The following is a 57,048-nucleotide window of genomic DNA, read 5'->3' on the forward strand; positions in this document are numbered from 1 at the left end:
CAGGTGTCGGGCGCGCAGGGCGCGGTCGGCGTCGATGCCGGCTTTGATCAGGTCGTGATGGGGTGCGACCGCGACGTCGTGGTAGCGGCGCAGTGTGGTGGTGACGTGGGTCAGGGCGCGTGTGGTGTCGGTGGCGAAGAGGTTCAGCCACGCCGGTAGCTTCGATCGCCCGTGCGAAGCGAGCAGGTTCAGCTCTCTCATGACGCGCCGGTGGGGCGTCCGCATGATCGCCTCCAGCCCGGCATCGAGTCCGGCCTCGGCCTCGGCGGGAGTGACGAAATCCGGGAAGTAGGGGCCCTGGGGTGCGAGATCGCCCAGGAGTTGGATTCCGGGCCGGATGGCGGAATTCCACTCCGGGTGATCCCGCAACCGTTGCGCCCACGGTCGCATGAACGCAGGTCTGGGCCGTTCGTGGAGCTTGAAGCTGCCGAGCAGCATCTCCCACAGCGGGTCGGGCGCGAACGCGACGTGCGTCCGCGCGAGATCCTCGGCCGTGAAGTGAACTCGAAGCATGCGCATCCTCCGGCTCACGGAAATCACTCTTCCCCATCAGGTGCACGTCACCGGTAGTCGGATACGTCCGTCCGGGGGAACCCCGAAAGGCCGGCGCTCCGAGCACGTGACCAGCGCTATTGCGGTTGGGTGCAAACGTGTCGCGGTGCGCCTTTCCGGCTCGGGACGATGTCTCCGGCTCCGGCACTGCCCGGACATCGTCACGAGGGGGATGAATGAGAGGTTTCACGAGCTTGGTCGCCGCGCTCGTCGCGTTGGCGGTGACCTGTTCGGCACCGCACGGCGCCGCGTCGGCCGCGCCGGGAGAGGTGGCGACCGCGGGGGCGTTGGGATGCGCCTACCCCTACGCCTGCCTCTACAACGCGAACGAGCAGAAGGTCGAGCAGTTCCAGGTCATCACGTCGGGTTGGCAGGGGTTCAACCGGACGGACGTCTACTACGGGGTGAACACCCGCAACGACGACGTCGTCTACATCCGCTACACCAACGGCAAGGTCGGGTGCCTCCGGCCGGGCAACGCCGGGCTCGTCTGGGACCTGCGTGCTCTCGGTGTGCCGAACGGAATCCGTATCGACTCCTCGCCGGTCTGCTTCCCGTAGCGGAAGTGGACGACGGCCGGCCGTGACCCTCGACCGGGTGCGCACGACCGCATGGCGCACTCGAAGGCAACCGGTCGGCCGTCAACACACGTGATCGGAGGACCTGTGCCGCGGACATGTCCGCGGCACATCGCGTCACTTGTTGCGCGGATAGGTTTTCTGCACTTCGCCTTTCAGGTTGGCTTCCAGGTAGGCGCCGCCGTAATCGTCGGCCAGGTAGGCCCTCATCGTCGCGGTTCCGTCGATGATGTCGGTGCTCACGATCAGGTAACGCATGGTCGGTTGGGGGACGCCCAGTTCGCGGTTCGCCTGCTCGAACAGCGCGGGCACGGCGTCCCAGTTCGCGTCGTTCAGGTCGAGCACGGCCCGGTCGGCGTCGACGCCGTCGGCGCCCTTCCTGGTGGCCTTGCCGGACCGGTACTCGAAGTCGTCGAAGCCGTGCGCGACGGCGGAGGTCGGGGCGACGGCGGTGGCGAATTCCGACCACAGCGTCAGGTCGGACACCTTGGTGCCGCCCATCACCTCGCTCAGGGCGGCGACGGCCTTGCGGGCGCCGGCCGGCGTGAGGAGGTCTTCCCCGGGGGCCACCTCGGTGGTGGTGGTCGGGTCGGGGAGGGCGATGTTCGGCATGGTGGTCGGCACCGTGGACGTGCCCTTGCCGTTGTTCGCCGGGTCGTCGCCGTCGGTCAGGTGGACGACCAGCAGCGTGGCGGCGACGACCAGTGCGACGCCGAGCACCGAGACCACCACGGCTCCCGCCCGCTTGCGCGGCCCGGGGAGCGGGGTCGGGTAGGGCGAGGCGTAACCCGGCGGGCTGCCCATCGGCGTGCCGCCGGCGGGGGTTGGCGTCGGGGTCGGGCCGGACTGCCGGTGGGGGTGCTCCGGGACCGGGAACCCGCCGGGGGTGGCCGGGCCCGGCGAGCCGCCGGCCGGGCCGGGGAAGCCGGTCGGGGTGGCGGGTCCGGGGAACGGGGCGGCGGCGCGTTCGGCGGCGGCCAGCAGTTGGTCCAGGACCTCGCCGGTCGGGCGTTCGGCCGGGTCGTTGCGGAGGGCGGCGTTCAGCGCCGGGGCGAGGGCTCCCGCGCGGCGCGGTGGCGGGACCGGCTCGGTCATCACGGCGGCGAGGGTGGCCATCGTGGTGGCCCGGCGCATCGGGTGGTGGCCCTCGACGGCCACGTACAGCAGCATGGCCAGGGACCAGAGGTCGGACGCGGTGTGCGTCTCGTCGCCGCGCAGCCGTTCCGGGGCGATGTACTCCGGCGACCCGATCACGTCGCCGGTCGCGGTGAGCTGGGTCGAGCCCTGGAGGGCGGCGATGCCGAAGTCCGTGAGCACGGCGCTGCCGTCGGTCCGCAGCAGCACGTTGCCCGGTTTGACGTCGCGGTGCATCACGCCCGCCGAGTGGGCCGAGCGCAGCGCCGCGAGCACGTCCCGGCCGACCCTGGCCGCCTCGGCGGGGCTCAGCACGCCCTTGGCCAGCCGCGCGTCCAGGGACGTGCCGCGGACCAGCTCCATGACGATCCACGGGTACGGCGAGTCCGGCGAGTCGATGATCTGGTAGATCGACACGACGTTCGGGTGCTGCAGCCGGGCCAGCGCGCGGGACTCGCGCAGGACGCGTTCCCGCAGCTGGGCGGCCATCGCGGGGTTGCCGTCGAGCTGGTCGGCGTCGGCGGGGCGGACCTCCTTGATCGCCACCTCGCGCTGCAGCCCCAGGTCGAGGGCGCGCCAGACCGTACCCATCCCACCGCTGCCCAGCCGCTCCAGCAGCTCGAACCGACCGTCGACGATCCGGCCGGGGTGCTCTCGCTCAGACACCGCGCAACGCTAGCAACCCGCAGCACCCGATCGGGTGACCGGCCGCACCTCGGGGCGGGCGACGCCGCGCGCGAATCCTCCTGTGCCGGGCGCGTGCGGTAAATCCGCCGAATGAGTTGTTCGCGCCGATAGGCCGATCGTGAATTGGCGAGTTGTCGCCAATCGGTTGCCTTGACCCCCCGGAAAACGCGTCATTAGCTTGATCCCCGACGAATGGATCCCGTCGTCGTCGGCGCAGCGCGCGCTCAATCGGGTGGAGGTCTCCATGGTGGGTTCGTCCAGGCGCGGTCCGAGACGGTGGTCCACCGCCGCGGTCGTGGTGGCCTTGCTCGGGTCGCTCGTGGCGTTGGCCGCGCCGGCCCAGGCGCACCCCGGTCACGGCGAGGAGACGTTCAAGGCCCTCGTCTTCGGCAAGACCGCCGGCTTCCACCACCCGTCGATCGAGACGGGCGTCGCCGCGATCCGCCGACTCGCGGACGAGCACGGCTTCACCGTGGACGCCACCGACGACGCCGCCGCGTTCACCGACGCCAACCTCGCCCAGTACGAGGTCGTGGTGTTCCTCTCCACCACCGGCGACGTCCTCGACGCCGCCCAGCAGGCCGCCTTCGAGCGCTACATCCGCGCCGGCGGGGGGTACGCGGGCGTGCACGCCGCCAGCGACACCGAGTACGACTGGCCCTGGTACGGCGACCTGGTGGGCGCCTACTTCTCCGGCCACCCCCAGCCGCAGGACGCGACGGTGAAGGTGACCGACCCGGCGCACCCGTCCACCGCCGGCCTGCCGCAGACGTGGCGGCGGTTCGACGAGTGGTACAACTACCGCACCGACCCGTCCGCCGACGTGCACGTGCTGGCCGAGCTGGACGAGACCAGCTACACCGGCGGCACGATGGGGTCGAGCCACCCGATCGCCTGGTGCCAGGACTACGACGGCGGCCGGTCCTGGTACACCGGCCTGGGCCACACCGACGAGTCCTACGCCGAGCCGGCGTTCCTGGACCACCTGCTCAAGGGCATCCAGACGGCGGCCGGCGTGCTGGACGCCGACTGCTCGGCCACCCGCACCGACGCCTACGAGAAGGTCACGCTCGACGACACCACCGCCAACCCGATGGAGCTGGCGATCGCCGAGGACGGCCGCGTGTTCTACATCGACCGCAACGGCGCGGTGCGCGTCGTCCGGCGCGACGGCTCGGTCGTCACCGCCGGCACGCTGAACGTCTACACCGGACAGGAGTTCGGCCTCCTCGGCATCGCGCTCGACCCGGCCTTCGCCGCCAACAACCACCTCTACCTCTACTACTCGCCCGCCGGCGCCGAGGCCGTCGACCGGGTCTCCCGCTTCACGCTCCAGGGCGACACGATCGTGGCCGGCAGCGAGAAGGTCCTGCTGACCGTCGCGACCCAGCGCGAGCAGTGCTGCCACGCCGGCGGCGCGCTGGAGTTCGACAACGACGGCAACCTCTACATCACCACCGGCGACAACACCAACCCGTTCAACTCCGACGGCTACTCGCCGCTGGACGAGCGGGCCGGCCGGTCGGCGTGGGACGCGCAGCGCTCCGCCGCCAACAGCGCCAACCTCAACGGCAAGATCCTGCGCATCACCCCGCAGGCGGACGGCACCTACACCGTCCCGGCGGGCAACATGTTCCCGCCCGGCACGCCCAAGACCCGGCCCGAGATCTACGCCATGGGCTTCCGCAACCCGTTCCGCATCGGGCTGGACCCGCTGACCAACAAGCTCCAGGTCGCCGACTACGGCCCCGACGCGGGCCAGAGCGACCCGCGGCGCGGGCCGGACGGCCGCGTGGAGTGGAACGTCGTGGACCGGCCCGGGTTCTACGGCTGGCCCTACTGCGTCGGCGACAACACCCCGTACGTCGACTACGACTTCGCCACCGGCGCGTCCGGCGCGCAGTTCGACTGCGCCCACCCGGTGAACGACTCCCCGAACAACACCGGCATCACCGAGCTGCCCGCCGCGATCGGCACGAAGATCTGGCAGGGCAAGACCAGCACGGGCAACCCCGAGATCGGCGGCAGCGGCGCGCCGATGGCGGGCGGCACCTACCGGTTCGACCCGGACCTGGCGTCCGAGCACAAGTGGCCCGCCTACTGGGACGGCAAGGCGATCTGGGGCGACTGGAACGACAACCGGCTGTTCTCGTTGCAGCTCGACGAGTCCGGCTCGACCGTCGTGGACATCAGCCGGATGCTGCCGGGCATGGCGTTCAACCGGCCGCACGCCATGCAGTTCGGCCCCGACGGCTCGCTGTACCTGATCGAGTGGGGTTCCGGCTTCGGCGGCAACAACGCCGACAGCGGCGTCTACCGCATCGACTACGTGCGCGGCGACCGGGCCCCGGTCGCCGCGGCGAAGGCGGACAAGACCTCCGGGCACGCGCCGCTCACCGTGCGGTTCGACTCGGCCGGGTCACGCGACCCCGACGGCGACCCGCTGACGTTCGCCTGGGACTTCGACGGCGACGGCGCCACGGACAGCACCGAGCCCGCGCCGAGCCACACCTACACCGCGAACGGCGACTACACCGCCCGGCTCACCGTCACCGACCAGGGCGGCAGGTCCGCGGTCGCCAACGTGACCATCGTCGTGGGCAACACCCCGCCCGTGGTCACGCTGACCGCGCCGGTCGACGGCGGCTTCTTCGACTTCGGCGACCAGGTCGCCTACCGCGTCACGGTCACCGACGCCGAGGACGGCACGATCGACTGCCAGGACGTCGTCGTGCAGCCCGCCCTGGGCCACGACGAGCACTCCCACGGCTACGAGCAGTACCGCGGCTGCGAGGGCCTGGCGCTGATGTCGGGCGACGAGGGCCACGTCGGGGCGAACATCTTCGGCGTCCTCACCGCCAAGTACACCGACAAGGGCGGCGACGGCGCGTCCCGGCTGACCGGCGAGGCGATCGTCGTGCTCCAGCCCAAGCACAAGGAGGCCGAGTTCCACACCGCGACCGGTCGCACCGCGGACGGCATCGGCGACGACGCGGACGGCGTGCAGCAGGAGGACACCACCGACGTCGGCGGCGGCCGGAACATCGGCTTCATCACCGACGGCGACTGGTTCTCGCTGCGCCCCGCCACGCTCCAGGGCATCGACCAGGTCCGGTTCCGGGTGGCGGCGGCGTCCGAGGGCGGGCGGCTGGAGGTGCGCGTCGGCGCGCCGGACGGCCCCCTCGCGGGCACGGCGACGTTCGCCGGCACCGGCGGCTGGCAGACCTGGACGACCGTCACCGCCGACCTCGCCGACGACGTGCCGGCCGGGTCCGAGCTGTACTTCGTCACCCGCAGGCCGCAGGGCAGCGCGACGACCGGCTACCTGGTCAACGTGAACTGGCTGGAGTTCGTCGGCCGGGGCGTGACGCACAACCAGCGGCCCGCGGTCGAGGTCTCGGCCACCACGACGTCGGGCACCGCGCCCCTGGAGGTGGACTTCACCGCGTCGGCCACCGACCCCGACGGCGACACCCCGATCACCTACACCTGGGTGTTCGGCGACGGCGGCACGGCCACCGGCGCGTCGGTCGGCCACACCTACACCGCCGCGGGCGCCTTCACCGCCAAGGTCACCGCGACCGACGCGCGCGGCGCGAGCGCGACGAAGACCGTCCCGATCACCGTCCGCGCGCCCGACGTGACGTGCTTCTCCGGCCGGTCGGACGACTTCCCGGGCACCGCGCTCGACCGGAACCGGTGGACCACCGTGGTGCGGGAGAACCAGCAGCTCGCGGTGCGCGACGGCCACCTGGTGCTCCCGACCGCGCCGTCCGACATCTACGGCACCACCAACACCACGCCGAACATCGTCCTCCAGGACCTGCCGTCCGGGCCGTTCCAGGCCACGGCCAAGCTGCGCGTCCCCGTGCGGCGCGCCTACCAGCAGGCCGGCCTGGTGATCTACGGCGACGACGACAACTACGCCAAGATGGTGCTCGAAGGCCGTTCGGACACCGACGACGCGGCGAGCCGGATCTTCCAGTTCATCCGCGAGGAGGCCGGGCAGCCCAACGAGGTGGGCGAGTCCAACACCGCGCCGCTGGGCGCGGACTACCCCGACACCGTGTGGGTGCGGTTCACCAGCGACGGGCAGAACCTGACCGCCTCCTACAGCGCGGACGGGCAGGCGTTCACCACGATGCCGCAGACCAAGGCGCTGGCGGGCATGGCGAACCCGAAGGTCGGCCTGATCTCGCTCGTGGGCGGTGGCGGCGACCGCCCGGTGGTGGACGCCGAGTTCGACTGGTTCACCCTCACGCCGGACGACACCGCGCCGGTCGAGCCGGACGACGACTTCTCCGGCACGGCGCTGGACGGCTGCCGCTGGAACGCCGTCGTGCGGCCCGACCCGAGCGGCTACGGCGTGGGCGACGGCAGCCTGCGCATCGACACCAGCGACGGCGACATCTACGGCACCGCGGACGACAACCCGGCCAACTTCATCCTCCAGCACGCGCCCGAGGGCGACTGGGTGATCGAGACGGAGGTGGACGCGTCGGCGTTGGACGAGCGCTTCCAGCAGGCCGGGCTGATCGCCTACGCGGACGACGCCAACTACATCAAGCTCGACCACATCGTCACCAACGAGCCGGGCGCGCCCGTGCAGCGCGGGGTGGAGCTGCGGTCGGAGAGCGGCGACGTGGTGGGGCAGCCGCAGCCGGGCGTCGGCGGGCTCTCCGGGGGCGTGTGGCACCTGCGGCTGGCCAAGTCCGGCACCACCTACACCGGCTCCTACAGCGCCGACGGCCGGGTCTGGACGTCGCTCGAACCGGTGGTCAACGCGAACCTGACCGGGGCGCGGATCGGCCTGTTCGCCCTCGGCGGCGGGCAGACCGCGACCAAGCCCGCCCGGTTCAGCCACTTCCGGGTGTCCACCGACCGGACTGCTCCGGTGCTGTCGGTCGTCACGGACCCGGCGTCGCCGGGCGCGGGCGGGTGGTGGACGGGTCCGGTCACGGTGACCGCCTCGGCGACCGACGACGGCTCCGGGCCGGTGCGCGTCGAGTACCGGGTGGGCGCGGGCGAGTGGGCCGAGTACACGGCTCCGCTGTCGTTCGCGGACGACGGTGAGCGGGTGGTCGCGTTCCGCGCGACCGATGCCGCCGGCAACGCCTCCGCGGAGAAGACGGCGACCGTGCGGGTCGACCGCACCGCGCCGCGGCTCACCGTGAAGGCGGACAACGCCCCCGGTCCGACGGGGTGGTGGACGACGCGGGCGCTGGTGTCGGCGACGGCCGCCGACGACACGTCCGGCGGCGTGGTGCTGGAGCAGCGGCTCGACGGCGGCCCGTGGACGCCCTACACCGGCGTCGTGTCCGTGGGCGAGGGCGTCCACCGGGTGGCCGTGCGGGCGACCGACGCGGCGGGCAACACCTCCGCCGAGCAGTCGGTGGCGGTGCAGGTGGACACCGCGCCGCCGGTCACGAAGGCCAAGCGCGGCTCGTCCGCGTCCCGCGTCCGGCTCACCGCCACGGACGCCACGTCGGGCGTGGCCCGCACCGAGTACCGCGTGTCCGGCGGCGCCTGGCAGACCTACCGGGGCGGCGACGTCCACGTCCGCCCCAACGGCAAGGAGTACCTGGAGTACCGCTCGATCGACGTGGCGGGCAACGTCGAGGCGGTCGGCCGGTACACGCCCCGGCCGGGCCGCGACGACGACTCCTGGCAGCCCTTCTAGGTCGGTGGACGCGACAGGAGCCGTGCGGGGGAGTTCCCCCGCACGGCTCCTGTCGTGGTGACGTGCTCAGCCGACGGTGATCGTGCCGTCCGCGCCCCTCGTGCAGGCGACCGCCCGGGCCGTCGTCGTGGCGGCGCCGGCGAGGCAGCGGCCGAGGACGGTGTGGCCCGCGGCGTTCGGGTGCCAGGACTCCTGGCACGTCTGGAAGTAGCTCACGCAGGTGTTGGCGATGCGCTGGACGTCGATCTTGTCCTTGCCGGACAGGCTGGTGACGAACGTGCCGGTCGGCCCGTCCTGGAGCCGGATCGGGGTGGCCAGGGCGTTGGCCGGGCTGCCGTCCTGCTCGCACAGCCGGGCGCCGTCGAACGCGCGTTGCACGTTGAGCAGGACCAGGTCGGCGTGGGGGAACTCGGCGGACAGCGCGGCGTGCGCGCCCTGCACCACGGTGCCCAGCCGGGAGGAGAAGACGTGGCCCGGGGCGAGGCTCGCGCGGTGCACGGGGCAGCCCGCGGCGTAGCGCTCGGCGCCGAGGTCGCGGAACTTGTCGCGGGTGTCGGTGCGCCCGTCCTCCTCGTGGTAGCGGGGGGCGAGGTCGAGCGGCAGGGGGTTGGTGTAGTCCTGGAAGACGATCCGGTGCCGGCCGTCGGCGTCGACCTGGGCCAGGGTGGTGAGCAGGGAGCGCAGGGCCGCGGTGGTCTCGGCGGTCGCGGCCGCGATCTCGGCCTCCGTGGCGAGGTCGGACACCGCGCACGGCTCCTGCGGCACCGGGCCGCCGAGGTAGGCCCAGAACTCCCACCAGCCGGTCCAGGCGTCGGCGATGAAGCGGTTCGCGCACAGCGTGGCCACGTCGCCGAAGGTGAACGAGCTGTTGTTCGAGCCCAGGCCGACCAGGACGAGGTCGATGTCGTGGGTGGCGGCCACCGCGCGGAGCTGGTCCAGCTGGGAGGCGACGGCACGGCCCTTGGCCCGGCTGCCCGAGGGGCTCACCACGTCGTGCGGCTGCCCGCCCGAGCAGGCGAGGTTGAACCGGGCCTGGATGCCGGGCAGGGCCGCCTGGTGCAGGGACGCGTTGGCGGAGCGGTGGCAGAAGAAGGCGTTGGTGTTCGGCGCGGACCAGCCCGGGAAGCCCTGGGCCACGCCGTTGACGTCGGTCACCGGCTGGTAGGAGCCCGCGCCCTCGCCGCTGACGAAGCTGTCGCCGATCGCGACGGCGGCGGTGGGCAGCGCGGCGGCCGCGGGCAGCGCGGCGGCGGGCGCGGGTTGCGCGGCGGCGGTGCCGGACCAGGCGAGGGTGACGGCGAGCGCCGTCGCCAGCGCCGGGCGTCGTAGCAGGGACATGACGACCTCCTCGTTGACGGCCGATCTGACGTGAAATTGGTTCACGTCGGTCTGTCGGCGGTCAAGGCCGAAGGAACGCGCCGGGACGCCGTTGACGAGCGGTCCCGCGTCGGCACGGAGTGCGTCACACGATCGGGGCGTCACACGTTCGTGGTAACACCATTCGGGGATGCCCAAGGTCCGCCCGGCGTCGGAGGATGGAACGCCTTCACCCTGCTTTCCTGGTTCACGACTCGAACGGACCTGCCCAGGGGGTAATGATGACGGCGGAACGCGTGGTCGTTTCCATCGAGGACGAGGGCGCGGCGCGCACCGGGGAGGGGCACGTCGCCGCGGGTTGGCTGGTCGAACCGGACCGGGTCGTGGTGCCCGACCCGCCGCCCGGCCTGCTGGACGGCAGCCTGGAGGTCGCGGTCGTGCTCGCCGGGGGCGGGAGCCCGGTCGAGCGCATCGCGCCCGCCGGGGTGAACGCCGTGCGGGTCGCGGGCGCGGAGTTCGCCGTGCTCGACCTCGCCTCGGCCTCGCGGCACGCGCCGAACGCGGTGATGCCCGAGCCGGTCGTGCTGGAGGCGGCGATCGCCGCCCACGGCGGTGACGTGCGCGCGGCGTTCGAGGCCGCGGGTACCGGCGGACCGGTGCGGCCGGGCGACCGGGCGTGCGCGAAGCACAACATCGTGAACTGCGCTCGATGCCCGTGACCCGGAGCGCGGTGAAGTCGGTCGCCGCGGACGTCGTGCTCGCGTTGGTGGCGGGGGCGATGGACGTGGTGCTCTACTCGCACGTCCCGCTGCGGCCGGAGGAACCGCGGTTCTGGTTCACCCTGGGCTACCTGGGGTTGATGTTCGTCGTGCTCCTGGCGCGCCGGTGGCGCCCGATGGCGGTGTTCGTCGTGGTGCTGGCGCTGGCCGCGCTCGCCGCGCCCGTCAGCGGCTTCGACTTCCGCCCCGAGATCGTCGTCTACCTCGCGCTGTTCACGGTCGCCGAGCGGTGCCGGGTGCGGGTGGCGGGCGTGGCGCTGGCCGCCGCCCTGCTCTACGCGCTGCACACCTCCACCCCGGACTTCGACCTGTCCCGGCCGGAGGAGTTCGTGGTCGACGTCGCGGCCGCCGCGTACCTGACGCTGCTGCCCCTGTCGGTGTGGGCGACCGGGCGGTGGGTCCGGACCAGCCGCGAGCACGCCCGGCTGCTGGCGGCCGGCCGGCGGATGGAGGCGCGGCAGGCGGTCGCCGAGGAGCGCGGCCGGATCGCGCGCGAGCTGCACGACGTGGTGTCGCACGCGGTCACCGTGATCGTGCTCCAGGCGGCGGGCGGGCGGCGCGTCCTCGACCACGACACCGCCCGCGCCGCGCGGGCGTTCGACACGATCCAGCGCCTGGGCGAGAACGCGATGGGGGAGCTGCGCCGGATGCTGGAGGTGCTGCGCGCCGACGGGGACGCGGCCGAGCCGCAGCCCGGGGCCGACGACGTCCCGGCCCTGCTGGAGTCGTTCCGGGCCGCCGGACCGCGCGTCGGGCTGCGCGTGGTGGGCGACCGGCGGCCGGTCGCGGCCGCCGTGGACCTCGCCGTGTACCGGGTGGTGCAGGAGGCCCTGACCAACGTCACCAAGCACGCGGGCGCCGGCGCGACCGCGGAGGTGCTGCTGACCTGGACCGCCGACCACGTCCGGATCGAGGTGTCCGACGACGGCGGCCGCGGCCCCGCCCACCACCGTGCGCTGTCCACCGGGCACGGGCTGTCCGGCCTGCGGGAACGGCTCGCCGCGCTGGGCGGCAGCCTGACCACCGACCGGACGCCCGGCGGCGGGTTCCGGCTCGTCGCCGTCCTGCCGCTCGCGGACTCCGTCGAGCCGGTGGAGCTGTCGGGGTCGGCACGGAGACCCGCCGGTCACGCCTGAACCACCGGTCACGCCGGCACCGCCGACCGCGCCCGCACCGCCGGCCGTGCCCGCACCGCCCGAACCGCCCGCCGCGCGAACCGCGGATCGCACTGAACCGCCCGCCGCCCCCGAACCGCCTGCGGATCGCACTGAACCGCAGGCCGCGCGTGAACCGCAGGCCGCGCGTGAACCGACCGCCGCGCCTGAACTCCGCGCCGCCCTTGAACCCCGGGCTGCCCGTGAACCGCGCGCCGCGCCCGAACCCGGGCCGGGCCGGAACCGCGGGTCAGCGCGGCTGGTGGGCGGACGCGGCCCGGAGGAGGCGCAGCTGCCCGATCTCGGTCACGTTCTTCATCAGTTCGGCGTTCACCCACGCCACCATGTGCCCGACCGTGCGGTCCGGCCACGGGAAGGTGGACGGCGCGGACAGGTCCAGGGCCGGCAGCAGCCCGACCCACTCGTCCCGCAGCCCGCGCAGCCAGTCCACCACCCGGTCCGGACCGGGCCAGGTGACCTCCGCGCGGTCGCGCGGCGGGCGTGCCAGCGCGTGGTCGATCGCGACCGACCACCACCAGCCCAGGTGCCAGGACACCCAGGCGACGGTGGGCACGGGCACCGGGTCCGGTTCGGTCTCGGCCCAGTCCGGCACCCCGTCCCGGATCGTCCACACGAGACCAGCCGGTTCCCACAGGTGGTCCTCGGGCGTCAGCCGTTCCAGGTGGAAGTCGAACAGCGACCAGGTCAGGTCGAACTGCCAGCGGAGCAAATCGTGAGCGGGCATGCGGTGATTGTGCACGGCGGGATCCATGACGGATGTCATGGCGTGGTCGTGACGGGTGGAACCCGGACCGGCCCGCGTCGGAGCGCACGCTCGTCCCATGACACACGCAACAGCCGTTCGCGCCGGAGCCGCACTGGCGATGCGCGACCTGCACAAGGCGTTCGGCGAGGTCCGGGCGGTGGACGGGATCGACCTCACGGTGTCGCCCGGCGAGGTCGTCGCGCTGCTCGGGCCCAACGGCGCGGGCAAGTCCACGACGGTCGACCTGCTGCTCGGTCTGTCCACGCCGGACCGCGGCGAGATCGGCGTGTTCGGCCGCACGCCGCGCCGGGCCGTGGCGGACGGCGTGGTCGGCGCGATGCTCCAGAGCGGCGCGCTGCCGGACGACGCCACGGTCGCCGAGACCGTGAGCCTGATCGCCGCGCTGCACCGCGACCCGCTGCCCGTGGCCGAGGTGCTCGACCGGGCCGGTGTCGCCGACCTGGCCGACCGCCGCTGCACCAGGCTGTCGGGCGGGGAGAAGCAGCGGGTCCGGTTCGCGCTCGCGCTGGTGAGCGACCCGGACCTGCTGGTGCTCGACGAGCCGACCGTGGCGATGGACGTGGAGACCCGCCGCCGGTTCTGGCGGTCGATGCGCGACTACACCTCCTCCGGGCGGACCGTGCTGTTCGCCACGCACTACCTGGAGGAGGCGCAGGACTTCGCCGACCGGGTGGTGCTGATGCGGTCCGGCCGGGTCGTCGCCGACGGTTCCGTCGCGCGGGTGCGCGCCGCCGTGTCCGGCCGCACGATCCGCGCCGTGACGCCGGGCGCGCGGCAGGCGGAGCTGGCCCGGCTCCCGGGCGTGCGCTCCGCCGAGCTGCGTGCCGACCGCGCCGTGCTGACCTGCGCGGACTCCGACGCGGCGCTGCGCGCGCTGCTGGCCGCCCACCCGGCGGCCCACGACATCGAGATCACGGCCCTCGGCCTGGAGGACGCGTTCCTCGCCCTGACGGGAGACCACCGGTGAACACCCGATTCCTGCTGCTGGAGCTGGTCCGCGCGGTCCGCAACGCCCGGTACCTCATCTTCACCGTGGCGCTGCCCGCGGTCATGCTGCTGCTGTTCGTCAACCTCTACGGCGGCAAGGGGGAGACGTTCCCCAACGGGCTGCCGGTGGTGACGTCGCTGATGATGAACATGGCCCTGTTCGGCGTGATGTCGGGGCCGCTGGCCACCGGCGCGCGGATCGCGGTGGAGCGCGGGTCCGGCTGGCAGCGGCAGTTGCGGCTGACGCCGCTGTCCGCAGCCGGGTACGTGCTGACCAAGGGGGTGCTCGGGATGCTGGTCGCGCTGCCCGCCGTGCTGCTGGTCAGCCTGGTCGGCGCGGTGGTCGAGGGCGTCCGGCTGGAGCCGGGGCAGTGGGCCGCGGTGCTGCTCGCGCTGTGGTTGGCGGCCGTCCCGTTCGTGCTGATCGGGATCGTGATCGGGCTGGTGGCCGAGCCGGACGGGATGCAGGCCGTCACCACGGCGGCGACGATGCTGTTCGGCCTGCTCGGCGGGATCTGGATCCCGGCCGACGTGGCGCCGGGGTGGCTGCGCGCGGTGATGGAGGCGCTGCCGACCTACTGGGTGAAGCAACTCGCCCAGGCCCCGCTCGTGCCGGGCGCCGAGGTGGGGCACGCGCTGCTGGTGGTCGGCGCGTGGGTGCTGGTGCCGGCGTTCGTGGCCGCCCGGCGCTTCCGGGCCGGGCGGGTGTAGTGCCGCGTCCCACGATCTCGACCGGACCGCGGGCCCGGAGGGGCGGGTCGGTGGTGGAGCCGCCCCACCACGCCGGTCGTCGGGCCGCCGATCCGGGATCCGGCGTTAGTTTGGCGACATGCGCGACGCGGTGAAGTGGCTGCTGTTCGGCTCGGTGTTCGTGCTGATCTTCGTGCCGCGGGCGGTGTACGAGACCGCGGTGGGCGACGGCTCCACGCCGCGGAAGGTGCTGGGGATCTCCCTGTTGACCGCCTACTCCGTCGGGTGGCTGCTCCTGCCGCTGCTGTGGCGGCTGGAGCACCGGGACGACCGCCGGACCGCCGCCTGCCTGGCGCTGACGGCGCTCGGCCTGGTCACGGTCGCGGTGCTGGGGCTCGACGCGGCCACCCTGATGATCTACGTGATGGCGACGACGGCGATGGCCCTGCCCACCCGGCGGGCCGTCGTCGTCAACGGCGCGGTGCTGGTGGGCCTGGCCGTCGCGATGGCGGTGACCGGGGACCTGCCCGACGACGTCGACCAGCTCGGGACGGTGTTCTCGGTGACGCTCGGCATGGGCGCGATGGGCCGGGCGCTGCGGGCCAACCGGGAGCTGCGGCGGGCGCAGGAGGAGATCGCCGCGCTGGCCGTGGTCGAGGAGCGCAACCGGCTGGCGCGCGACCTGCACGACGTCCTCGGGCACAGCCTCACCACCATCACGCTCAAGGCGGGGCTCGCCCGGCGGCTGCTGGAGCGCGACGACCCGGGCCGTGCGCGCGAGGAGGTCCGCGACATCGAGACCCTGACCCGGCAGGCGCTCGGCGACGTGCGGGCGACCGTGTCCGGGTACCGGGAGGTGTCCTTGTCGGCGGAGCTGGTGGGCGCGCGTGCCGCGTTGCGCGCGGCGGGCATCGAGGCGGACCTGCCGCACGCGGTGGACAACGTGCACCCGGACCTGCAACGGGTGTTCGGGCACGTGCTGCGGGAAGGGGTGACGAACGTGCTGCGGCACTCGGCGGCCACCCGGTGCGAGGTGCGGTTGGGCGACACCTGGCTGGAGGTGCGCGACAACGGCCGCGGCCGCGGCACGGGCGTGCCCGGCACGGGGTTGGCGGGCCTGGCCGACCGGCTCGCGGAGGTCGGTGGCACGGTGGAGGCCGGACCGGCTGCGGGTGGCGGGTACCGGCTGCGGGCGGAGGTCGCGTGATCAGGGTGCTGTTGGCCGACGACCAGGCGTTGGTGCGCGGCGCGTTCGCCGCCATGCTGGGGCTGGAGCCGGACATCGAGGTGGTGGCGCAGGTCAGCGCGGGCGACGAGGTGGTGCCCGCGGCACGCCGGACCGCGCCGGACGTGGCGCTGCTGGACGTGCAGATGCCCGGCCTGGACGGGCTGTCGGCGGCCGCGGAGCTGCACGCCGCCCTGCCGTCGTGCCGGGTGATCGTGTGCACCACGTTCGGCAGGCCCGGCTACCTGGCGCGGGCGATGGCGGCCGGCGCGGTCGGGTTCGTGGTCAAGGACGCGCCGCCGGAGCACCTGGTCGACGCGGTGCGGCGGGCCCACGCCGGGCTGCGGGTGGTCGACCCGGTGCTGGCGGCGGAGTCGTTGGCCCACGGGCGCAGCCCGTTGACCGAGCGCGAGCGCGACGTGCTGGCGTGCGCGCGGGACGGCGGCACGGTGGCCGACCTGGCCAAGGCGCTGCACCTGTCGGAGGGGACGGTCCGCAACCACCTGTCCGCCGCCATCGGCAAGACCGGCGCGCGCACGCGGGCCGAGGCGGTCCGGGTGGCCGAGGAGAACGGCTGGCTGTGACGACCGGTCAGGCGCAGGGCTCGGCCGGGCTGCCCAGCGCCGCCGCGGGCGTGCCGGTGGCGAGGCCGGTCAGCGTGATCGGCACGCGCACGCAGTTGTCGCCCTCGTCCAGCTCCCGCAGCCGATTGCCGGGATCGATCCGGGTGACGAGCGCGTACGTGCCGTCCGCCAGCCCGCCGACCTCGATCATCTGGTCGGGTAGCGCCCACCAGTACTCGTCCGCCCAGCCCCGGGAGATGCCGTTGCGGAACGCGTCGACGCCCGGCGGCGAGTCGGGTTCCGGGTCCAGGCAGCGGGGCGCGGGGTAGGTCTGCGGCGCGTTGCCCTTCCGGTCCCACCAGGCCAGTTCGGTGTCGGCCATGCAGAAGCCGTTCTTCTTGCCGACGGCGGCGGGGCCGGTCCCGGTCGGCCGCCCGGCGGCGTCCACGGCCCACAGCTCGGACACGGAGAAGTCCTCGAAGTGGTAGTGGGCGTGGATCGGGTGGTAGCGCATCGAGCCGACGGACGGGACGTCGGTGAACGTCCCGTCCGAGCGGTGGACGCGCTGGGCCCCGGGCACCTCGTCCGGCCGCTCGCCGGCGGGCGTGCGGTAGCGGACGTCCACCGGGCCGTCGCCGGTGTTGGCCATCGCCTGGCCGAACCGCAGGCACAGCCGCGCGTCCCGCTCCTCGACCTCGCTGCGGAAGCACGACGAGCCGGGCTCGGCCGAGTCGCCGAAGAACGGCGGCGGCGTGTCGAACGTCGCGAACCGCTGCGGCAGCGCCTCCAGGTCGGGCAGCAGGTCGCGCGGCACGGGTTCGACCCGCGAGTCCTCGTTCTCCACCAGGCCCTCGTACCGGACGGTGGCGGACGCCAACCCGGGCACGAACGGGTTCTGGAAGACGTAGACGGTGTAGTGCGCGGTGGTCTTCGGCAGCCACACCGAGCGGGACGTGCCGATCTGCGCGTCGGCGAGCGCGACCCGGCGGCCGGCCCGGTAGACGGCGAAGCCCAGGCTGTCGTCGGGGGTCGCGCCGACCGTGCGGATCGCCAGCTCGACCCCGCCGGGCCGGTCCCGCAGCCGCGCGGGCAGCCGCACCGCCACCTCGGCCCGGTCGCACCCCGCGGCCCGGCACTCGGGCACGTCCCGCACCCGCGGGTCGTCCCGGTCCACCCGGCCGTGCCAGGTCGCCGACCGGTCCGAGTCGACCACCACGCCGGGCCCGCGCGCGACCGCGGGAGCCGCGGCGGTCAGGAGCAGGACCACCACCGGCACGACCACACCCCTCATACCGGCCAGCGTCCGCCGGGTCGGCGCGGCTGTCAGCCCCGGTTCCCCGATCGGGTGTGCCCCGACCGGGGCGGACCGGTTCCCCCACCCCGGTGCCGGGGCGGCAGGCGGCCCGGTCGACGCCCGCCGTCACCGCGCGTCGAGGTACGGGCGGAGCAGGCGGTCGAGCAGGTCCGGCACCGCCTCCACCCCGTCGGCCTCGATGTTCTGGGCCGCGCGGAGGACGGCCGCGTTGATCGGCTCGGCCATGCGCCCGGGATCGGGCTCGCCGAGCAGGCGCAGGGACCGTGCCCGAAAGGGCCGTGCCGGTTCCGGGAATGTGTGGCCGCGTCGACCGGAATTCGCCGAAGGGTTCCGGGAATGTCTGCATTCGGGAGCGGAAATCCGCCGGGGCCCATGGTCCGATCGGCGCACGCGTCCGGTCGGCCGAACGGATGCGGAAAACGGTCGACGTGACCGGCGGTAGTGTGCGCACACCGTCGACATGAGGGGGGAGCATGGCCGAGGAATCCTCTGGTTCCCGGGGCGGTTTGGGCGACAAGGTGCTCAAGTGGATAGCCATCGTCGCCGACGTCGCGGCGGTGGCGGCCGTCCTCACCGGGTCGACAGCGGCCGTCATCGGTATTTCCGGGGCGGTCGCCGTGCTCGCCGGGTTGCTGTACCTGGGCACGCTGGCGGGCTCGCTGCCCCGGTTCCGGGTGGCGGTGGCGATCGTGGGCATCATCGCGGGGACCGCCGCGCTGGCCGTGGTGGTGGACCGCGGTCTTGCGAGGGACGGCCGGGGCGTCGCCACCGGAACCCCGGCGCCGACCGCGCCGACCTCGGCGGACGGCGATCGGTCGGGGACGTCGGCGTCCGCCGGGGCGACGTCGACCGGAGGGGGAGGCCCGACGTCCACCACCGGGGTCCCGGTCGGCACGGCGTCGAAGCCCTTGAGCGAGGTCGCGCTGGTCGGCCGCGAGTCCTCGTACTACGACCTGGGCTCGTTGAAGGTCAACGGCGCGGAGCACGACAAGGTGATGATCGGCGAGTCGTACCTCTGCGACCCGTATGTCGAAACGTACCAGGTGGACCGCAAGTACCGGACGTTCAGCGCGAAGGTCGGTCTCGGCGACAAGAGCCCTTCGGAGGCCACGGTGACATTCGCGGTGATGGTCGACGACGAGACCAGGGCGTCGGCGACGCTGGGTGTCGGCCGGGTGGAGGAAATACGGGCCGACATCACCGGTGCTTTCCGGATCCGGATATCCATCGAGTCGAGCGCCTGCTACACCACGGTCTACTCGGGCTGGATCGACCCGGTGCTGACGCCGTAGTCGTTCCGGCGGCGTCGAAGACGTGAATTCGCCGTGGACGGTCCCCTCGGGACGTTCCGGGACGGGTTGCCGCCGCCGGCGGCGGGAGCGGCGGTCAGTCCGGGTCGCGTGCCCAGGCCGTGAGGTTGGCGACGATCGCGCCGAGGGCGAGGACGCCCAGCAGGCCACCCGCCACCCAGTGCGCCTGGTCGTTGTCGGCCAGGGCGGCAGCGACCACGCGGCCGCCCTCCAGGTCGTAGCGGACCGTCACGCGGTCGCCGGGGTTCCGGGCCGGCCCGTTCTCCGACAGGGTCGTGACCTGCTCCGTGCCGTCCGGGAGCCGGTACGCGACCTCGACCGAGTAGCTCTTCCCGGACCGCAGGCGCTCCCGCACCACGCCCTCGGCATCGGCCCACGACCGCTGCTCGACCGCCGACCGGATCACGAGCACCAGCCCCGCGAGCGCACCCACCAGCACGAGCCCGGCCACGACCCGACCCGTCCGCGACCTCATCGACTTCGCCACGACGCCTCCTCCACCCACGACATCGCCGCACCGCCTGCGAATGCGACAGTCCCGCCGCGGGACCTCAGGGGGCGGGCGTCGGCTGCGGCCGGCGGGGGAAGGCGCGCCGGTAGTCGCTGGGGGAGACGCCGACCTGCTTGAGGAAGTGGTGGCGCAGGTTGTTCGCCGTGCCGAGACCGCTCAGCTCCGCGATCCGGTCCACGGCGAGGTCGGTCGACTCCAGCAGGGTCTGCGCCCTGGCCACGCGCTGGTTCAGCAGCCACCGCAACGGCGTGGTCCCGGTGGCCGCCTGGAGCCGCCGGTAGAACGTGCGCGGGCTCACGGCGGCACGTCGGGCCAGGTCGTCGATCGTCAGCGGCTGGTCCAGGTGGGCGCGGGCCCAGTCCAGCACCGGCGCCAGGCCGTCGTCGTCCGTGGCGGGCACCGACAGGTCGATCACCTGCGACTGCGCGCCCGGGCGGTGGGTCGGCACCACCAACCGGCGGGCGAGCTGGTTGGCGACGTGCGCGCCGAGGTCGTGGCGGACCAGGTGCAGGCAGAGGTCGAGCGCGGCCGTCATCCCGGCGCTGGTGAGCACGTCGCCGTTGTCCACGTAGAGCACCGAGTCGTCCACGTCGACCTCGGGGTAGCGCTCGGCGAGCCGGCCGGCGTGCATCCAGTGCGCGGTGGCCCGCCGCCCGTCGAGCAGCCCCGCCTCGGCGAGCGCGAACGCGCCGGCGCAGAGCGACACCATCCTGGCCCCGGCGTCGTGCGCCCGGCGCAGGGCGGCGACCAGGTCGGGCGGCACGGGCGCGTCGTCGTAGACGACCTCGTCCGGCACCGAGGCCACGATGACGGTGTCCGCGTCCGCGAGGTCGTCCAGCCCGCGCCCGCCGCGCAGCGCGAACCCGGGGAGGGACGCCTCGGCCTGCTCCCCGGCCCCGCACAGCCACAGGTCGTACCAGGGGTCGGCGAGGTCCGGCTGTGGCAGGCCGAACACGGTGGCGGGGATGCTCAGCTCGTACAGGTCGAGGACGCCGATCGCGTCGGGCACGACCAGTGCGACAGAACCGGCGCTCATGGTCCACATCGTATGGCAGGAATTTGGTGGCACGGGTCATCACCGTCACTGGTCGCGCCGGCCGACGACGGCGAACCTGGTCCCATGAACACCATGAGGACAGACCGCGAGCCGGTCACCGTCATCGGTCTGGGCAACCTCGGGCGCGTGGTGGCCGAGGCGTTCCTGCGCGACGGGCACCCGACGACGGTCTGGAACCGGTCCGCGGCCAGGGCGGAGGCGCTCGCGGCGCGCGGTGCGGCGGTGGCCGGCACGGCGGCCGAGGCGATCGCCGCCGGCGAACTCGTGCTCGTCACCGTGCTCGATCCCCCTGCCGCGCGGGAAGTGCTGAGCGGTGCGGCCGACGCGGTTCGCGGCCGTGCGCTGGTGAACCTGACGTCCGGCACGCCGGACGACGCGCGGGAGGTGGCCGCCTGGGCGCGGGAGCAGGGCGCGGCGTACCTCCACGGGGCCGTCTACGCGGTGCCGGAGACGATCGGCACGGAACAGTCGTCCCTCAACTACAGCGGTTCGGAGGAAGTCCACCAGCGGTGGCGGCACCGGCTGGACCTCCTCGGCAGGGGCACGTTCCTCGGCCCGGAGCCGGGTCTGGCGTCGGGCTACGACGTCGCCGTCCTCGCCGGGATGTACGGCGCGATCGGCGGTTTCCTGCACGCCGCCGCGATGGCCCGCGCCGCCGGGATCGGCGCGACCGAACTCACCCCGAAGCTGGTGTCCTGGCTGACGGACCTGTTCCCGGCGCTGTCCACGTTCGCCCGGGAGATCGACGACAGGGACTACTCCGGCGAGGAGTCCAGCCTGGCGATGAACCAGTCGGGACTGGCCACGATCATCCGGGCGAGCCGGGCGCAGGGCGTGCCCGTCACCACCCTGCTCCCGCTCAAGGAGCTGGTCGACCGGCAGGTCGCCGCCGGCCACGGCGCGGCCAGCCTCGCCCGCGCCGTCGAGTCGCTGGAGGACGGTGGGTGACCACCGTGGACGGTGTCGTGCGGGTGACCGCCGTTGGCGGGGCTGTGGGGGTGACCGCGGTGGCCGGGCCGTGCGGGTGACCATCGCGGCGGGGCCGCGCCGGTGATCACCGCGGCGGGGCTGTGCGGGTGACCACCGTGGACGGTGCCGTGCGGGTGGCCACTGCGGCGGGGGCGTGCGGGTGACCGTCCACATCGGAGTCACCGGGCGCGGCGGCCCGGCGGGTGCGGATCGCGCCGGTCCGCGCCCGCCGGTCACCCGCCGGCGACCGTCGCCGGGGTGATCATGTTCGAGCACGACACGGTGGCGAACTCGCCCTTGGCCGTGTTGTTGGCGACGACGTGGCCGTCCACGGTGATGGTGCACGAGATCGACTCGCCCTGGCCGTTGGCCGCCATGACCTGCGCCACGCCCAGGCCCGGGCCGGCCGGGATGGTCAGCTCCCGCCGCCACGGCAGGTCGACGGCCTCGACCTTCTCGCTGCTGTTCACCCCCTCCGCGGTGAACCTGATCTCCGGCGACTTGCCGCCCGGCCCGGTGACCTCGTAGACGACCACGTGGGTGAGCGGTGCGGAGGGCGGGGCCTCCTCGTCGGTGACGACGCGGACGACCATGCCCCCGGTGACCACCACCGCGGCCAGCGCGACGAGCGGGCCCTTCCGGCGGCGCGGCCCGTTGCCCGGGGAAATCGGTCGACCGCGTTCGCGCGTGCTCGTGGAGGAAGTCATATCCCCTCGCTGTTCTCGTTCGGTCGGCCCGCGCATTGTCGCGGCGACCGTCCCGGTATGGGTGCGCGAAGCCATGCTGGCAGAGGGATATGTGTTTTTACAACACCCCTCCGCGCAGACGTGACGAATCGTCGCCTACGCTCGGGTGGTCGGACTGTCGGGTATTAACTTGGCACAGTAAATAGTTGTCACCCGTCGGGCCTCGGCTCCGCTTCTTCAGGTGCCTTGACCTGGTGTTTTGCTGATTCGGGCGGAAGTGGTCCGGTGTCGTGAATCGCTTCGGCCACGGTGTTTAGTTAGGTGTTGGTCACATCGCCGAACGCCGTTTGGTGCGAGCCAGTTGACGGACCGTTAACGTTTGCGCAATCCCGCCGACATTGCCCGTGGATGTATTGAGGTGCCTTCACGGTGACGACTTCAGCTACTGCCGACGGTGTGCAGGCGGTCGTGCGTGGAGGTTTTCCGATGTGCCGTAACAGGTGCCAGAAGGGAAATCGATGCGCTCTCCACACGTACCACGCTTGTTCTCCCCGGGAAGGAGACGCCGTCGCGGGACACGGGCGATCGCGCTCGGATCCGCGCTGCTGCTCACCGTGGTCGGGGTCCTGCTGAACGCCCCGGCGGCCACCGCGGCCACGTTCACGGTGTCGATGCGGAACCTCCAGTACAACCCGCCGACGCTGAACGTGAGCGTCGGTGACACGGTCCGGTGGTCCAACGACGAGACCAACGGCGTCGTGCACAGCGTCACCGGCGGTCCGCTGTCCGCGGACGTGAACGCCGGGGAGTCCTACTCGTTCACCTTCACCAGCCCGGGCACCGTCAACTACCGCTGCCGCTTCCACCCGGACATGCTCGGCACGGTGGTGGTCGGCGGCACGACACCCACGACCACCACGGGCCCGACCACGACCACCACCACCACCACGACCGCGCCCACGACGACCACCACCACGCAGGCGCCCGCGCCGACGACGACCACCGGCTCGGGCGGGCTGCCGATCGGCGTCGGGCCGATCCCCGTGTCGTTCCACCTCACCGACGCCCAGGGTTCCTGGTACGACACGAACCTCAACCTGTTCGGCACCCGGTCCCTGGCCGTGGCCGAGCTGCCCAGGATCAAGACCGGCGGGCTGCTCCCGGGCCTGCCGCTGGACGGCCTGCCCCTGCTCGGCAACGGGGCGCTGCTCGGCTCGGCCGCGAGCGACCTGCTCAACGGCGACCTGGCGCGGCTGACGCAGCTGGCGTTCAACACCGGCTCGCCGCTGATCTCCAGCCTGGGCGTCGACCCGGCGCAACTGCTCGGGCTCGACAACCTGCGCACCGCGATCGGCAAGGTGCTGCCACCGCTCGACCTGCGGCTGATCAGGGCGAACGCGCTGATCAGCCAGCTGTCCCAGCAGATGGCCGCCCGCCCGGCCAACGCCAAGACCGCGCTGCTGGACCTGCCGGTCGGCGTGGAGCTGATGAAGGTGCTCGCCGACATCCAGAAGTACGTGCAGACGACCACGATCAGCCTGCCGGTGACGGTGAACTTCGACATCTCGGCCCCGGCCGCGGAGTCGGCGCACACCATCACCAACCTGATCTGGCCGGAGAACGCGGCGGGCTTCCCGTTCGACCAGCCCGGCGCGTTCGTGGGCAGCACGACCGCGCAGCTCACCGAACCGGGCCTCTACGCGTTCGTCTGCAAGATCCACCCGTACATGCTCGGCGCGGTGGTCGTGGACGACCCGCTGACCCCCGGCCTGGACTTCGGCAAGAAGCTGAAGGTCAACAGCCGGGCGTTGAACGTCCCGTCCGACGCCGACATCATCGCGCAGCTGGTGCAGAAGTTCTTCAACATCACCTCGCCGAACAACTGGCAGAAGTTCAGCAACACCGAGGCGCGGACCTGGAACCCGACGTTCCCGCCCGCGCCCATCCTGATGCACGACTCCAACGGCAACCCGCAGCTCGTGCCGATCCTCGACGCCTACTTCAAGAGCAAGTTCAACACGCCGAAGACCCTGCCCGCGTTGAACCAGCGCCCCGGCACGCCCGGCGTCGGCGAGGTCTGGATCGACACCCAGATGGAGAAGACGGCGAACAAGACCAAGTCCGGCACCGCGACCAAGGTCGACGTCTCCTCGTGGACGGTGGACCGCAAGGTCGCGCTGCCCGAGATCAACATGAACAACCCGCACAACATGTGGACCGACAAGGAGGAGAAGTACATCTACCAAACCGAGTGGTTCGGCAACAAGCTCGACGTCTTCGAGCGGGCGACGGGCCGGTTCGTGCGGCAGATCGAGGTCGGGCCGGACCCCTCGCACGTGATGACGAGGACCGACACCGACCAGCTCCACGTCGCGCTCAACGGCGGCGCGTCGGTGGTCGAGCTGTCGCCGGGCGCGACGAAGATCGACCGCCGCATCCCGGTGCAGGGTCCGGGCGAGAAGGTCGCGAACCCGCACGCCCACTGGATGACCGGTGACGGCAAGACCATGGTCACGCCGAACGTCAACAGCTACGACTCCACCATCGTGGACATCGCGTCGGGCGCGATCCGGAAGGAGGCCACCGGCGAACTGCCCATCGCCACCGGCATCACACCCGACGGCGCGAAGGCGTACGAGGCGAACTTCATGGGCGGCACGGTCTCCTGCATCTCGCTCAAGGAGAACGCCTGCAAGGACGGCGGCGCCACGCTGCACAGCAAGCAGATCGACCTGTGGCGCAACTACGACCCGGTGGCGGGCGAGCGCGGCCCCCACGGCGGTCTGCCGATCCAGCTCCCCGTGAGCCCGGACGGCAACGCGCTGCTCGTGGCGAACACGATGTCGTCCAACATCACGGTCATCGACCCGAAGACCGACGAGATCGTCAAGTGGTTGCCGTGCGACTCCGGTTGCCACGGCATCAACTACGGCGCGAAGCGGAGCGGCGGCTACTACGCCTACGTCTCCAGCAAGTTCGCCAACACGATGGCCGTCGTGGACATCGACCCGAACGGCGACGGCAACCCGGCCGACGCCGCCGTGGTCGGCAAGATGGTGCTCGACCCGAGCCCCACGACCGCGACCGACGACCGGGTCGTGGACCACGTGGGCATGGGCGGCATGGGCGTGCTCGCCGTGCCGCTGGTCTACGAGGGCTGGGTGCAGAACGTGCCCTCCAACCCGGTGAACGACCTGCTGACCTGTCGTCAGCGGCACCCGATCACCTTCGCCACCGATTGCTGACAACCCCCACCGCGTGGTCGGGAAGCCGTCCCCCCGACGGCTTCCCGGCCCCGCGCTGCCCTGCGGAAGGCGGCCCATGTCCACCGAGTTGGCAAGCGAAGAGATGTTCCCGACCGACGCGCCCCGCAAGCGCCGACGGCGCACGGCCCTGCCGGTCCTGATGGTCTTCCTGCTCTCCCTGTCCGCCGTCGTGGTGGGCGTGACGGCGTCCGGCACGACGACGCGGACGCCGGTCGCGGACCCCGTGCCGCCGGCCGCGGCGGGGGAGGACCTCGGCGACGGCACGAGGCTCGCGCCGTACGAGGTCGTCAACGGGGTCAAGGTGTTCCAGCTGCGGGCGGCGCCGATCTCCTGGGAGGTCTCGCCCGGCAACGTCCGCGAGGCGTTCGCCTACAACGGGATCGTGCCCGGACCCGTGATCCGGATCAACGAGGGCGACACCGTGCGCTTCGTGCTGCAGAACGACCTGCCGGAGCCCACCTCGCTGCACTGGCACGGCATGGACCTGCCCAACGACCAGGACGGCGTGCCCGGCCTGACGCAGCCGGAGGTCGAGCCGGGCCAGAGCTTCACCTACCAGTGGAAGGCCATCAGCACCGGCACCCACTGGTACCACTCGCACATGCACGGCGACCAGGAGGGCAAGGGCCTGTACGGCTCGCTGGAGGTCGTGCCGAGGTTCGGCGACATCGCCTCGGACCGCGACTACCGGTTGATCATCGGCGACGGCCCGCTGGGCTTCGTCTTCAACGGCAAGGGTTTCCCGGCCACCGCGCCGCTGCGGGCGCGGGTCGGCGAGCGGGTGCGCATCCGGCTGATCGGCGCCGGCCCCGAGATGATCCACCCGATCCACCTGCACCTCGGGCACTTCGACCTGGTGGCGCAGGACGGCAGACGGCTGCCGTCACCGCAGCAGATGGACACGGTGCTGGTCGGGGTCGGGCAGACCTACGACCTCATCTGGACACCGACGAGGGTCGGCAAGTGGATGATCCACTGCCACATCTTCTCCCACTCGGAGACCCATCACGGGATGGCCGGGCTGGTGTCCATCGTCAACGTCGACCCGCCCGCCGTCGGCCTCCCGCTGCCCCTGCCCCTGGGCGGCTGACGCGTGACCGCCCACCAGCCCGACGCAACCCCGACCGGTGAAGGGAAAACCATGTCCAGCCCCCAGCGGCGCGCCGCGCTCACCCTCGTCCTGGCGGCGCTCGCCTCCGCCGTCGCGACGATCCTCGTGACGCCCACCGCGTCGGCCCACGTCACCGTCTCACCGGGCACCGTCGAACCGGGCGGCTACGCCCGCGTGGTGTTCCGCGTGCCGAACGAGCGCGACGACGCCTCGACGACCCGGGTGGAGGTGTCCTTCCCGACCGACCACCGGTTCGCCTCCGCGTCCGTGCAACCCGTTCCCGGGTGGACCGCGACCACCCGGACGGAGCCGGTGGACCCGCCCGTCCGGGTGGGCGAGCGCACGGTGTCCGAGGCCGTGACGACCATCGCCTGGGAGGGCGGGACGGTGCCGCCAGGCCAGTTCCAGGAGTTCCCCGTCTCGCTGGGCCCGCTGCCCGCCGCGGGCACCGAGCTGGTGTTCAAGGCGTTGCAGACCTACTCCAGCGGCGAGGTGGTCCGGTGGATCGACGTCGAACGGGACGGCGAGGCCAGGCCGGAGCACCCGGCCCCGACGCTGTCCGTGGTCGCCGCGTCCGCGCCGCCGCCGCCCGCGCCCGCCTCGGACGTGGACGCGCTCGGCCGGGCGCTCGGCGGCGCGGGGCTGCTGGCCGGCCTGATCGCGTTCGCGCTGGCCGTGGTCGGCCGTCGGCCGTCGGCCGCACCGGCGGACGACGGGTCGGCCCGTGCGGCGGAACCCGGTGAGGACGCCGACCGGGCCCCGTCCACCGGGAACACGCCCGCACGGGTCTGACCACGCGGGGTCGACGGTCCTTCGACGGCCGTCGACCCCGCGCCCACCCCCGTCACCCTGGTGAGAGGAGAAGCGGTGAACAAGTTCGTGCGCGCGTGCGTCGCGTTCGCCCTGGCGCTGGTGCCGGTCCTGCTGCCGTTCCCGGGCGGGCCCGGTGTCGCCCGGGCGCACGCCACCGTCGTCTCGACCAGCCCGGCCGGGTGGGCGGTGCTCGACGCCTCGCCCGCCGAGGTGTCGCTCACCTTCAGCGAGCCCGTGGACCTCGGCCTGGCGACCGTGCGGCTCGTCGGGCCGGCCGGCGACCTGATCGGCACCGCCGCGCCCGCGCACGCCGAGGGCAGGCCGGAGGTGCTGGCGGTGTCCGTGCCGAGGGCGTTGTCCGACGGCAGCTACACGGTGAACTGGCAGGTCACGTCGGCGGACACCCATCCGGCCCGGGGCGCGTTCGTGTTCAGCGTGGGCCGGCCGTCGACCTCGGCGGCCGAGGCCGAGGTCGAGGCCGACGGCCTCGCGGTGGCGGCCTACGGCACGTCCCGGTGGTTGTCCTTCGCCGGGTTCGCGCTGCTGGGCGGCGCGGCGTTCTTCGTCGCGTGGTGCCAGGCCGCCGCCGTGGCCGGGCGGCGGGTTCGCGCGCTGCTGGTGAGCGGGTGGTGGGCGTCGGTCGCGGCCACCGCCCTGGTGCTGCTGCTCTACGGGCCCTACGCCACGTCCCGGCCGATCACCGCCGCGCTCGACCCGTCCCTGGTCGTGGACACCATCGGCACGCGGCTGGGCGTGGTGGTGCTCGTGCGTCTGCTGGTGCTGGGGCTGGTGGGGTTCGCGCTGGTGCGGTTCCTGCGTCGTGGTGGCGTGGAGGTGGAACGTCGTCGTCGCGGTGCGGTGGTGCTGGGGGCGGCGTGCCTGCTCGCGTTCACCTGGAGCGCCGCCTCGCACAGCGCGGCCGGCGGCCTGGTCGGTCTGTCGCTGGTGGTGGACGCGGTGCACCTCACCGCGATGGCCGTGTGGCTGGGCGGCCTGGTCGTGGTCGCGGCCGTCGTGGTGCGGTCCGACGACGTGCCCGCGATGCGCGTGGCGGTGCCGCGGTTCTCCCGGGTGGCGCTGGTGTCGGTGCTCGTGCTGGTCGTGACCGGCGCGTTCCAGTCCTGGCGGCTCCTGGACAGCCCGTCGGCCCTGCTCGGCACCCCGTACGGGCGGGTGCTGCTGGGCAAGCTCACGCTGGTGGCCGTGCTCCTCGCGCTCGGTGCGGCGGCCCGCCGCTGGGTGCGGCGGCACTACGGCTTCCCCGTGGTCACGGTGTCGGATCGGCGGCGGGTGGCGCGCGGTCCCGGCGCCGGGCCGGTGCGGCGCTTCGGCGCGGTCGTGGCGGCGGAGGCGGGCATCGCGGCGCTGGTGCTCGCGCTGACCGCGGTGCTGGTCAACACCGACCCCGCCGCGGTGGAGGAGGTCGCCGTGGCGCGGTCCGCGCCGGGCGAGCCCGTCGTGGCCGACTTCGACGCCGGCGGCGCGGCCGGGCGGGGCAAGGTCGCGGCCCTGGTGGCGCCGGGCGCGGCCGGCGGCAGCGAGGTGCACGTGGCCGTGCTGGACGAGCAGGGGCAGCCGAGGGAGGTGGCCGAGGTGCGCGCGACGCTGAGCCACGCCGAGCGGTCGCCGGGGCCGATGACCGTGCCGTTGCGTTACGGCGGTGTGCCGGGGCATTACCTCTCCGACGCGATCTCCCTGCCCGTATCCGGGCAGTGGGAGATGTCGTTGGCCATTCGCACATCCGATGTCGACGAGGCCATCGTGCGGGTTCCCGTGACCATCGCCTGACCGCGGTGATCGGACGAACGGATGGTGACCTCAATGTCCGCCCAAGACGCGCGCAGACTGCCACCCGACGCACTGGAGGCCCTGCGCCGGCGTGCCATCGCCGCGGTCGAGTCGGGCGTCTCCCGGGCGGAGGTCGCGCGGGTGTTCGGGGTGTCGCGGCAGACGATCAGCACCTGGCACCGCGAGTACCGGAGCCGGGGCGAGGAGGCGTTGCAGAGCAGGCGGCGGGGCAGGCGGCGGGGCGAGCAGCTCGCGCTGTCGTACGCGCAGCAGCTCTGGACGATCAGGGTCGTGACGACGTGCGGGCCGGAGCAGGTCGGGCTCGGGTACTGGCTGTGGACGAACCAGGCGGTGGTGGAGCTGGTCAACAGCCGGTTCGGGATCGCCCTGTCGGTCCCTACGGCGCGCAACTACCTGATCCGGTGGGGCGTGCTCGCCGAGTCGGTCCTGCTCCAACGACCGCGCGTCCGCCCGACCGCGCCCCCGGGGGCGGAGGCGTTGTGGGTCCACACCGCGCCCGCGCAGGGGCTGACCGGGCCGCCGTCGGGTGGCGCCGGCGGTCACGTGCTCTACGCCGTGTCGGCGCGCGGCACGGTGCTGTTCCTGGCCGGCCGCGACCCGTTCGACGGCGTCCGGCTGACCGAGTTCTTCACCCGGTTGGTCCGCCAACGCGGCCGCCGGCTGACCATCGTGCAGTCCTGGCGGCCAACCCGCCGCGCCGACGCGCTGACCGCGTGGCTCGGGCAGCAGGAGGGGCGGGTGTCGGTCCGGTTCCCGGCGGAGGGCGGTGCGGCGACCTGACGGCGCGGGACCTGCCCGGCCGGAATCCTGACGGCGCGGAGATCCGACAGCGAGGGAGCCCGGCGGAGGTCTGACGGGGCGGGGTCCTGGCGGGGTGGGCCTCCGGCGGGGTGGGGCTCTGGTGGCGCGGGGACCCGGCGGCGCGGGGTGGGCGGTCGGGCGGTTCACCGGCCGGGGTTGTTCTTCCCGGCCGTGGGGTTCGCTCCGGTCGCCGTTGCCTCCGGCGGTGGCCGGTCGGGTGGGCTGGGCGGGTTCGGGTGCGGAGGTGGTCGGTGTCGTGCGCCGGGTGGGCCGCGGTCGGGAGTGGCGGCCCACCCGGCGGGTGACGGTGGGTGCTGGAGGCCGGGCAGCCGTCAGCGCAGTCGCCTGATCTCGCCGCGCGTGCGGTAGAAGGAGCCGCTGGCCGAGGTGAGGACTTCGGTGACCAGGTAGCGCGCGCCCGGCACGCGGATGTTCTTCGGGAACTGCACGCCCCACGTCGGGTCGTAGCCGTCCGACACCACGTGCACCCGCACCCGGCCGCCCTCCTGGACGCACTCCACGACGACGCCCTCGCCCGGCACGGCGTGGGAGACGACCTCGACCTCGGCGGTGGGCTCGACGCGGGCGATCGGGCCCGCCTTGATGTCCCGGCGCGGGGGCAGTTGGCCCTGTTCGGCGGCCCGCACGGCGGTCGGGCCGGCGTCCAGGCACGCGAGCGAGCCGTCCGTCGTCACCAGGTAGAGCCGTTCGTCGCGGTACTGCATGGAGTAGGCCGAGCCGCAGCCGGTCGCGAGCTTCCACAGCCTCGTGCCGTCGGCGGCGAAGCAGTACACCGAGGACTGGTTGTCGCCCGCGAACACCAGCTCGCCGTCGGGGGAGGTGGCGCAGGAGAACACCGGCGCGTCGCAGCGGTAGTCGGCCACGTGCGCGCCGTCGGACTTGCGGATGCGCTGCACGTGGCCGCGGCTCGTGCCGGCGAACACCTCGCTGCGCTCCTGCCAGCCGAACAGCACCTGCCCCGCGGTCTCGGCGTGCCAGACCCGGTCGCCGCGGTGGGTGTAGTGCGTGACGCCGCGCGAGTGGCCGTGGAAGACGCCCTCGGGCGCGCAGCGGACCATCCACGCGCTGTCGCCGGTGGCCGGGCGCGACCACTGGAACTCGTCCTCGTGGTCCACCACCGTCACCCGGCCCTGCCGGTCGGACACGCCGAGCACGCCGTCGTGGATGTCGAGCCAGTAGATGTCCACGTCGTCGGCGATCTCGTAGGCCACCCGGGGCACCTTGGCCCCCAGGTCGTACACCCGGCCGTCGTCGCACCCGGCGTAGATCCAGAAGTCGTCGGCGACGATGCACTTGACCGCGTCCGGCAGGCCGAACCGCCCGGTGACCCGGCCGTCGTGGGCGAGGGTGTAGATGTCGCCGTTCTCGTTGCCGACCCACGCCTGGTCCTCGCCGACGTAGATGCCGTACGCCGGCGCGCCGGACGAGAACCGCCACAGCACCGGGGCCTGGCGGGCCGTCGACCGGGTGCTCACGATCTGCCGCCTGCTGACCGGTCTGCGCTGCCGCACGCCCCTGACCGCGGGCGCGTAGCCCTTGCGCACCTTCTCGCCGATCTTCCGCTCGGCGGCCTTGACCGCCTTGGCGTGGTCGGCGAAGGTCGCGGTGCGGACCTGGCCCTGCTCCCCGATGCGCCCGTAGGTGATGGTCACCTCGGTGTCCTCGACGCGCACCTCGTAGAACTTGTGCGCGCCGCCGCCCGCTTCGGACAGCTCCAAGTACGTGGTGGCGGTCATGCTCCCCCTCCTGCTCGATTGAGGGGCACGCTATCGGTCGCCACCGACAATTCCGGATCACGCCGGCCGGGCACCCGGCCGGCGTGACGCCGGGATCGCGGTCGGTCGGTGCCGCAGACCGCCCCGCCCCGCCACGCCGCCGGCGTCACGCCGGTCGTTCGTGCCGCCCGGACTCACGACGCCGCCGCGTCACGCCGGTCGTCCGTGCCGCCCGGACCCGCCACGCCGCCGGCGTGGCACCGGGGCATCGCGGCGGTGGCCGGTCGTCCGGGCCCGCGACGCGTCAGACCAGCGCGGTCGCGGCGTACCGGCCGGCCGGGCGCGGCAGGCCGTAGTGCTCGCGCAGCGTGCGGCCGGTGTACTCGGTGCGGAACAGGCCCCGGGACCGCAGCAGCGGCACCACGTGGTCCACGAAGTCCTCCAGGCCCGACGGCAGCAGCGGCGCCATCACGTTGAAGCCGTCCGCCGCGCCCGTGGTGAACCACAGCTCGATGTGGTCGGCGACCTGCTCGGGCGTGCCGGCGACGACCTGGTGCCCGCGCCCGCCGCCGAGCCGGCCGAGCAGTTGGCGCAGCGTCAACCCCTCGCGCACGGCCAGGTCGCGCACCAGCTCGAACCGGCTCTTCGCGCCGTTGACGCGGCTGACCGGCGGGAACTCCGGCAACCGCTCGTCGAGCGGGTGGTCGGTCAGGTCGACGCCGATCAGCTCGGCCAACTGCCGCACCGCCCGCGCCGGGATGATCAACGCGTCCAGCTCGTCGGCCAACGCCCGCGCCTGGGCCTCCGTGCCGCCGAGCACCGGGACGATCCCGGGCAGCACCTTGACGTCGTCGGCGTCCCGTCCCCGGGCCGTGACGCGGCGCTTGAGGTCGGCGTAGAACGCGGTCGCGTCGCCGTGCGTCTGGTGCGCGGTGAACACCGCCTCCGCCCACGCCGACGCGAACGCCCGGCCGTCCTCGCTCGACCCGGCCTGCACCAGCAGCGGGTGCCCCTGGGGGCTGCGCACCGCGTTCAGCGGGCCGCGCACCGAGAAGAACCGGCCCTTGTGGTTGATCTCGTGCACCTTGGCGTCCTCGGCGAACACGCCGGACTCCCGGTCCACGACCAGCGCGTCGTCCTCCCACGAGTCCCACAGCGCCGTGACGACGTCCAGGAACTCGGCGGCGCGCTCGTAGCGCTCGGCGTGCTCGGCGTTGACCTCGCGGTTGAAGTTCTGCGCCGCCCGGTCGCCCGCCGTGGTCACGATGTTCCACCCGGCGCGCCCGCCGCTGATGTGGTCGAGCGAGGAGAACAAGCGCGCCAGGTTGAACGGCTCGCTGAACCCGGTGGACGCGGTCGCGATCAGCCCGATGCGCTCGGTGGCCTGCGAGAGCGCGGTCAGCAGCGTGATCGGCTCGAACCGGTTGGCGGCGGTGTGCCGCACGTCGCCCCAGATCTGCACGCCGTCGGCCAGGAACACCGAGTCGAACGTGCCGCGCTCGGCGACCCGCGCCAGGTGCCGGAAGTGCGCCACGTCGTCGAGGGCGCGCGGGTCGGTGCGGGGGTGCCGCCAGGCGGCCTCGTGGTGGCCGACGCCCATGAGGAACGCGTTGAGGTGCAGCTCGCGTGCGGACAACTTCAGACTCCCAATCGGATCGGGTTGCGCAGGTTGAGGGGATCGGCGTAGATCGCGTCGAGCTGCACGGCCCCGGCCGCCACGCCGAGGACGTCCAGGCCGAAGCTGCTCGGCAGCACGGCCGAGGGCGACGGGCACACGCGCGACGCCGCGGCCACCTCGGCGCGCAGCGCGTCGGCGGACTCGGGCAGCCGGATGACACCCAGTTCGGTGACCACGAGGACGTCGGGGTTGACGATGTCGAACAGCAGCGCCGCCGCGCGGGCGACGATCCTGGCCCGGTCGACCAGCAGCGCGGTCGCCGCCGGGTTCCCGGCCACGGCGGCGTCGCCCAGGTCCGAGATCGACGGCCGGTCGATCACGCCCGACCCGTAGGCGCGCCACGCCCAGGCGCGGTCGGACACCGTGGCCTCCAGGCACCCGGTGCGGCCGCACGGGCACTGGATCGCCGGGTCGCCGAGCGCCAGGTGCGCGACGCCTCCCGCCGCCGACCGCGCGCCCCGGTGCGTGCCGCCGCCGGTGACGATCGCCGCGTCCACCACGTTGCCGACGAACAGGTGCACCAGCGACTCGTGGTGGCCCGCCGCGCCGAACAGCTGCTCGGCCCGCGCCAACGCCCGCGCGTGGCTGTCCACCAGCACCGGCAGGCCGGTCCGCGCGGCGAGCAGGTCCCGCACGGGCACGTCCCGCCAACCCAGCGAGGCGTGCTCGACCAGCACGCCCGCCTCGGTGTCGACCCAGCCGCCGGCGGCCACGCCGAGGCCGAGCGGCACGTGCCCCGGCAGGTGCTCGGCGTGCAACCGCACCAGGTGGTCGGCGGCGGTGGCCAGCACCTCCCGGTGGTCGTCCGGGTCGCGGTGCGGGACCCGGAGCCGGGCCCGGACGCGCCCGCGCAGGTCCAGCAGCGCGAGCGTGCAGTGCTCGTGGGCGATGTGGATGCCGGCCACCAGGTGCCGGCCGGTTTCCACGTCCACCGGCGTGTGCGGGCGGCCCATGCCCCGGTACGGCAACGCCTCCGCCACCTCGGTGAGCAGGCCGAGCCCGGCCAGGGCCGCGCAGTTGCGCGTCACCGCCGCCGGGCTGAGGCCGGTCAGCCGGGCGATGGTGGTGCGCGCGACCGGCCCGTGCCGCAGCACGGCGCCCAGCAACGCCGCGGCGGCCGTGCCGCGGCCCGCGACGCCGCCGTTCACGAGATCAGCGGCGGGCCGGACGGGGACAGCGCCGGACCGACCGCCCGCGCCGCGCCCGGCGTGCGCCCGTGGCCCCACCCGATGTCCCGGCGGTAGCTGCCGAGCAGCCCCGTGCGCCGCAGGTGCTCCTCGTCGTGGGCGGACGACCCCGCGGGCAGCGGGTGGGTCTGCGGCGCCACGAACAACGCGTCGGTCGGGCAGTTCGCCTCGCACTGGAAGCAGGTCTGGCAGTCCTGCTGCCTGCTGATCACCGGCACGCCGTCCGCGCCCCGGTCGAACACGTTGGTGGGGCACACCGCGACGCACTTGTCGCAGGCGACGCACCGCGCGACCGACACCAGCTCGATCATGCCGCGACCTCCTGCGGCCGGGCCCACACCTCGTCCAGGCCGCCGGAGGTGATCCGGAAGTGCTGGGCGGGGTCCAGGTCGGGGAAGTCGAGCCGCTTGGCCATGCCCCGGCTCTCCCGCCGCACGAGCGCCGAGGCGTACATCCAGCGGGCGTGCGCGGCCATCGCCGCGGCCTGGCGGGCGCGGACGAGGTCCGCGCCCTCGGCGTGCAGCCCGGAGCGCACCGCCGACCACGTGGCGTCGAGCCGCCCCAACGCCGTGCGCAGCACGTCACCGTGCCGCAGGTAGTTCTTGTCGTACGGCAGCACCTCGGCCTGCACGGCGGCCACGACGTCCGCCGGGGACGCGGCCGTCGTCGGGCCGGTCGGGCGCAGTCCCGCGCCGCCGGCGGCGGTCACCGGCCGCCGGGCGGCGAACGGGCCGAGCGCGCGGGCGAACCGGGCCGCCGCCCGCCCCGACCACGACCCGGACGAGATCGCCCACGCCGCGTTGTGGCTGCCGCCGCCGGTGAACCCGCCGCAGATCAGCTCCCTGGTCGCCGCGTCACCGGCCGCGTACAGGCCCGGCACGGTGGTGGCGCAGCCGTCATCGACGATCCGGATGCCGCCGGTGCCGCGCACCGTGCCCTCGGCCAGCAGGGTCACCGCGAACGGTTGGGTGAACGGGTCGATGCCCAGCCGGTCGAAGGTGAGGAAGAAGTTCGGCTGCGCCAGTCGCATCGCCTTGCGCGCCGCTTCGTCCGCGCGGTCGAGCTTGCAGAACACCTTCTCCCCGCCGAGCAGCGTCCGCGCGATCACCGACCGGCCGCGTTGGCTGCCCGCGCCGTCGAGCACCGAGCCGTCCGCCCGGTAGAACGTGGCGTAGTTGTAGAACGCGGTCTTGGTGACCGACGTGTGCTCGGGCGCGATGCCGTAGGCGTTGGAGAACTCCATGCCGGACAGCTCCGCGCCGACCTCGGCGGCGAACAGCGCGCCGTCACCGGTGTTGACGTCGCACCCCAACGCCTTGCTCAGGAACGCGCAGCCGCCGGTGGCGAGCACCACCGCGCCGGCCCGCACCCGGAACTCCCGGTCGGCCTGCCGCCGGTAGCCCGCCGCGCCCGCCACCGCGCCGTCGGCCGCGGTGAGCAGTTCGGTGACGGGGCTGTGGTCGAGGACCCGCACCCCGGCCCGGCGCACCCGGACGCGCTGCCGCCGCATGTACTCCGGCCCTTGCAGGCCGTTGCGCAGCGGCACGCCGTCCGGCCCGACCGGGAACGGGTAGCGGGCCACCTCGGCCAGCTCGTTGATCCGGTCGTAGGTCTCGTCCAGCACGCGGGCCATCCAGCGCCGGTCGGCCAGGTGCCCGCCCAGCGCCTCCCGGCTCGCCATGGCCCGCTCCCGGGCCTCGGGCTCCGGCGGCACGTACCACACGCCGGTGCCGCCGGACGCCGTCGCGCCGCTGGTGCCGCAGTACCCCTTGTCCGCCAGCACCACCGAGGCGCCGTCCTCGGCGGCCTTGAGCGCGGCCCAGGTCGCGGCGGGCCCACCGCCGACGACCAGCACGTCCGCGTCGAGTTCGAGCGTCATGCGAGGTCTCCTTCCGTGCTCGGGGGATCAGGAACCGACCGGGACTCGCCAGGACGTGAACCGGCGCTCCAGGGCGACCAGCACCTGGTTGAACAGCACGCCGATGGCCGAGATCGTGACGATGCCCGCGTACATCCGGGGGATGGCGAAGTTGAACTGCGAGGCGTTGACCAGGTAGCCGAGCCCGGCCTTCGCGCCCACCATCTCCGCGGCCACCAGCACCAGGATCGACACCGCGCCCGCCAGCCGGATGCCGGTGAACACCGTCGGCACGGCGGCGGGCAGGATCACCTTCTGGAACAGCCGGAACCCGGAGAGGTCCACCGACCGCGCCAGCCGCAGCAGGGTCGGGTCGACGCCGCGCACCGCGCTGATCGTGTTGAGCAGGATGGGCCAGGTGCAGGCGTAGAACACGATGGCGACCTTCGACGTCTCGCCGATGCCGAGCAGCAGCACGAACACCGGCAGCAGGGCCAGCGCCGCGGTGTTGCGGAACACCTCCAGCAGCGGCCCGAGCAGCGTCGCCACCGGCTTGTACCAGCCGATCAGCAGGCCCAGCGGCACGGCCGCCGCCACCGCGAGGCCGAACCCGGACAGCGACCGGGCCAGGCTCGCCCCGGTGTGGTCCAGCAGCCGGCCGTCGCCCGCCAGCCGCCACCACTCGTCGAGCACGGTGGAGAACGGCGGCAGGAACGTCGCGTCGACCAGGCCCAGCCGGGGCGCGGTCTCCCACACCGCCAGCAGCAGCGCGATCGCCGCCACCTTGCCGGTGGCCGTCACCAGGGCGTCGGCGACCCGGCGCGCGACCGACGGCCGCCGCACCCGGTCCCGGCCGGCGGGCCGCTCCTCGTCCACGGCCGGTCGTGACTCCAGCAGCGCGGTCATGCCGACGCCACCTCCTTCTCCTGTTGCTGGGCGCGGGAGACCTCGTCGTGCAGCAGCTCCCAGATCCGGTGCCGGCACCGCGCGAACGCGGCGCCGGACCGCGGGTCGGCCTGGTCGGCGCGGTCGCCCAGGTCGATCGGGACGACCTCCTTGACCCGGCCCGGCCGCGAGGTCAGCACCGCGACCCGTTGGCCCAGGTAGACCGCCTCGTCGATGGAGTGCGTGATGAACACGACCGTCTTGCCGGTGCGCCGCCAGATCCGCAGCAGCTCGTCCTGCAACGACTCGCGGGTCTGCGCGTCGAGGGCCGCGAACGGCTCGTCCATCAGCAGCACGGCCGGGTCGTAGGCCAGGCTGCGGGCGATCGCGACGCGCTGCCGCATCCCGCCCGAGAGCTGGTGCGGGTGCCGGTCCTCGAACCCGCTCAGGCCCACCAGGTCGAGGAAGTCGCGGGCCCGGCCGGCCCGCTCCCGGCGCGGCACGCCGGCCGCCTCCAGCCCGAACTCGACGTTGCCCTGCGCGGTGCGCCACGGCAGCAGCGCGTACTGCTGGAACACCACGCCGCGGTCCAGGCCGGGGCCGGTGATCGGGGCGCCGTCCAGCAGCACCTGGCCCTCGCTCGGCTCGGTCAGCCCGCCGAGCAGGTCGAGCAGCGTCGACTTGCCGCAGCCGCTCGGCCCGACCAGGACCAGGAACTCGCCGCGCTCCACCTCCAGGTCCACGCCCCGCACGGCGGTGAACTCGGCGCGCCGCCGGGACGCGCGGTCGCGCACCACGAACCGCTTGGTCACGTCGCGGAAGGCGATGTGCGCGCTCATGCCGCCAACCCGTTGAACTCGTTGGTGTAGAGGTCGCCGAGCTTCACCTGGTCCCTGGTGATCTCGCCGCGCTCGGCGAGCCAGTCGACCCACAGCGCCAGCTCCTTGTCCACGATCCGGCCGCCCCTCTCGGCGACGCCGTTGGACTTCCAGTACCGCAACGCGGTCGGGTCCTCGTTGCGCCCGCGCCTGGTGAGGATCTCGACCTTGCGCGCCACGACCTCCTCGCGCGGCGTCGTGCGGCTCCACTCGATGGCCTGGGCCACGCCGCTGACGAAGGACCGCACGGTGGTCGGGTTGTCCCGCAGGAACTCCTCGGTGAACACGTACGTGCCCGCGGTGAACGCGCCCAGCAGGTCGAAGTCCGAGAACAGCTTGCGCAGGCCGCCCTTCTCCAACGCCTTGTCGCGCAGGATGCCGCCCAGCACGCCGACCTCGATCTGACCCTGCCGCAGGGACTGCTCGATGTTGACCGGCGGCACCGCGATCGGCTCCACCTTCCCGATCTCGTCGGGGGACAGGCCGTTGCGCTTGAGGTAGATGCCGAGCATCGCCTCGTGGTGCGCGCCCAGGGTGTTCATGCCGACCTTCTTGCCGAGGAGGTCGCGCGCCGAGGAGATCGGGCTGTCCTGGAGCACGTAGAAGCCGCTGAAGGCCGCCTCGTCGGAGCCGTAGTAGCCGATCACCGACTTGATCGGGGCGCCGGCGGCCTTGAGCTTGACCACCGCGCCGTTGAACGCGCCGCCGAAGTCGACCTGGCCGGTGGCGGCGGACTGGATGTCCTGCGGGCCGCTGGTCGTGTTGCCGACCCACTCCAGCTCCACGTCGCCCAGGAAGCCGAGGTCGGCGGCCAGCTCGGGCAGGGTCACGTCACCCGCCCAGCCCTGGTAGCGCAGCGTCCTGGTCTCGGCGCCGCCACCGGCGCCCGCGGTGGAGCAGCCGACCGTGGCCGCCGTCAGGCCGAGGAGGGTGAGGCCGAGGAAGTTCCGTCGCGTGCTGATCACGGCGAATCCTTTGCTGGGGAAATGCGGGCAGGCCGGAATACCGGGCGCGAATAGCCCGGACAAGGGGGGACTGGTCAACGACCGGCGCGACAGAGCGCGCCGGCTTGCCGTCGGAGATCGACGTGCCGGCGCGAGGTGAGGTTGACGGCTTGGCTCACGTCTCGAAGCCTCACACCCAGGTCAGGAGGGGTCAACGGGCTCGGTCGCCGTCCCACATCATGGAGCCGGCGGTGCGCGGAGCTGGACACCGGCCACTTTTTTGCGCTGCGCAACGAAGTGCCGGGAACGGTGCGGGTGTCAACCGCGTCCGCGTGCTGGGACGACTTAATTCACCGCCGTGCAATGTTGTGCCCGTCGCGCGCGGCCGGCCATCGTGGAATGCGAACCCATTCCCACGAGAGGACACGGCGATGACCGCACAGCTTTCCGACACGATCACCGTCCACCGGCTCGGCGCGGGCATCGGCGCGCGGGTCGACGGCGTCCGGCTGGGCGGCGACCTGTCCGAGGGGGTCGTCGCGACCGTCCGGGAGGCGTTGCTGGCCAACAAGGTCGTGTTCTTCCGCGGCCAGCACCACCTGGACGACGCGGGCCAGCTCGCGTTCGCCCGGCTGCTCGGCGAGCCGACGCTCGCGCACCCGACGGTCAAGGGCCGGGAGCACGCCAACGTGCTGCCGATCGACTCCGACTACGGCAAGGCCAACAGCTGGCACACCGACGTCACGTTCGTGGACCGGGTGCCCGCGATCAGCATCCTGCGCGCGGTCGAGCTGCCGCCGTACGGCGGCAACACGGTGTGGGCCAACACCGCGCGCGCCTACGAGGAGCTGTCGCCCGCGTTGAAGGCGTTGGCGGACCGGCTGTGGGCGGTGCACAGCAACGTCTACGACTACGCCGGGCACGTGGACTCGACCCGGATCGGCGGGGTGGACGTGAAGGAGGAGTCGTACCGCGACGAGTTCCGGTCGCAGCGGTACGAGACCGAGCACCCCGTGGTGCGCGTGCACCCGGAGACCGGCGAGCGGGCGTTGCTGCTCGGCCATTTCGTGAAGCGGATCGTGGGGCTGACGAGCGCCGAGTCGCAGACGGTCTACCGCCTGCTCCAGGACCGGGTGACCCGGTTGGAGAACACGGTGCGCTGGCAGTGGGCCGACGGCGACGTGGCGATCTGGGACAACCGCGCCACCCAGCACTACGGCGTGGCCGACTACGACGACGCCCGCCGCCGCCTGCACCGGATCACCATCGCGGGCGACGTCCCGGTGAGCGTGGACGGCGTCACGAGCACCACCGCGGTGGGCGACGCGGCGCACTTCTCGTCCCTCTGACCTTCACGACGGCCGGGACGTGCCGAGGGGAGTCCCGGTGGACCGGTTGCCGAGGTCCGCCGCGGCTCCTCCGGCCGGGCACGTTCCACAGTGGACCGTCAGCCGATCCACATGCCCCCGTTGACGTCGATGGTGGTGCCGGTGATCGAGGCGGCGGCGGGGGAGCACAGCCACGCGACGGTGCCCGCGATCTCGTCCGGCGCGGTCACGTGGTCCAGCGGGATCGAGGCGCGCAACTCCGACAGCTCCGCGGCGGTCAGGCGGGCCAGCATCGGGGTGGCGACCGGGCCCGGGGCGAGGCAGTTGACGCGGATCCGGCGGCCGGCCTGGTCCTTCGCCAGGTGCTTGGTCAGGCCGATGATCCCGGCCTTGGCCACCGCGTAGGCGGGACCGGAGAGCCGGTTGCCGCCGTGCCGGCCGTTGACGGAGCTGAACAGCACGACCGAGCCGCCGCGCGTCATCAGGGGGAGCGCGGCGCGCAGGACGACCACGGCGCTGGTCAGGTTGTCGTCGATGACGCGGCGCCACTGGTCGAGGTCGAGGTCCTCGATGCCGCCGCGGCCGACCGAGCCCGCCGCGTGGACCACGGCGTCGAGGTGGCCGACGCCGTCCAGCGCGGTGGCGACGGACTCCGGGTCGGCCGCGTCGTGGCCGTGCGCCCGGTCGAGGACGACGACGGTGTGGCCGGCCGCGCGGAAGTGGTCGGCGCACGCCGCGCCGATGCCGCCTGCGCCGCCTACGACGAGCACGGTCTGGTGCATGGCGACTTTCTTAGCATTGGGAACGATCGGGCGCGGCATGACGTGCGCCACGCCCGCGGACGGCCTTGTTTATACTCCGCGGCATGACCACGCGCGGGGTGGCGGCGCGCAACGGCGCCGGCGAGGACGGCGAGACCAGTTCAGGTCTCACCCGTGCGTTGCAGATCCTCTTCGCCGTGGCCGAGTCCACCGAACCCGACGTCGGGGTGTCCGAGCTGGCCCGGATGCTGGGGCTGAGCAAGACCGTGGTGCACCGCGCCGTGCGCACGCTGGTCGCCACCGGGCTGTGCGTGGTGGACGAGCGCACCCGGCGCTACCGGCTCGGTCCGGGCGCGGTCAGCCTCGGCTTCGCCGCGCTCAACCGCCTCGAGGTGCCGAAGGTGGCGCAGCCGCACATGGAACGGCTCGTCGCCCGCACCGGCGAGACGGCCACCGTCTCGGCGCGCTACAACGACCAGCGGATGTACCTGGCGCAGGTGTTGTCCCCGCAGGAGATCCGCATGGCGGTGCAGCTCGGCAAGCTGTTCCCGCTGCACGTCGGCGGCTCGTCCAAGGCGATCCTCGCCGCGCTCGGCCCGGCCGAGATCGAGGGCTACCTGGAGCGGCGCGTCAACTCCGGGGTGGCGGTCACGAGCCCCGAGGAGCTGCTGGCCGAGCTGACCCGCATCCGCGCGCGCGGGTACGCCGTCAGCCGGGGCGAGCGGCAGGTCGACGCCGGCTCCGTCGCCGCGCCCGTGTTCGACGCGAGCGGTCGCGTCTACGGCAGCATCTCGGTCTGCGGCCCGATCTCGCGCTTCGGCGACGACAAGACCGCCGAGTACGGCGAGCTGGTCGTGGAGGCCGCCGCCGCCGTGTCGGCGGGCCTCGGCTACCGCGCCTGACACCTCTCCCACCAGCACGTTCCGCGCAGCGGAACGTGTCGCTCACTGTGCGCGCCCACCCCGGTGCGCACCGTCCACCTGGGCGAATCGGCCCGGCGAATGACGCAATGAATCCTTGACCCTGCAATCGACCTCTGCTTACAGTGCCGCAATCCGGTACGCCGTTCCGCACAGCGTTACAACGCGGGATGTTCGTCGGCTTCCAGGAGGTCGCCGCATGGCAAGCGAAGTTCAGGCACCACCCCCTCCCGGCCGCAGCGCCGCGCGCGAGGAGACCGGTCCCCGATGGCTGTTGTGGGTCACGACGCCGTTGATCCTGGCCGCCCTCATCGGGGCGTGGAAGCTCTACACGGTCCTCTTCGACGTCGGTGAGCTGATCATGCCGCCGCCGGAGGACGTGTGGTTCGCGCTGATCGACCTGCTCGGCCAGCGGATGATCTACGAGGCCACCTACGTCACCCTCTACGAGACCGTGGTGGGCTTCGGGATCGCCGTCGTCGTCGGCGTGGCGATGGGCATCGTGCTGGGCAAGATGCGCTCGGTCGAGCGCGTGCTGTCGCCCTTCCTGGTGGCCACCCAGGTGGTGCCCAAGGTCGCGATCGTCCCGTTGCTGCTGCTGTGGTTCGGCTTCGGGCTGACCTCGAAGATCTTCATGGCGGCCATCATCAGCTTCTTCGTGATGACGCAGAACACGATCCTGGGCATCCGCTCCATCGAGCCCGGCCACCGCGACCTGATGCGGGTCATCCAGGCGCCGTGGTGGAAGCGCGTCATCTCGCTGGACATCCCGTCCTCGCTGCCCGCGGTGCTGACCGGCATCGAGCTGGGCATCGTCTTCGCCATCACCGGAGCCATCGTCGGGGAGTACCTGGGCGGCGACGAGGGGCTCGGCGCGCTCGCCACGATCATGCTCGCCGGCCTGCGCACCGACCAGCTGTTCGCCGTCGTGATCATCATGACGGTCCTGGGGTTCCTGCTCTACGCCGTCGTCGCCGGCATCCGCCGATTCGCCATCCCGTGGCACGAATCGTCGGGGCGCGCTTCCACCCTCTGAGTCGGACTCGCAAGGAGAACACCATGGACCGTCGATCCTTCCTGCGCACCGGCGCGTTCGCCGTGACCGCCGCGGCGGGCGGCACCTTCCTCATCGGCTGCGCACCGTCCACCGGGAACAGTGGGGCCGCCACCGTCGACCAGTCGCTGCCGGAGGCCGTGTTCGTCACGCCCTTCCAGCACCTCATCAACTACGCCGACGTCTACGTCGCGATCCAGGAGGGCTTCTTCGCCGCCGAGGGCCTGCGGGTCACCCCGGTCGGCGGCACCGGCACCGCCAGCTCGATCTCCCAGGTGGCCGCGGGCCAGGGCCTGCTCGGCAAGGCGGCGTCCGTCATCACCTGCCCCCTCATCGCCGACAGCGGCACGCCGATCATCACCGTCGCGCACGGCGACCACCGCAGCCAGTACAGCCTCGCCTCCGACCCGGCCAAGCCGCTCAAGCACCCCAGCGAGTGGCAGGGCAAGACCATCGGCGTCATCTCCAAGGGCGGCACCACCGAGCTGCTGCTCGACGCGATGGCCGTCGCCGAGGGCCTGGACCCGAACAAGGTCCGCAAGGTCGTGACCGGCGCGGACGTCGGGTCGCTGGAGTTCCTGCGCCGCGGCGAGGTGGACGGCTTCATCACCTTCATCGGCTCGGAGGCATCGTTCAAGCAGCGCAAGATCGACCTGCACTACCTCAACACCGACGAGTTCGCGAAGATGCCCGGCGACTCGTACTTCGTCAAGACCGCCGACCTGGACCGGCAGGCCGACGCGATCACCGGGTTCCTGCGCGCCTCGCGCAAGGGCTACCAGTTCCTGGAGGACGGGTCGAACCTGGACAAGGTCCTGTCCGCCGTCGGCGCGTTCAACCCGGTCGAGGTCAGCGACCGCGACCTGGCCAAGCTCAAGACCGAGGCGCAGCCCGAGGTCTGCAAGCCCGGCAACGGCCAGTACCTGTCGGTGGACCTGCCCGCGTGGGAGTCCGCCCTGGAGCTGATGCGCCGCTCGGGCATCGTCAAGGACCGGTCCAAGCCGGTGACCGACTTCGTCACGACCCGCTTCGTGGACGCCCTGTGACCGGGACCGTCACGACCGACCTGCTCGTCGTCGGCGCGGGCACGGCGGGGTTGCCCGCCGCCATCGAGGCGGCGAGGGCCGGCCTGCGGGTCACCGTGGTGGAACAGGCCGACCGGGCGGGCGGCACGCTGTGGCGGTCGTGGGCGCAGATGTCCGCCGGCGGCACGGCGTTGCAGCGCTCCAAGGGCATCAGGGACAGCCCCGAGCTGCACTACGACGACGTCATGCGGATCAGCAAGAACACCGCCGACCCCGGGCTCGTGCGCCTGGCCGTCGAGCGCGCGCCCGAGACCGTCGACTGGCTGATGTCCGCGGGGTTCGACATGGACCCCGACGCGCCGGCGATCCTGTACTTCCACGAGCCGTACTCGCTGCCCCGCACCTACTGGGGCCGCAACGGCGGGCGGTCCGTGCTGGAGGTCCTGCTCCCGCGCTTCGAGCGCTGGTGCGCTGCCGGGTCCGTCGAATTCCTGAGCAGCCACACCATGACGGCCCTGCACCCGGACGGTCCGGGTCGGGTGCAGGGCGCGTCGGTGACCGGGCCGGACGGCTCGGTCACCGACATCGAGGCCGCGACGGTGGTGCTCACCTCCGGCGGCTACGCGGGCAACGCCGAGCTGTTCCCCCGGCTGACCGGGGGCGCGCCGCTGGTCGGCCCCGGCGCGCCCACCTCCACCGGCAGCGGCCTGCGGGCGGCCGTGGACCTGGGCGCGCGGGTGCGCGGCGGCGACCTGTTCCTGCCGACCTACGGCGGGGTCCTGCTGCGCGACAGCACGGCCAAGACCGTGCCGCTGGACGACTTCCCGGTGCTGACGCCGCAGTCCCGCGCGCCGTGGGAGATCCACGTCAACGCCCGCGGCGAGCGGTTCGTCGCCGAGGACGACGCGAGCGTGGACGTGCGGGAGAACGCCCTGCTCGACCAGCCGGACCTGCGGTTCTGGGTGGTCTACGACGAGGCGATCCGGCGCGCCGCGCCCGCGCTGCTGCCGACCTGGCCGGACAGCGAGCTGGCCGCCGCGTTCTCCGACCACCCGTCGTTCGCCACCGCGGCGACCCTCGCCGGGCTGGCCGAGGCGGCCGGGATCGACCCGGACGGGCTCGCGGCCACCGTCTCCGAGTACAACGCGGCGCTGGCGTCCGGCGCGCGGGACCGCTTCGGCCGGGAGCACCGGCCGCTGCCCGTCGCCGAGCCGCCGTTCTACGCGGTGCTCAACCACGGCACGACGTTGAAGAGCCCGGCGGGCCTGGCCGTGGACGGGAGGTTGAGGGTGCTCGGCGTCGAGGGGCCGTTCGAGAACCTCTACGCGGCGGGCGAGGTGCTGGGCGGCAGCGCGTTGTCCGGCAAGTCCTTCGTGAGCGGGATGAGCGTCACCCCCGCCCTGTCCTTCGGTCGGATGCTCGGCGCGCCGGCCGCCGAATCACCCGGAAAGGCGTCCTATGTGGAACAGGTCTGACGTCGACTTCGTCAGCAGCGCCGAGCTGCCGTGGCACCCGGTGCCGGAGGGCGACTTCGGCGCCCCGGCGGGCGGGCGCAAGCGCTTGCTCAGCGCCGACCCGGACGACGGCGCGGAGACGTTCCTGCTCCGGCTGAACGCCCCGCACCGCGGTGTGCTGCCCGCCGAGGCCGACGTCTACGTCGTCTCCGGGGCGGGCTCGCTCGACGGGGAGCCGTTGGGGGTCAACGACTACGTGCACGTCCCGGCGGGCGCGGCGATCGACCTCGTGCCCTCGGTGCGCGGGTTGACGCTCTACTGCGGGTTCTGGGGACCGCCCCGGTTCCTCGCCGGCGAGGGAGGCGGGACCTCCGCGCGCGTCACGCACACCGAACGGCTCAAGTGGACGCCCGCGACGTGGAGCGGTGACACGCCGCTCGACCCGGGCGCGATGACCAAGGTGCTGCGGTCGGACGACGCCGCCTACATCTACCTGGCGGCGATGATGCCGGGCTGGCGCTCGGCCGACGAAGAGGCGCACCCCGTCTACGAGGAGTCGTTCAAGATCTACGGCGACGTCCTCATGGGAGCGCGTGGCGTGATGCGCGAGGGGGCGTACTTCTTCCGCTCCCCGGACGTCTTCCACGGCCCGCTCTACAGCCGCGGCGGCACGATGTCGTTCATCCGTTCCGACGCCGCGCCCACGACCGAGTACCGCACCCCGCCGCCCGGCGGCGCGTGGGACGAGCTGGCGGCGGTGGCGTATGCCGACTGAGCGCACGACGGCGGCGACGCCCACCGAGGAGGAGATGACCATGAGTACCGGCAGCGGCGCGTCGATCTCGGTGCGCGGGGTCGGCAAGACCTATCAGGCGGGCGCCGGTCCGGTCCGGGCGCTCCTGCCCACCGACCTGGAGGTCGCCCCGGGCGAGTTCGTGGTGCTGCTCGGCCCGTCCGGGTGCGGCAAGACCACGCTGCTGCGGATGCTGGCCGGCCTCATCACGCCCACCGAGGGCGTGATCGAGATCGGCGGCAAGCCGCTGTTCTCCGGGCGGTCCACCGAACCGTCGCGGGACGCGCTGGGCTCGCTCGGGTTCGTCTTCCAGGCGCCGAACCTCATGCCGTGGCGCAAGGTGTGGCGCAACATCGCGCTGCCGCTGGAGGGCAAGGGCGTGTCGAAGGCCGAGCGCCGGGCGCGCGTGGAGGAGCTGGCCGCCTCCGTGGGGCTGAGCGATTTCCTCGACCACTACCCGAAGGCGCTCTCCGGCGGCATGCAGCAGCGGGTGGCGATCGCCCGCGCGCTGATCCACCACCCGTCCATCCTGCTGATGGACGAGCCGTTCGGCGCGCTCGACGCGATGACCCGCGACTCCATGAACCTCCTGCTGCAGAAGGTCTGGATGGACATGGGCAAGACGGTGGTGCTGGTGACGCACTCCATCAGCGAGGCGGTCTTCCTCGCCGACCGCGTGGTGCTGCTGTCCCAGCGGCCCGGCCGCATCCAGGACGTCGTGGACGTGGACTTCGCGCGGCCCCGTGACCTGACCGTCGCCGACGACCCGCACTTCGGCGAGCTGGTCGGCCGGCTGCGCAAGCAGTTGGGCGGCCACCGGTGACCACCCGCGCGCTGGCCGGCTTCGCCGCCGGACTGGCCCGCGACCACCTGCCCGGGGAGGTCGCGGCCAAGGCGGGCGCGCTGGTCCTGGACTTCCTCGGGGCGGCGACCGGCGGGGCCGGCGTGCCCGAGGTCGCCGCGCTGACCAGGCTCGTGCTGGCCCGGGGCGGCGTGCCGGAGGCCAGGGTGGTGGGCACCGGGGCCGCCGCGCCGCTGCCGGACGTCGCGTTCTGCGCGGGCGCGGCGGCGGACGTGCTGGAGCACCAGGACGGCTACCGCTTCGGCGGGTTCCACCCGTCGCACGCCATCCCGGCGGTGCTGGCCGTCGCCGAGCACGTCGACGCGGACCTGCCCGAGCTGCTGACCTCGGTCGTGGTGGCGTACGAGGTGGCCAACCGCATCGCCCGCGCCGCCCACCCCGCCGCCACCAGGGCCGGGTGGTTCCCCACGGCGGCGTCGTTCGGCGCGGCGGCCGCGTGCGCGCGGCTGCTCGGGCTGGACGAGGACGGGGTCGCCGACGCGATCGGCGCGGCGGCGTTCTTCGCGCCGGGCGTCCTCATCGAGTCGATCTTCGCCGCGCCGGGGACCAAACCGGCGTTCGCCGGGCAGATCGCCCGCGCCGGGGTGGAGGCCGCCCTGGCGGCGCAGGCCGGCCTGTCGGGCTGGCGCGAGGTCGTCGAGCACCCGCGCGGGCTCGTCGCGGTGCTCGGCGGCGACGGCGCGGCGTCGGTCGCCGACGGGCTGGGCGAGGAGTGGACCGTCCTGGACGTGCACCAGAAGTGGTTCGCCGGGTGCCGGCACACCCACGGCGCCGCGCAGGCGACCGCCGAGCTGGCCGAGGAGCACGGGCTGACCCCGGACCGGATCACCGCGGTGGACGTCGAGACCTACGACATCGCGCTGCTGCTGGTGGACCGCCCGGTCACGGCCGACCCCGGCACGGTCACCTGCACGCTGAGTTTGCCGTTCGCGGTCGGCGCCGCGCTGGCCGACCGGCACGTCGGCGGCGCGCAGTACGCCGCCGACCGGCGCGGCGACCCGGCGGTGCTGCGGGTCGCGGACCTGGTGCGGCTGCGCCGCGCCGACGACCTGGAGGCCCGCTACCCGGAGCACACCGCCACCAGGGTCACGCTGACCGAGGCCGACGGCACGACCCACACCCGCACCGTGGACGTCCCCGTCGGCGACAGCCGGGCCCCGCTGGGCCGCGACCGGCTGCTCGCCAAGTTCGCCGGCTACACCGAACCGGTGTTCGGCCGCGCCGCCGCCGGCCGCGTCGCGGGAGCCCTGCTGGACGGCGACCCGATGACCGCCCGCGACCTCGTCGACCTGCTGACCAGCCCGCCCGAGAAGGAGCAACCATGACCGACATCGTGGACGCGGACGTGCACGTCATCGTGCCGGAGCCGGTGACGGCCGAGGCGTTCGCCCCCTTCGGCGAGGTCGTCTCGCTGCGCACCACCCCGAAGCTGCCGATCGACCTCTACCACGGCGCCAACGCCATCCACGGCCCCATGCGGCTCGAAGTGGACGAGGCCCCGGAGTTCATCCTGTTCCGGGTCGGGCTGCGCGGCGGCGGGATCCGCTACCTGGAGCGCCACCACGGCATCACGCAGACGTTCATCCCGCTCGGCGGCGACGCGTTCGTCTCGGTGGTCGCGCCGCCGGACGCGCCGCTGGTGGACGGCTTCCCCGACTTCGCCTCGATCCGCGCGTTCCTGGTGCCCGGCGACACGGTGCTCAACATCCGCCGCGGCACCTGGCACGAGCCGCCGTTCCCGACCCGCGACGGCCAGCTGTTCTTCATCTCCAGCACGCCCGGCGTGACCGGCGGCCTGCAGTCCGCGGTGGACGCCAACGGCGAGGTGCACGAGCTGGACGTGGACAAGCGCAACCCCGTGCACCGCACCGGGAAGCGGCTGCGGGTGGAGCTGCCGTGACCACCGCGCCCCCGGCCGCCGCGGGCATCGGCGGATCGCCGCGCAAGCGCGACGGCGCCGCCCTGCTCACCGGGCGCGGCAAGTTCGTCGACGACCACCGGCCGCCCGGCCTGCTGCACGCGCACGTGCTGCGCAGCACCGTGGCGCACGCCCGGATCGCCGCCGTCGACACCTCCGCCGCCGAACGCGCGCCGGGGGTGCGCCTGGTGCTCACCGGGCGGCAGGCGGTCGAGCTGACCGGGCCGATCCCGTACTTCATCGACCCGGCCGCCCGCAACGGCAACCGTACCGACATCCACTGCCTCCAGGCGGACAAGGTCGTGTTCGCCGGGCAGCCCGTCGCGGCGGTGGTGGCCGAGACCCGCGAGCAGGCCGAGGACGCCGCCGCCCTCATCGCGGTCGACTACGAGGTGCTGCCGCACGTGCTCGACGCCGACGAGGCGATGCGACCGGACGCGCCGCGCCTCTACGACGACTGGCCGGGCAACGTCGTCGTCCACAACCGCTACGGCACCGGCGACACCGACGCGGCGCTGGCCGCCGCGGACGTGGTGGTGAGCGGCGAGCTGCGGATCGGCCGGTCCACCACCGCGCCGATGGAGCCGCGCGGCTACCTGGCCTCCTGGGACGCCGACGACGGGACGCTCACCGTGCACGCGTCCTGCCAGAACCCGCACCAGATGCGCTGGATGCTGTCCCGCACGCTGGGCCTGGAGGAGGACCGGATCCGCGTCGTCACCGCCAAGGTCGGCGGCAGCTTCGGGCTCAAGATGCAGGGCCACCCGGAGGAGACCCTGGTCGCGCTGCTGAGCAAGCTGGTCGGCGCGCCGGTCAAGTGGATCGAGGACCGCCGGGTGGCGCTGATGGCGGGCGCGCGCAACCAGGTGCACCGGTTCACCGCGGGCGCGACCGCCGACGGCCGCATCACCTGCCTGGTGGACCACATCGTCGCCGATGTCGGCGCGTTGACCGCGCAGGCGGGGTGGGCGATGCCGAACATGTCCGCGACCACGCTGCCGTCCGGCTACGCGGTCCGCGACGTCCGCGTCGAGCTGGACATCGTGTGCACGAACAAGCCGCCGGTCAACGCGGCCCGCGGGTTCGGCAAGGACGCGGCGCACTTCGTCATGGAGCGGGTGGTCGACCTCGTCGCCCGTGAGCTGGGGCTGGACCCGGTCGAGGTGCGGCGGCGCAACTTCGTCCCCGCCGACGCGTTCCCCTACCGCACGTCCACCGGGTTGAACATCGACAGCGGCGACTTCCACGGCCTGCTGGACAAGACGCTGGCCGCGCTGGACTACCCCGCCCTGCGGGCCCGGCAGGGGGCCGCCCGCGCCGAGGGCCGCCACCTCGGCGTCGGCTTCGCCTTCGAGCTGACCCCGGAGTCCTCCGACAGCCCCGGCACGTTCGTCTCCGGGTTCGACACCACCACCGTCCGGATGAGCATGACCGGCAAGGTGACGGTGCTGACCGGCGTGACCAACCCGGGCGGCGGCAACGACACCGGCATCGCCCAGGTCGTGGCCACCGAGCTGGGCGTGCCGATCGACTGGGTGGAGCTGGTGCAGGGCGACACCGACCGCTGCCCCAACGGCTTCGGGAACTTCAGCGGGCGCAGCATGGTCGTCGGCGGCGGTTCGGCGACGCTGGCCGCGCGGGACGTGCGGCGCAAGCTCGCCGACCTCGGCGCGCGGCTGCTGGACGTGCCGGGCGACCGGGTCGAGGTGGTCGACGGCGTGGTGCGGGCACTGGGCGCGCCCGAGCGGTGCGTGCCGGTGCCCGAGGTGGCCCGCACCCTGTTGACCAGGGCGTTCGCCGTGGGGCGCGACATCGAGCCGGTGCTGGAGTCCACCCGCGCCTACAAGCCCGGCAACATCGACCACGTCCCCGACGAGCACGGCCGCATCCAGCCCTACCCGACGTATTCGAGCTGCCTGCACGCCGCGGTGGTCGAGGTGGACACCGGCACCGGCAAGGTGTCGCTGCTGGACTACGTGATGGCGCACGACTGCGGCACGATGATCAACCCGGCGCTGGTCGAGGGCCAGGCGCGCGGCGCGGTCGTGATGGGCCTGGGCGCGGCGCTGTCCGAGCAGCTGGTGTTCGACGCGGACGGCCGGCTCGCCAGCGACCGGTTCAAGACCTACCTGCTGCCGCGCGCGGGCGACGTGCCGACCCTGCGCATGGTCCACCAGGTCACGCCCAGCCCGTTCACCATGCACGGCAACAAGGGCGCGGGCGAGGCGGGCGTGGGCGGCGCGCAGGCGGCGGTCGCCAACGCGGTCGAGGACGCGCTGGCGCCGCTGGGCGTCACGGTCACCTCGGTGCCGCTGACCCCGCCGGTCGTGCTCGGCCTGATCGACGCGGCGGTGGCCCGATGACCCCCGGGTACACCGCGCCGCGCGACGTCGGCGGGGTCGTCGCGGCCCTGGCCGACGGCGACGGGCTGGCGATCGGCGGCGGCACGATGCTCGTGCCGGACCTGACGCACGGCAAGGTCCGGCCGCGCGTGCTGGTCGACCTGTCCAGGGCCGGCCTGGCGGGCGTCACGGCCGCCGACGACGGCGTGGTGGTGGGCGCGATGACCACCTACGCCGACCTCGCCGCCGCCGACCTGCCGCTGCTGCCCCGGGTGGCGCGCGGCATCACCGGCGGCCCGCAGATCCGCCACCGCGGCACCGCCGGCGGGTCGGCGTGCTACGCCAACCCGGCCTCGGACGTGCCCGCCTGCCTGGTCGCGCTGAAGGCGCGGATGCGGCTGGCGAGCGCGCGGGGCGGGCGCGAGGTCGAGGCGGGGGAGTTCTTCACCGACGGGTTCCGGACCGCCCGCGAGCCCGACGAGGTGCTGACCGCGTTCACCGTGCCCCGCACGGACGCCGCGATCGGGTACCTGAAGTTCAAGCTCGCCGAGAGCAGTTGGCCGATCGTCACCGCGGCCGCCCTGGTCGGGCCGGCGGTCGTCCGGGTCGCCATCGGCGGTGCGGCGGCCACCCCGGTGGTGGTGGAGGTCGGGCGGGAGTCCTGGGCCGACGCGCACCGCGAGGCCGTGTGGGCCGCGCTGGACGCCGCGCGGCCGTGGTCCGACGTGCTGGCAGACGCCGCCTACCGGCGGCGCATCGCCCCCGTGATCGCGGATCGCGCGGTGGCGCACGCAGTGGAGGAGGAGCGGTGCGAGTGACGGTGAACGGCCGCGAGCACGAGTTCGACGCCGACGCGCGCACGCTGCTGGTGCACGCGATCCGGGAGCGGGTCGGGTTGACCGGCACCCACGTCGGCTGCCTGACCGGCGACTGCGGCGCCTGCACGGTCGTGCTGGACGGCCGCACGACCAAGTCCTGCTCGGTGCTCGCGCTCACCGCCGACGGCGGGGACGTGCGCACGGTGGAGTCGCTGGCCGACGGCGAGGAGCTGCACCCGGTGCAGGAGGCGTTCTGGGACGGGTTCGCCTTCCAGTGCGGCTTCTGCCTGCCCGGCATGCTGCTCACCGCCCGGGAGCTGATCGAGTCCAACCCGGACCCGACGGACGAGGAGATCCTCGCCGCCGTCAACGGGAACCTGTGCCGCTGCACGGGCTACAACACGATCGTCACCGCCGTCCGCGAGGCCGCGCGGCGTTGCGGGGGGTGTCCGCGATGAGGCCGTGGGAGGTGGTGGAGGAGTTCCTGGCCGCGTACGGCGCGGGGCGGCTCGACGACGCCGCCCGCCGGCTCCACCCGGACGTGCGCATGATCTTCCCCGGCGGGCGCGAGTACACCGACCTGGCCCGCCTGGCCGCGGTCTCGGCCACCCGCTACCGCTGCGTGGACAAGCACCGCGACCACTACGACAGCGTGGAGGGGCCGGACTCCGCCGTCGTCTACTCCACGGGCCGGCTGCACGGCGAGAACCGGCACGGCGTCGCGTTCGACCACGTCCGGTACGTGGACCGGTTCGTGGTGCGGGACGGGCTGATCGTCGAGCAGCGGGTGTGGAACGACCTGGCCGAGACCGGGGTGCTGGACGCGCGCACCGCGGCCGAGCTGGACGAGCGCTGGCGACCCGGCGGCGCCGCATGAGGCCGCTGGTGTTCTCCCCGGTCGAGCTGGGCGGCGTGGCGCTGCGCAACCGGGTGTTCGTCTCCGCGCACACCACCAACTTCGGCGTGGACTTCCTGCCGACCGACCGGCACGTCGCCTACCACGCCGAACGCGCGCGCGGCGGGGTCGGCCTGATCATCACCGAGCCGCTGCGGGTGCACGGCACGAGCCTCGGCCGGGCGGGCGGCCTGTCCGCCTCGCCGGCGGCGCTGCCCGGCCTCACCCGGGTCGTGGAGGCGGTGCGCGCCGAGGGCGCCGCGATCTTCACCCAGATCACCCACGCGGGCCGGCACAGCGAGAACGTGTTCCGCCGGTCGGCCGCGTGGGGCCCGTCGCCGCGCAAGTGGAACGTCGCGGGCGCGGTGCCGCACGCGATGACCCGCCGGGAGATGGCGGAGGTCCGCACCGCCTACGCCGACGCCGCGCGGCTCGCGGTGGCGGCGGGCTTCCAGGGCGTGGAGATCCACTTCGGGCACGGCCACCTGCTGCACCAGTTCCTCTCGCCGGCGTCCAACACGCGCACCGACCCCTACGGCGGCGACTTCGACGCCCGGCTGCGGTATCCGCTGGAGGTGCTGGACGCGGTGCTCGACGCGGTCGGCGGCGAGGTCGCGGTGGGCGTGCGGATGAGCGCGGACGAGCTGGTCGAGGGCGGGCAGACGCTCGCCGAGGGCGAGCGAGTCGCGGAACTGCTCGACACGACCCGCGACCTGGCGTTCCTCAACGTCTCCGTGGCGTCCTACACGGTGCCGTCCATCGGCCACCACGTCGCCGACATGAGCGAGGGGCACACCCCGTACCTGGCCCAGACCCTCGCCGTCGCCCGGCGGTGCGGGCGCACCCCGGTGCTGGCCGCGTGCCGGTTCGTGGACCTGGACGACGCCGAGCGCGGCCTGGCCGCCGGGCTCGCCGCGGTCGCCATGACCCGCGCGCACATCGCCGACCCGCACCTGCTGGCCAAGGCGGCGGCGGGGCGCGAGCGCGACATCCGCCCGTGCGTGTCGTGCAACTTCTGCATCGGCGAGATCGCGGGCCACCGGCCGATCACCTGCATGGTGAACCCGACGGTGGGCCGCGAGGCCGAGTGGCCCGTCGTGCCCGAGCCCGCCGAGCGGCCCGCCCGGATCGTGGTCGTCGGCGGCGGTCCGGCGGGCGCGGAGGCCGCCGCGGTCGCCGCCGAGCGCGGCCACGCCGTGACCGTGTGGGAGGCCGGCGGCGAACTCGGCGGCCAGGTGCGGGTCGGCCGGCGCGGCGCGGGCCGGGGCCACCTCGACCGCCTCCGCGCGCACCAGCACCGCCGGTTCGCCGCGCTCGGCGTGCCGGTCCGGCCGCACCGGGCCACCGCCGCCGACGTGCTGGCCGAGTCGCCGGACGCGGTGGTGGTCGCGACGGGCGCAGTGCGGCGGGCCCGCGTGGTGCCCGGCTGGGGCCGCGCGCTGACCCCGGAGCAGGCGCTGGCCGGCCGCGACTGGGTGGGCCGCGTGGTGCTCGTGCTGGACGACGAGGGCGCGTGGACCACGGCGTCGGTCGCCGAGACGGCCGCCCGCGCCGGGGCGCGGGTGCACGTGGTCACGGCCGCGGGCGCCGTGCTGTGGGGCGTGAGCGAGTACAGCCGGATGACGGCCGTCGAACGGCTGCGCTCGCTGGACGTGGGCCTCTGGGCCTCCGCCACCGCCGAACTCCGCGACGGCGTCGCGGTGGTGGCCAACGCGTTGACCGGCGCCGTCACCGAGATACCCGGGATCGCCGACGTGGTCGCCGTCGACCCGCCGGACGCGCTGGACGAGCTGTCCGACGCGCTCGCCGAGGCGAACGTGCCCGTGCACGTCGTCGGCGACGCGGTCGCGCCCCGATCCCTGCTGGAAGCCGTGGCCGAGGGGCATGCCGTCGGCCGGACGATCTGAGGAGGCCCGCATGGCCCGCAAGCTCGTGCTGCTCACCTACAACATCAAGCCCGGGGTGCCGCTGGAGGAGTACGCCGAGTACACCCGCAGCGTCGACTACCCGGTGTTCCGCCGGCACCCCGGCATCCAGGACTACGCCAACTACGTCGTGCGGCGGAACGCGCGCGGCGAGGAGTGGTTCAAGCACTTCGACCTGATGTTCGTGGACGACCTCGACGCCTTCCACGCCGGCGGGAAGCTGCACCACGGCGACCCGGCCGTGCTGGAGCACGCGGCCGGCTGGCGGGAGAAGTGGGGCAGCGACCCGGCCACCGGGTGGCGCACGGACGTCAACATCACCTACGCCGACGAGATCTGGGGGTGACGCGACCCCGGGACGGCCGGGTCGTCCTGCCGGCCGTCCTGGTCGGCGCCGGGTACATGCTCCCGCTCTACCTCACCGGCGCGCTCGGCGTGGCGATCCGGGACGACCTCGGGCTGAGCGCGACGCGGTTCGGCGCGGTGGTGTCGGTGTTCTTCGCCCTGGGCGGGGTGCTGATGCCGTTCGGCGGCCGCGTGGTGGACCGGATGGGCGCGGCCGCGGCCGTGCGGCTCTCGGTCGCGGGCGCGGCGTCGTGCCTGGCCGCGGCGGCCGCCCTGGGCGGCACCGCCGCGGGGCTCGCCGCCGCGCTGGCCGTCGGCGGGGTCGGCACGGCGGTCGCGGGCCCGGTGGGCGGCATGCTCATCGCCCGCGGCGTCGCGCCGGAGCGGGCGTCGCGGGCGTTCGCGCTGGAGCGCTCGTCCATCCCGGCGGCCACGCTGCTGGCCGGGTTGGCGGTGCCGACGCTGGGCGCGGTCCTGCACTGGCGGGCGGTGTTCCTGTGCGCGGCGGTCGCGGTGGCGCTCGTCGCGTTCCTCCCGGTGCCGCCGCCGACCCGCGCGCAGCGGGCGGACGGCGGGGGAGCGCCGCGACCGCCGGGGCCGCTGCTGGTGATGACCGGGGTGTTCTTCCTCGGCTCGGCGGCGGCGACCGCGATGAGCGCGTTCCTGGTCGGTTACGGCGTCGCCGCGGGCGGCACGGCGGGGGCGGCCGGGGTGGCGCTGGCCGTGGCGAGCGCCGCCACCATCGCCGTCCGGCTCGGGCTCGGGTTCACCTCGCGCCGGGTCCCGGGGCGAGGTGCCCTGACCGCCCTGCTGCTGGTGGGGGCGGCCGGGTTCGCCGTCCTGGCGTTGCCCTCGCCGGTGGCGCTGTGGGTCGGCGCGGCGCTCGCGGCCGGCGCGGGCTGGGGGTGGACGGGCATCGCGGGTCACGCCGTGGTGACCGCGCACGCGCACGCGCCGGGCGCGGCCACCGCGTTGATCCAGGCGGGCGGCTGCCTCGGCGGCGTGGCCGGTCCGCTGGTGCTGGGCGCGGTGACCGACGGCGGCTCCTACGCCGCCGGGTGGCTGGTGCTGGCCGGGTTCCTGGTGGTGGCCGCGCTGGCGAGCGCGCTCAACCGCGGCATCTGGGCGCGGTCGGGGTCACAGCCCGCGGCAGCGGCGGTGGTTGACCCCCGGGACACTCGCAACCTAACCTCTGAGCGGAACAGCGTTCGCCTCACCGGAACACCGGACGGCGACGGAAAGGGGACCCCATGGCCGACGGACCGCTGACGGGCGTGCGGGTGCTCGACGTCTCGACGATCCTGGCCGGCCCGCTCTGCTGCCGGATCCTCGGCGACCACGGCGCCGACGTCGTCAAGGTCGAGCACCCCGAGTTCGGCGACGGGATGCGCGGGCACGGCAAGCAGAAGGACGGCATCCCCCTGTGGTGGAAGGAGATCTCCCGCAACAAGCGCCACCTCGGGCTCAAGCTGTCCACACCGGACGGGGCCGCGCTGCTGCTGAAGCTGGCCGCCCGTGCCGACGTCCTGGTCGAGAACTTCCGCCCCGGCACGCTGGAGCGCTGGGGCCTCGGCCCCGACCGGCTGCACGAGGTCAACCCCGGCCTGGTGGTCGTCCGCGTCACCGGCTTCGGGCAGACCGGCCCCTACGCGGGCCGGGCC

50 protein-coding genes (2 of these 50 running past the window's edge) are annotated in these 57,048 nt (G+C 73.6%); 32 read left to right on the top strand and 18 right to left on the bottom strand.

Annotation, left to right across the window (positions count from 1 at the left end; genetic code table 11):
* A protein-coding gene (locus ACWEFJ_RS10110; RefSeq protein ID WP_449713532.1) for an ArsR/SmtB family transcription factor crosses the window boundary here: on the bottom strand, positions 1–531 show its 5' portion. It extends 492 nt beyond the left edge of the window; the window shows 531 of its 1,023 coding nt (coding positions 1–531); its start codon is at positions 529–531; the stop codon falls past the left edge of the window.
* 197 nt (positions 532–728) lie between these two features.
* On the opposite strand from ACWEFJ_RS10110, the gene ACWEFJ_RS10115 reads away from it, so the two are divergent.
* Positions 729–1,112, top strand: a complete 384-nt coding sequence (locus ACWEFJ_RS10115; protein WP_449713533.1) for a hypothetical protein — start codon at positions 729–731, stop codon at positions 1,110–1,112.
* 135 nt (positions 1,113–1,247) lie between these two features.
* On the opposite strand, the gene ACWEFJ_RS10120 is transcribed toward ACWEFJ_RS10115, so the two are convergent.
* Positions 1,248–2,930, bottom strand: a complete 1,683-nt coding sequence (locus tag ACWEFJ_RS10120) for a protein kinase domain-containing protein (protein ID WP_449713534.1) — start codon at positions 2,928–2,930, stop codon at positions 1,248–1,250.
* 316 nt (positions 2,931–3,246) lie between these two features.
* Here ACWEFJ_RS10120 and ACWEFJ_RS10125 point away from each other — a divergent pair, with 316 nt between their 5' ends.
* The gene (locus ACWEFJ_RS10125; protein ID WP_449713535.1) at positions 3,247–8,631 is read left to right on the top strand and encodes a ThuA domain-containing protein; all 5,385 of its coding nucleotides are present in this window, start codon (positions 3,247–3,249) and stop codon (positions 8,629–8,631) included.
* A 66-nt stretch (positions 8,632–8,697) separates the two neighbouring features.
* On the opposite strand, the gene ACWEFJ_RS10130 is transcribed toward ACWEFJ_RS10125, so the two are convergent.
* Positions 8,698–9,969, bottom strand: coding sequence for a hypothetical protein (locus ACWEFJ_RS10130; protein ID WP_449713536.1), 1,272 nt, complete (start codon positions 9,967–9,969; stop codon positions 8,698–8,700).
* 260 nt (positions 9,970–10,229) lie between these two features.
* Between ACWEFJ_RS10130 and ACWEFJ_RS10135 the strand changes: the two genes are divergently transcribed.
* Both ACWEFJ_RS10135 and ACWEFJ_RS10140 read left to right on the top strand, forming a co-directional pair.
* The gene (locus ACWEFJ_RS10135; RefSeq protein WP_449713537.1) at positions 10,230–10,667 is read left to right on the top strand and encodes a hypothetical protein; all 438 of its coding nucleotides are present in this window, start codon (positions 10,230–10,232) and stop codon (positions 10,665–10,667) included.
* On the top strand, positions 10,658–11,863 hold the full coding sequence (locus ACWEFJ_RS10140; protein ID WP_449713538.1) for a sensor histidine kinase: 1,206 nt from the start codon (positions 10,658–10,660) through the stop codon (positions 11,861–11,863). Before ACWEFJ_RS10135 ends, ACWEFJ_RS10140 begins: the two co-directional genes overlap by 10 nt.
* 268 nt (positions 11,864–12,131) lie before the next feature.
* Here the strand turns inward: ACWEFJ_RS10140 and ACWEFJ_RS10145 are convergent, their stop codons facing one another.
* Complete coding sequence (locus tag ACWEFJ_RS10145; RefSeq protein ID WP_378093259.1) at positions 12,132–12,626, bottom strand: DinB family protein; 495 nt, start codon at positions 12,624–12,626, stop codon at positions 12,132–12,134.
* A gap of 97 nt (positions 12,627–12,723) precedes the next feature.
* On the opposite strand from ACWEFJ_RS10145, the gene ACWEFJ_RS10150 reads away from it, so the two are divergent.
* The 4 genes from ACWEFJ_RS10150 to ACWEFJ_RS10165 all read left to right on the top strand — a co-directional run bounded on the left by ACWEFJ_RS10150 (position 12,724) and on the right by ACWEFJ_RS10165 (position 16,154).
* Positions 12,724–13,635, top strand: coding sequence for an ABC transporter ATP-binding protein (locus ACWEFJ_RS10150; RefSeq protein WP_449713539.1), 912 nt, complete (start codon positions 12,724–12,726; stop codon positions 13,633–13,635).
* A complete protein-coding gene (locus tag ACWEFJ_RS10155) occupies positions 13,632–14,366 on the top strand; it encodes an ABC transporter permease (RefSeq protein ID WP_449713540.1) in 735 nt (244 codons plus the stop codon). Before ACWEFJ_RS10150 ends, ACWEFJ_RS10155 begins: the two co-directional genes overlap by 4 nt.
* Positions 14,367–14,484: 118 nt before the next feature.
* Positions 14,485–15,552 carry a sensor histidine kinase gene (locus ACWEFJ_RS10160; RefSeq protein ID WP_378093265.1) on the top strand — a complete coding sequence of 356 codons (1,068 nt, stop codon included), beginning with the start codon at positions 14,485–14,487 and terminating at the stop codon, positions 15,550–15,552.
* On the top strand, positions 15,549–16,154 hold the full coding sequence (locus tag ACWEFJ_RS10165; RefSeq protein ID WP_378093267.1) for a response regulator transcription factor: 606 nt from the start codon (positions 15,549–15,551) through the stop codon (positions 16,152–16,154). The genes ACWEFJ_RS10160 and ACWEFJ_RS10165 overlap by 4 nt, the downstream gene beginning before the upstream one ends.
* 7 nt (positions 16,155–16,161) lie before the next feature.
* Here the strand turns inward: ACWEFJ_RS10165 and ACWEFJ_RS10170 are convergent, their stop codons facing one another.
* Positions 16,162–17,424 (bottom strand): lysyl oxidase family protein, encoded by a 1,263-nt coding sequence (locus ACWEFJ_RS10170; protein ID WP_449713541.1) that lies wholly within the window; start codon positions 17,422–17,424, stop codon positions 16,162–16,164.
* Between the two features lie 497 nt (positions 17,425–17,921).
* On the opposite strand from ACWEFJ_RS10170, the gene ACWEFJ_RS10175 reads away from it, so the two are divergent.
* Complete coding sequence (locus ACWEFJ_RS10175) at positions 17,922–18,740, top strand: NPCBM/NEW2 domain-containing protein (protein WP_449713542.1); 819 nt, start codon at positions 17,922–17,924, stop codon at positions 18,738–18,740.
* A gap of 94 nt (positions 18,741–18,834) precedes the next feature.
* Here ACWEFJ_RS10175 and ACWEFJ_RS10180 read toward each other — a convergent pair whose 3' ends face one another.
* Both ACWEFJ_RS10180 and ACWEFJ_RS10185 read right to left on the bottom strand, forming a co-directional pair.
* A complete protein-coding gene (locus ACWEFJ_RS10180) occupies positions 18,835–19,245 on the bottom strand; it encodes a hypothetical protein (protein ID WP_449713543.1) in 411 nt (136 codons plus the stop codon).
* A gap of 64 nt (positions 19,246–19,309) precedes the next feature.
* Positions 19,310–20,314 carry a GlxA family transcriptional regulator gene (locus ACWEFJ_RS10185; protein ID WP_449713544.1) on the bottom strand — a complete coding sequence of 335 codons (1,005 nt, stop codon included), beginning with the start codon at positions 20,312–20,314 and terminating at the stop codon, positions 19,310–19,312.
* Positions 20,315–20,398: 84 nt separating this feature from the next.
* Here ACWEFJ_RS10185 and ACWEFJ_RS10190 point away from each other — a divergent pair, with 84 nt between their 5' ends.
* A complete protein-coding gene (locus ACWEFJ_RS10190; protein WP_449713545.1) occupies positions 20,399–21,274 on the top strand; it encodes an imine reductase family protein in 876 nt (291 codons plus the stop codon).
* Positions 21,275–21,528: 254 nt separating this feature from the next.
* Here the strand turns inward: ACWEFJ_RS10190 and ACWEFJ_RS10195 are convergent, their stop codons facing one another.
* On the bottom strand, positions 21,529–22,002 hold the full coding sequence (locus tag ACWEFJ_RS10195) for an MmpS family transport accessory protein (protein WP_378097213.1): 474 nt from the start codon (positions 22,000–22,002) through the stop codon (positions 21,529–21,531).
* A gap of 593 nt (positions 22,003–22,595) precedes the next feature.
* On the opposite strand from ACWEFJ_RS10195, the gene ACWEFJ_RS10200 reads away from it, so the two are divergent.
* The 5 genes from ACWEFJ_RS10200 (at position 22,596) to ACWEFJ_RS10220 (ending at position 29,760) form a co-directional block, all read left to right on the top strand.
* Complete coding sequence (locus ACWEFJ_RS10200) at positions 22,596–25,226, top strand: cupredoxin domain-containing protein (RefSeq protein WP_449713546.1); 2,631 nt, start codon at positions 22,596–22,598, stop codon at positions 25,224–25,226.
* Between the two features lie 76 nt (positions 25,227–25,302).
* Entirely contained in the window at positions 25,303–26,337 is a 1,035-nt protein-coding gene (locus ACWEFJ_RS10205) for a multicopper oxidase family protein (protein ID WP_378097207.1), read from the top strand.
* Positions 26,338–26,388: 51 nt separating this feature from the next.
* The gene (locus tag ACWEFJ_RS10210; RefSeq protein ID WP_449713547.1) at positions 26,389–27,150 is read left to right on the top strand and encodes a YcnI family copper-binding membrane protein; all 762 of its coding nucleotides are present in this window, start codon (positions 26,389–26,391) and stop codon (positions 27,148–27,150) included.
* 75 nt (positions 27,151–27,225) lie between these two features.
* Positions 27,226–28,959 carry a copper resistance CopC/CopD family protein gene (locus ACWEFJ_RS10215; protein WP_449713548.1) on the top strand — a complete coding sequence of 578 codons (1,734 nt, stop codon included), beginning with the start codon at positions 27,226–27,228 and terminating at the stop codon, positions 28,957–28,959.
* A 33-nt stretch (positions 28,960–28,992) separates the two neighbouring features.
* Positions 28,993–29,760 (top strand): helix-turn-helix domain-containing protein, encoded by a 768-nt coding sequence (locus tag ACWEFJ_RS10220; protein ID WP_449713549.1) that lies wholly within the window; start codon positions 28,993–28,995, stop codon positions 29,758–29,760.
* A 353-nt stretch (positions 29,761–30,113) separates the two neighbouring features.
* Here the strand turns inward: ACWEFJ_RS10220 and ACWEFJ_RS10225 are convergent, their stop codons facing one another.
* From ACWEFJ_RS10225 to ACWEFJ_RS10265, 9 genes are all read right to left on the bottom strand, one after another.
* Entirely contained in the window at positions 30,114–31,538 is a 1,425-nt protein-coding gene (locus tag ACWEFJ_RS10225) for a WGR domain-containing protein (RefSeq protein WP_449713550.1), read from the bottom strand.
* Positions 31,539–31,821: 283 nt separating this feature from the next.
* On the bottom strand, positions 31,822–33,153 hold the full coding sequence (locus ACWEFJ_RS10230) for an LLM class flavin-dependent oxidoreductase (protein WP_449713551.1): 1,332 nt from the start codon (positions 33,151–33,153) through the stop codon (positions 31,822–31,824).
* Between the two features lie 2 nt (positions 33,154–33,155).
* On the bottom strand, positions 33,156–34,343 hold the full coding sequence (locus ACWEFJ_RS10235) for an ROK family transcriptional regulator (protein ID WP_378093643.1): 1,188 nt from the start codon (positions 34,341–34,343) through the stop codon (positions 33,156–33,158).
* Entirely contained in the window at positions 34,340–34,693 is a 354-nt protein-coding gene (locus ACWEFJ_RS10240) for a 4Fe-4S dicluster domain-containing protein (protein ID WP_449713552.1), read from the bottom strand. The genes ACWEFJ_RS10235 and ACWEFJ_RS10240 overlap by 4 nt, the downstream gene beginning before the upstream one ends.
* Positions 34,690–36,261: an FAD-dependent oxidoreductase gene (locus tag ACWEFJ_RS10245; protein WP_449713553.1), complete on the bottom strand. Its 1,572-nt coding sequence runs from the start codon at positions 36,259–36,261 to the stop codon at positions 34,690–34,692. Before ACWEFJ_RS10245 ends, ACWEFJ_RS10240 begins: the two co-directional genes overlap by 4 nt.
* Positions 36,262–36,288: 27 nt before the next feature.
* Complete coding sequence (locus tag ACWEFJ_RS10250; RefSeq protein ID WP_449713554.1) at positions 36,289–37,146, bottom strand: ABC transporter permease; 858 nt, start codon at positions 37,144–37,146, stop codon at positions 36,289–36,291.
* Positions 37,143–37,964 (bottom strand): ABC transporter ATP-binding protein, encoded by an 822-nt coding sequence (locus ACWEFJ_RS10255; RefSeq protein WP_378093637.1) that lies wholly within the window; start codon positions 37,962–37,964, stop codon positions 37,143–37,145. Before ACWEFJ_RS10255 ends, ACWEFJ_RS10250 begins: the two co-directional genes overlap by 4 nt.
* Positions 37,961–38,968, bottom strand: a complete 1,008-nt coding sequence (locus ACWEFJ_RS10260; RefSeq protein ID WP_449713555.1) for an ABC transporter substrate-binding protein — start codon at positions 38,966–38,968, stop codon at positions 37,961–37,963. The genes ACWEFJ_RS10255 and ACWEFJ_RS10260 overlap by 4 nt, the downstream gene beginning before the upstream one ends.
* 74 nt (positions 38,969–39,042) lie before the next feature.
* Positions 39,043–39,216: a putative leader peptide gene (locus ACWEFJ_RS10265; RefSeq protein ID WP_449713556.1), complete on the bottom strand. Its 174-nt coding sequence runs from the start codon at positions 39,214–39,216 to the stop codon at positions 39,043–39,045.
* 162 nt (positions 39,217–39,378) lie between these two features.
* On the opposite strand from ACWEFJ_RS10265, the gene ACWEFJ_RS10270 reads away from it, so the two are divergent.
* Positions 39,379–40,296, top strand: a complete 918-nt coding sequence (locus ACWEFJ_RS10270; protein ID WP_449713557.1) for a TauD/TfdA dioxygenase family protein — start codon at positions 39,379–39,381, stop codon at positions 40,294–40,296.
* Between the two features lie 98 nt (positions 40,297–40,394).
* Here ACWEFJ_RS10270 and ACWEFJ_RS10275 read toward each other — a convergent pair whose 3' ends face one another.
* A complete protein-coding gene (locus tag ACWEFJ_RS10275) occupies positions 40,395–41,057 on the bottom strand; it encodes an SDR family NAD(P)-dependent oxidoreductase (RefSeq protein ID WP_378093631.1) in 663 nt (220 codons plus the stop codon).
* 83 nt (positions 41,058–41,140) lie between these two features.
* Between ACWEFJ_RS10275 and ACWEFJ_RS10280 the strand changes: the two genes are divergently transcribed.
* The 16 genes from ACWEFJ_RS10280 to ACWEFJ_RS10355 form a co-directional block, all read left to right on the top strand.
* A complete protein-coding gene (locus ACWEFJ_RS10280; protein WP_378093629.1) occupies positions 41,141–41,938 on the top strand; it encodes an IclR family transcriptional regulator in 798 nt (265 codons plus the stop codon).
* A gap of 217 nt (positions 41,939–42,155) precedes the next feature.
* Positions 42,156–42,992 carry an ABC transporter permease gene (locus ACWEFJ_RS10285; RefSeq protein ID WP_378093627.1) on the top strand — a complete coding sequence of 279 codons (837 nt, stop codon included), beginning with the start codon at positions 42,156–42,158 and terminating at the stop codon, positions 42,990–42,992.
* Positions 42,993–43,015: 23 nt separating this feature from the next.
* On the top strand, positions 43,016–44,056 hold the full coding sequence (locus ACWEFJ_RS10290) for an ABC transporter substrate-binding protein (protein WP_449713558.1): 1,041 nt from the start codon (positions 43,016–43,018) through the stop codon (positions 44,054–44,056).
* A complete protein-coding gene (locus tag ACWEFJ_RS10295; RefSeq protein WP_449713559.1) occupies positions 44,053–45,510 on the top strand; it encodes an FAD-dependent oxidoreductase in 1,458 nt (485 codons plus the stop codon). The genes ACWEFJ_RS10290 and ACWEFJ_RS10295 overlap by 4 nt, the downstream gene beginning before the upstream one ends.
* Complete coding sequence (locus tag ACWEFJ_RS10300; protein WP_449713560.1) at positions 45,494–46,264, top strand: hypothetical protein; 771 nt, start codon at positions 45,494–45,496, stop codon at positions 46,262–46,264. The genes ACWEFJ_RS10295 and ACWEFJ_RS10300 overlap by 17 nt, the downstream gene beginning before the upstream one ends.
* 40 nt (positions 46,265–46,304) lie before the next feature.
* A complete protein-coding gene (locus ACWEFJ_RS10305) occupies positions 46,305–47,105 on the top strand; it encodes an ABC transporter ATP-binding protein (RefSeq protein ID WP_449713561.1) in 801 nt (266 codons plus the stop codon).
* Positions 47,102–48,469, top strand: coding sequence for an MmgE/PrpD family protein (locus ACWEFJ_RS10310; RefSeq protein ID WP_378093617.1), 1,368 nt, complete (start codon positions 47,102–47,104; stop codon positions 48,467–48,469). The genes ACWEFJ_RS10305 and ACWEFJ_RS10310 overlap by 4 nt, the downstream gene beginning before the upstream one ends.
* Entirely contained in the window at positions 48,466–49,044 is a 579-nt protein-coding gene (locus tag ACWEFJ_RS10315) for an ureidoglycolate lyase (RefSeq protein WP_378093615.1), read from the top strand. The genes ACWEFJ_RS10310 and ACWEFJ_RS10315 overlap by 4 nt, the downstream gene beginning before the upstream one ends.
* Positions 49,041–51,425, top strand: coding sequence for a xanthine dehydrogenase family protein molybdopterin-binding subunit (locus tag ACWEFJ_RS10320; RefSeq protein ID WP_449713562.1), 2,385 nt, complete (start codon positions 49,041–49,043; stop codon positions 51,423–51,425). The genes ACWEFJ_RS10315 and ACWEFJ_RS10320 overlap by 4 nt, the downstream gene beginning before the upstream one ends.
* Positions 51,422–52,222, top strand: a complete 801-nt coding sequence (locus ACWEFJ_RS10325) for an FAD binding domain-containing protein (protein ID WP_449713563.1) — start codon at positions 51,422–51,424, stop codon at positions 52,220–52,222. The genes ACWEFJ_RS10320 and ACWEFJ_RS10325 overlap by 4 nt, the downstream gene beginning before the upstream one ends.
* A complete protein-coding gene (locus tag ACWEFJ_RS10330; protein ID WP_449713564.1) occupies positions 52,213–52,680 on the top strand; it encodes a (2Fe-2S)-binding protein in 468 nt (155 codons plus the stop codon). The genes ACWEFJ_RS10325 and ACWEFJ_RS10330 overlap by 10 nt, the downstream gene beginning before the upstream one ends.
* A complete protein-coding gene (locus ACWEFJ_RS10335) occupies positions 52,677–53,099 on the top strand; it encodes a nuclear transport factor 2 family protein (RefSeq protein ID WP_449713565.1) in 423 nt (140 codons plus the stop codon). The genes ACWEFJ_RS10330 and ACWEFJ_RS10335 overlap by 4 nt, the downstream gene beginning before the upstream one ends.
* Positions 53,096–55,024: an oxidoreductase gene (locus ACWEFJ_RS10340; RefSeq protein ID WP_449713566.1), complete on the top strand. Its 1,929-nt coding sequence runs from the start codon at positions 53,096–53,098 to the stop codon at positions 55,022–55,024. Before ACWEFJ_RS10335 ends, ACWEFJ_RS10340 begins: the two co-directional genes overlap by 4 nt.
* A gap of 10 nt (positions 55,025–55,034) precedes the next feature.
* Positions 55,035–55,388, top strand: a complete 354-nt coding sequence (locus ACWEFJ_RS10345) for a hypothetical protein (protein ID WP_378098467.1) — start codon at positions 55,035–55,037, stop codon at positions 55,386–55,388.
* A complete protein-coding gene (locus ACWEFJ_RS10350; protein ID WP_449713567.1) occupies positions 55,385–56,656 on the top strand; it encodes an MFS transporter in 1,272 nt (423 codons plus the stop codon). The genes ACWEFJ_RS10345 and ACWEFJ_RS10350 overlap by 4 nt, the downstream gene beginning before the upstream one ends.
* Positions 56,638–57,048: the start of a CaiB/BaiF CoA transferase family protein gene (locus tag ACWEFJ_RS10355; protein WP_378095841.1), read on the top strand. Its footprint extends 786 nt past the window's final position; the window shows 411 of its 1,197 coding nt (coding positions 1–411); its start codon is at positions 56,638–56,640; its stop codon lies beyond the right edge, outside the window. Before ACWEFJ_RS10350 ends, ACWEFJ_RS10355 begins: the two co-directional genes overlap by 19 nt.

The organism is Actinosynnema sp. NPDC004786 (genome assembly GCF_053601135.1).

What these genes read in the sequence shown, in the direction of transcription:
- ACWEFJ_RS10115 (WP_449713533.1), top strand. Translation starts at nt 729, where the DNA reads ATGAGAGGTTTCACGAGCTTGGTCGCCGCGCTCGTCGCGTTGGCGGTG.
- ACWEFJ_RS10130 (WP_449713536.1), bottom strand. Translation starts at nt 9,969, where the DNA reads ATGTCCCTGCTACGACGCCCGGCGCTGGCGACGGCGCTCGCCGTCACC.
- ACWEFJ_RS10135 (WP_449713537.1), top strand. Translation starts at nt 10,230, where the DNA reads ATGACGGCGGAACGCGTGGTCGTTTCCATCGAGGACGAGGGCGCGGCG.
- ACWEFJ_RS10140 (WP_449713538.1), top strand. Translation starts at nt 10,658, where the DNA reads ATGCCCGTGACCCGGAGCGCGGTGAAGTCGGTCGCCGCGGACGTCGTG.
- ACWEFJ_RS10145 (WP_378093259.1), bottom strand. Translation starts at nt 12,626, where the DNA reads ATGCCCGCTCACGATTTGCTCCGCTGGCAGTTCGACCTGACCTGGTCG.
- ACWEFJ_RS10150 (WP_449713539.1), top strand. Translation starts at nt 12,724, where the DNA reads ATGACACACGCAACAGCCGTTCGCGCCGGAGCCGCACTGGCGATGCGC.
- ACWEFJ_RS10160 (WP_378093265.1), top strand. Translation starts at nt 14,485, where the DNA reads ATGCGCGACGCGGTGAAGTGGCTGCTGTTCGGCTCGGTGTTCGTGCTG.
- ACWEFJ_RS10170 (WP_449713541.1), bottom strand. Translation starts at nt 17,424, where the DNA reads ATGAGGGGTGTGGTCGTGCCGGTGGTGGTCCTGCTCCTGACCGCCGCG.
- ACWEFJ_RS10175 (WP_449713542.1), top strand. Translation starts at nt 17,922, where the DNA reads ATGGCCGAGGAATCCTCTGGTTCCCGGGGCGGTTTGGGCGACAAGGTG.
- ACWEFJ_RS10185 (WP_449713544.1), bottom strand. Translation starts at nt 20,314, where the DNA reads ATGTGGACCATGAGCGCCGGTTCTGTCGCACTGGTCGTGCCCGACGCG.
- ACWEFJ_RS10190 (WP_449713545.1), top strand. Translation starts at nt 20,399, where the DNA reads ATGAGGACAGACCGCGAGCCGGTCACCGTCATCGGTCTGGGCAACCTC.
- ACWEFJ_RS10195 (WP_378097213.1), bottom strand. Translation starts at nt 22,002, where the DNA reads ATGACTTCCTCCACGAGCACGCGCGAACGCGGTCGACCGATTTCCCCG.
- ACWEFJ_RS10205 (WP_378097207.1), top strand. Translation starts at nt 25,303, where the DNA reads ATGTCCACCGAGTTGGCAAGCGAAGAGATGTTCCCGACCGACGCGCCC.
- ACWEFJ_RS10210 (WP_449713547.1), top strand. Translation starts at nt 26,389, where the DNA reads ATGTCCAGCCCCCAGCGGCGCGCCGCGCTCACCCTCGTCCTGGCGGCG.
- ACWEFJ_RS10220 (WP_449713549.1), top strand. Translation starts at nt 28,993, where the DNA reads ATGTCCGCCCAAGACGCGCGCAGACTGCCACCCGACGCACTGGAGGCC.
- ACWEFJ_RS10225 (WP_449713550.1), bottom strand. Translation starts at nt 31,538, where the DNA reads ATGACCGCCACCACGTACTTGGAGCTGTCCGAAGCGGGCGGCGGCGCG.
- ACWEFJ_RS10240 (WP_449713552.1), bottom strand. Translation starts at nt 34,693, where the DNA reads ATGATCGAGCTGGTGTCGGTCGCGCGGTGCGTCGCCTGCGACAAGTGC.
- ACWEFJ_RS10245 (WP_449713553.1), bottom strand. Translation starts at nt 36,261, where the DNA reads ATGACGCTCGAACTCGACGCGGACGTGCTGGTCGTCGGCGGTGGGCCC.
- ACWEFJ_RS10250 (WP_449713554.1), bottom strand. Translation starts at nt 37,146, where the DNA reads ATGACCGCGCTGCTGGAGTCACGACCGGCCGTGGACGAGGAGCGGCCC.
- ACWEFJ_RS10255 (WP_378093637.1), bottom strand. Translation starts at nt 37,964, where the DNA reads ATGAGCGCGCACATCGCCTTCCGCGACGTGACCAAGCGGTTCGTGGTG.
- ACWEFJ_RS10270 (WP_449713557.1), top strand. Translation starts at nt 39,379, where the DNA reads ATGACCGCACAGCTTTCCGACACGATCACCGTCCACCGGCTCGGCGCG.
- ACWEFJ_RS10275 (WP_378093631.1), bottom strand. Translation starts at nt 41,057, where the DNA reads ATGCACCAGACCGTGCTCGTCGTAGGCGGCGCAGGCGGCATCGGCGCG.
- ACWEFJ_RS10280 (WP_378093629.1), top strand. Translation starts at nt 41,141, where the DNA reads ATGACCACGCGCGGGGTGGCGGCGCGCAACGGCGCCGGCGAGGACGGC.
- ACWEFJ_RS10285 (WP_378093627.1), top strand. Translation starts at nt 42,156, where the DNA reads ATGGCAAGCGAAGTTCAGGCACCACCCCCTCCCGGCCGCAGCGCCGCG.
- ACWEFJ_RS10290 (WP_449713558.1), top strand. Translation starts at nt 43,016, where the DNA reads ATGGACCGTCGATCCTTCCTGCGCACCGGCGCGTTCGCCGTGACCGCC.
- ACWEFJ_RS10300 (WP_449713560.1), top strand. Translation starts at nt 45,494, where the DNA reads ATGTGGAACAGGTCTGACGTCGACTTCGTCAGCAGCGCCGAGCTGCCG.
- ACWEFJ_RS10305 (WP_449713561.1), top strand. Translation starts at nt 46,305, where the DNA reads ATGAGTACCGGCAGCGGCGCGTCGATCTCGGTGCGCGGGGTCGGCAAG.
- ACWEFJ_RS10315 (WP_378093615.1), top strand. Translation starts at nt 48,466, where the DNA reads ATGACCGACATCGTGGACGCGGACGTGCACGTCATCGTGCCGGAGCCG.
- ACWEFJ_RS10325 (WP_449713563.1), top strand. Translation starts at nt 51,422, where the DNA reads ATGACCCCCGGGTACACCGCGCCGCGCGACGTCGGCGGGGTCGTCGCG.
- ACWEFJ_RS10335 (WP_449713565.1), top strand. Translation starts at nt 52,677, where the DNA reads ATGAGGCCGTGGGAGGTGGTGGAGGAGTTCCTGGCCGCGTACGGCGCG.
- ACWEFJ_RS10340 (WP_449713566.1), top strand. Translation starts at nt 53,096, where the DNA reads ATGAGGCCGCTGGTGTTCTCCCCGGTCGAGCTGGGCGGCGTGGCGCTG.
- ACWEFJ_RS10345 (WP_378098467.1), top strand. Translation starts at nt 55,035, where the DNA reads ATGGCCCGCAAGCTCGTGCTGCTCACCTACAACATCAAGCCCGGGGTG.